47 protein-coding genes, 1 tRNA gene and 1 pseudogene (2 of these 49 cut by a window edge) are annotated in these 57,671 nt (G+C 71.8%); 22 read left to right on the top strand and 27 right to left on the bottom strand.

Annotated elements, in window-relative coordinates:
• Positions 1 to 65, top strand: the 3' end of a protein-coding gene (locus ABZU53_RS18285; protein WP_354860946.1) for an HAD family hydrolase. The gene continues 646 nt to the left of window position 1, outside the view; the window shows 65 of its 711 coding nt (coding positions 647–711); the start codon falls outside the window, past its left edge; the stop codon is at positions 63 to 65.
• Positions 66 to 431: 366 nt separating this feature from the next.
• On the opposite strand, the gene ABZU53_RS18280 is transcribed toward ABZU53_RS18285, so the two are convergent.
• The 5 genes and pseudogenes from ABZU53_RS18280 to ABZU53_RS18260 all read right to left on the bottom strand — a co-directional run bounded on the left by ABZU53_RS18280 (position 432) and on the right by ABZU53_RS18260 (position 2,719).
• On the bottom strand, positions 432 to 749 hold the full coding sequence (locus ABZU53_RS18280; RefSeq protein WP_354860947.1) for a hypothetical protein: 318 nt from the start codon (positions 747 to 749) through the stop codon (positions 432 to 434).
• Positions 750 to 795: 46 nt separating this feature from the next.
• Complete coding sequence (locus tag ABZU53_RS18275) at positions 796 to 1,227, bottom strand: hypothetical protein (RefSeq protein WP_234589839.1); 432 nt, start codon at positions 1,225 to 1,227, stop codon at positions 796 to 798.
• Positions 1,228 to 1,412: 185 nt separating this feature from the next.
• A pseudogene (locus ABZU53_RS18270) lies at positions 1,413 to 1,622 on the bottom strand (VOC family protein); the annotation flags it as partial.
• Between the two features lie 120 nt (positions 1,623 to 1,742).
• A complete protein-coding gene (locus ABZU53_RS18265; protein ID WP_355066815.1) occupies positions 1,743 to 1,931 on the bottom strand; it encodes a DUF397 domain-containing protein in 189 nt (62 codons plus the stop codon).
• Entirely contained in the window at positions 1,919 to 2,719 is an 801-nt protein-coding gene (locus tag ABZU53_RS18260) for a helix-turn-helix transcriptional regulator (RefSeq protein WP_355066814.1), read from the bottom strand. The genes ABZU53_RS18265 and ABZU53_RS18260 overlap by 13 nt, the downstream gene beginning before the upstream one ends.
• A gap of 279 nt (positions 2,720 to 2,998) precedes the next feature.
• Here ABZU53_RS18260 and ABZU53_RS18255 point away from each other — a divergent pair, with 279 nt between their 5' ends.
• The 6 genes from ABZU53_RS18255 (at position 2,999) to malQ (ending at position 9,972) form a co-directional block, all read left to right on the top strand.
• A complete protein-coding gene (locus tag ABZU53_RS18255) occupies positions 2,999 to 3,253 on the top strand; it encodes a flavin reductase (protein ID WP_354860951.1) in 255 nt (84 codons plus the stop codon).
• A 194-nt stretch (positions 3,254 to 3,447) separates the two neighbouring features.
• Positions 3,448 to 4,740: an ABC transporter substrate-binding protein gene (locus tag ABZU53_RS18250; RefSeq protein ID WP_355066813.1), complete on the top strand. Its 1,293-nt coding sequence runs from the start codon at positions 3,448 to 3,450 to the stop codon at positions 4,738 to 4,740.
• Entirely contained in the window at positions 4,737 to 5,717 is a 981-nt protein-coding gene (locus tag ABZU53_RS18245) for a sugar ABC transporter permease (RefSeq protein WP_354860953.1), read from the top strand. Before ABZU53_RS18250 ends, ABZU53_RS18245 begins: the two co-directional genes overlap by 4 nt.
• 1 nt (position 5,718) lies before the next feature.
• Positions 5,719 to 6,555, top strand: coding sequence for a carbohydrate ABC transporter permease (locus ABZU53_RS18240; RefSeq protein WP_354860955.1), 837 nt, complete (start codon positions 5,719 to 5,721; stop codon positions 6,553 to 6,555).
• Positions 6,556 to 6,565: 10 nt separating this feature from the next.
• Positions 6,566 to 7,774 carry a sn-glycerol-3-phosphate ABC transporter ATP-binding protein UgpC gene (gene ugpC, locus ABZU53_RS18235; protein ID WP_354860957.1) on the top strand — a complete coding sequence of 403 codons (1,209 nt, stop codon included), beginning with the start codon at positions 6,566 to 6,568 and terminating at the stop codon, positions 7,772 to 7,774.
• A gap of 173 nt (positions 7,775 to 7,947) precedes the next feature.
• Entirely contained in the window at positions 7,948 to 9,972 is a 2,025-nt protein-coding gene (malQ, locus tag ABZU53_RS18230) for a 4-alpha-glucanotransferase (RefSeq protein WP_355066812.1), read from the top strand.
• On the opposite strand, the gene ABZU53_RS18225 is transcribed toward malQ, so the two are convergent.
• On the bottom strand, positions 9,954 to 11,075 hold the full coding sequence (locus tag ABZU53_RS18225; RefSeq protein ID WP_355066811.1) for a winged helix DNA-binding domain-containing protein: 1,122 nt from the start codon (positions 11,073 to 11,075) through the stop codon (positions 9,954 to 9,956). The two genes, malQ and ABZU53_RS18225, sit on opposite strands and share 19 nt — an antisense overlap.
• Before the next feature lie 134 nt (positions 11,076 to 11,209).
• Between ABZU53_RS18225 and ABZU53_RS18220 the strand changes: the two genes are divergently transcribed.
• The 4 genes from ABZU53_RS18220 (at position 11,210) to wrbA (ending at position 13,706) form a co-directional block, all read left to right on the top strand.
• Positions 11,210 to 11,602, top strand: a complete 393-nt coding sequence (locus ABZU53_RS18220; RefSeq protein WP_354860962.1) for a hypothetical protein — start codon at positions 11,210 to 11,212, stop codon at positions 11,600 to 11,602.
• A gap of 76 nt (positions 11,603 to 11,678) precedes the next feature.
• The gene (locus ABZU53_RS18215; RefSeq protein ID WP_355066810.1) at positions 11,679 to 12,437 is read left to right on the top strand and encodes a HipA family kinase; all 759 of its coding nucleotides are present in this window, start codon (positions 11,679 to 11,681) and stop codon (positions 12,435 to 12,437) included.
• Positions 12,434 to 12,802 (top strand): DUF3037 domain-containing protein, encoded by a 369-nt coding sequence (locus tag ABZU53_RS18210; protein ID WP_355066809.1) that lies wholly within the window; start codon positions 12,434 to 12,436, stop codon positions 12,800 to 12,802. Before ABZU53_RS18215 ends, ABZU53_RS18210 begins: the two co-directional genes overlap by 4 nt.
• A 286-nt stretch (positions 12,803 to 13,088) precedes the next feature.
• Complete coding sequence (gene wrbA, locus ABZU53_RS18205) at positions 13,089 to 13,706, top strand: NAD(P)H:quinone oxidoreductase (protein ID WP_354860967.1); 618 nt, start codon at positions 13,089 to 13,091, stop codon at positions 13,704 to 13,706.
• A 113-nt stretch (positions 13,707 to 13,819) separates the two neighbouring features.
• Here the strand turns inward: wrbA and ABZU53_RS18200 are convergent, their stop codons facing one another.
• A complete protein-coding gene (locus tag ABZU53_RS18200; protein WP_355066822.1) occupies positions 13,820 to 15,751 on the bottom strand; it encodes an anthranilate synthase family protein in 1,932 nt (643 codons plus the stop codon).
• A gap of 271 nt (positions 15,752 to 16,022) precedes the next feature.
• Here ABZU53_RS18200 and ABZU53_RS18195 point away from each other — a divergent pair, with 271 nt between their 5' ends.
• The 3 genes from ABZU53_RS18195 (at position 16,023) to ABZU53_RS18185 (ending at position 20,490) form a co-directional block, all read left to right on the top strand.
• Positions 16,023 to 17,435, top strand: a complete 1,413-nt coding sequence (locus ABZU53_RS18195) for an FGGY family carbohydrate kinase (RefSeq protein WP_355066808.1) — start codon at positions 16,023 to 16,025, stop codon at positions 17,433 to 17,435.
• A 95-nt stretch (positions 17,436 to 17,530) separates the two neighbouring features.
• A complete protein-coding gene (locus tag ABZU53_RS18190; protein WP_355066807.1) occupies positions 17,531 to 20,071 on the top strand; it encodes a nitrate- and nitrite sensing domain-containing protein in 2,541 nt (846 codons plus the stop codon).
• 5 nt (positions 20,072 to 20,076) lie between these two features.
• Positions 20,077 to 20,490 (top strand): roadblock/LC7 domain-containing protein, encoded by a 414-nt coding sequence (locus ABZU53_RS18185; protein WP_197281421.1) that lies wholly within the window; start codon positions 20,077 to 20,079, stop codon positions 20,488 to 20,490.
• A gap of 79 nt (positions 20,491 to 20,569) precedes the next feature.
• On the opposite strand, the gene ABZU53_RS18180 is transcribed toward ABZU53_RS18185, so the two are convergent.
• Positions 20,570 to 21,913 (bottom strand): GH1 family beta-glucosidase, encoded by a 1,344-nt coding sequence (locus tag ABZU53_RS18180; protein ID WP_354863185.1) that lies wholly within the window; start codon positions 21,911 to 21,913, stop codon positions 20,570 to 20,572.
• A gap of 845 nt (positions 21,914 to 22,758) precedes the next feature.
• Here ABZU53_RS18180 and ABZU53_RS18175 point away from each other — a divergent pair.
• Complete coding sequence (locus tag ABZU53_RS18175) at positions 22,759 to 25,665, top strand: glycoside hydrolase family 48 protein (protein ID WP_355066806.1); 2,907 nt, start codon at positions 22,759 to 22,761, stop codon at positions 25,663 to 25,665.
• Between the two features lie 285 nt (positions 25,666 to 25,950).
• On the opposite strand, the gene ABZU53_RS18170 is transcribed toward ABZU53_RS18175, so the two are convergent.
• Complete coding sequence (locus tag ABZU53_RS18170) at positions 25,951 to 26,613, bottom strand: DUF3159 domain-containing protein (RefSeq protein ID WP_354858597.1); 663 nt, start codon at positions 26,611 to 26,613, stop codon at positions 25,951 to 25,953.
• 185 nt (positions 26,614 to 26,798) lie between these two features.
• Between ABZU53_RS18170 and ABZU53_RS18165 the strand changes: the two genes are divergently transcribed.
• On the top strand, positions 26,799 to 27,686 hold the full coding sequence (locus ABZU53_RS18165) for a phosphatase PAP2 family protein (protein WP_354858533.1): 888 nt from the start codon (positions 26,799 to 26,801) through the stop codon (positions 27,684 to 27,686).
• A gap of 8 nt (positions 27,687 to 27,694) precedes the next feature.
• Positions 27,695 to 28,363, top strand: a complete 669-nt coding sequence (locus tag ABZU53_RS18160) for a maleylpyruvate isomerase N-terminal domain-containing protein (RefSeq protein ID WP_355066805.1) — start codon at positions 27,695 to 27,697, stop codon at positions 28,361 to 28,363.
• Positions 28,364 to 28,479: 116 nt separating this feature from the next.
• On the opposite strand, the gene ABZU53_RS18155 is transcribed toward ABZU53_RS18160, so the two are convergent.
• Together ABZU53_RS18155 and ABZU53_RS18150 are read right to left on the bottom strand one after the other, a co-directional pair.
• A complete protein-coding gene (locus ABZU53_RS18155; protein ID WP_354858538.1) occupies positions 28,480 to 29,343 on the bottom strand; it encodes a DUF1028 domain-containing protein in 864 nt (287 codons plus the stop codon).
• A 38-nt stretch (positions 29,344 to 29,381) separates the two neighbouring features.
• The gene (locus ABZU53_RS18150) at positions 29,382 to 30,599 is read right to left on the bottom strand and encodes a low temperature requirement protein A (protein ID WP_354858540.1); all 1,218 of its coding nucleotides are present in this window, start codon (positions 30,597 to 30,599) and stop codon (positions 29,382 to 29,384) included.
• A 154-nt stretch (positions 30,600 to 30,753) separates the two neighbouring features.
• Between ABZU53_RS18150 and ABZU53_RS18145 the strand changes: the two genes are divergently transcribed.
• Together ABZU53_RS18145 and ABZU53_RS18140 are read left to right on the top strand one after the other, a co-directional pair.
• Positions 30,754 to 31,737, top strand: coding sequence for an LLM class F420-dependent oxidoreductase (locus ABZU53_RS18145; protein ID WP_354858600.1), 984 nt, complete (start codon positions 30,754 to 30,756; stop codon positions 31,735 to 31,737).
• Positions 31,734 to 32,525, top strand: coding sequence for an SDR family oxidoreductase (locus ABZU53_RS18140; RefSeq protein ID WP_354858542.1), 792 nt, complete (start codon positions 31,734 to 31,736; stop codon positions 32,523 to 32,525). The genes ABZU53_RS18145 and ABZU53_RS18140 overlap by 4 nt, the downstream gene beginning before the upstream one ends.
• 24 nt (positions 32,526 to 32,549) lie before the next feature.
• Here ABZU53_RS18140 and ABZU53_RS18135 read toward each other — a convergent pair whose 3' ends face one another.
• The 6 genes from ABZU53_RS18135 to ABZU53_RS18110 all read right to left on the bottom strand — a co-directional run bounded on the left by ABZU53_RS18135 (position 32,550) and on the right by ABZU53_RS18110 (position 43,468).
• Positions 32,550 to 33,353, bottom strand: coding sequence for a class I SAM-dependent methyltransferase (locus ABZU53_RS18135; RefSeq protein WP_354858545.1), 804 nt, complete (start codon positions 33,351 to 33,353; stop codon positions 32,550 to 32,552).
• A 243-nt stretch (positions 33,354 to 33,596) separates the two neighbouring features.
• Positions 33,597 to 35,960 (bottom strand): transglutaminaseTgpA domain-containing protein, encoded by a 2,364-nt coding sequence (locus ABZU53_RS18130; RefSeq protein ID WP_355066821.1) that lies wholly within the window; start codon positions 35,958 to 35,960, stop codon positions 33,597 to 33,599.
• Between the two features lie 83 nt (positions 35,961 to 36,043).
• Positions 36,044 to 37,207: a DUF58 domain-containing protein gene (locus ABZU53_RS18125; protein ID WP_355066804.1), complete on the bottom strand. Its 1,164-nt coding sequence runs from the start codon at positions 37,205 to 37,207 to the stop codon at positions 36,044 to 36,046.
• 14 nt (positions 37,208 to 37,221) lie between these two features.
• On the bottom strand, positions 37,222 to 38,217 hold the full coding sequence (locus ABZU53_RS18120; RefSeq protein ID WP_354858549.1) for a MoxR family ATPase: 996 nt from the start codon (positions 38,215 to 38,217) through the stop codon (positions 37,222 to 37,224).
• 27 nt (positions 38,218 to 38,244) lie between these two features.
• Positions 38,245 to 40,869 (bottom strand): fibronectin type III domain-containing protein, encoded by a 2,625-nt coding sequence (locus ABZU53_RS18115; protein ID WP_355066803.1) that lies wholly within the window; start codon positions 40,867 to 40,869, stop codon positions 38,245 to 38,247.
• A 208-nt stretch (positions 40,870 to 41,077) separates the two neighbouring features.
• Complete coding sequence (locus ABZU53_RS18110; RefSeq protein ID WP_355066802.1) at positions 41,078 to 43,468, bottom strand: tetratricopeptide repeat protein; 2,391 nt, start codon at positions 43,466 to 43,468, stop codon at positions 41,078 to 41,080.
• A 231-nt stretch (positions 43,469 to 43,699) separates the two neighbouring features.
• Between ABZU53_RS18110 and ABZU53_RS18105 the strand changes: the two genes are divergently transcribed.
• Positions 43,700 to 43,783, top strand: a tRNA-Leu gene (locus ABZU53_RS18105).
• 378 nt (positions 43,784 to 44,161) lie between these two features.
• On the opposite strand, the gene ABZU53_RS18100 is transcribed toward ABZU53_RS18105, so the two are convergent.
• A complete protein-coding gene (locus ABZU53_RS18100; RefSeq protein ID WP_355066801.1) occupies positions 44,162 to 45,232 on the bottom strand; it encodes an integrase core domain-containing protein in 1,071 nt (356 codons plus the stop codon).
• Positions 45,233 to 45,323: 91 nt separating this feature from the next.
• Here ABZU53_RS18100 and ABZU53_RS18095 point away from each other — a divergent pair, with 91 nt between their 5' ends.
• Positions 45,324 to 45,938, top strand: coding sequence for a suppressor of fused domain protein (locus ABZU53_RS18095; protein WP_355066800.1), 615 nt, complete (start codon positions 45,324 to 45,326; stop codon positions 45,936 to 45,938).
• 204 nt (positions 45,939 to 46,142) lie between these two features.
• Here ABZU53_RS18095 and ABZU53_RS18090 read toward each other — a convergent pair whose 3' ends face one another.
• From ABZU53_RS18090 to ABZU53_RS18065, 6 genes are all read right to left on the bottom strand, one after another.
• Positions 46,143 to 46,472, bottom strand: a complete 330-nt coding sequence (locus ABZU53_RS18090; RefSeq protein WP_355066799.1) for a hypothetical protein — start codon at positions 46,470 to 46,472, stop codon at positions 46,143 to 46,145.
• A 10-nt stretch (positions 46,473 to 46,482) separates the two neighbouring features.
• Positions 46,483 to 47,241: an ISAs1 family transposase gene (locus tag ABZU53_RS18085; RefSeq protein ID WP_354858560.1), complete on the bottom strand. Its 759-nt coding sequence runs from the start codon at positions 47,239 to 47,241 to the stop codon at positions 46,483 to 46,485.
• Positions 47,242 to 48,017: 776 nt separating this feature from the next.
• Entirely contained in the window at positions 48,018 to 48,233 is a 216-nt protein-coding gene (locus ABZU53_RS18080) for a hypothetical protein (RefSeq protein ID WP_355066824.1), read from the bottom strand.
• Positions 48,179 to 48,886: a recombinase family protein gene (locus ABZU53_RS18075; protein ID WP_355066820.1), complete on the bottom strand. Its 708-nt coding sequence runs from the start codon at positions 48,884 to 48,886 to the stop codon at positions 48,179 to 48,181. The genes ABZU53_RS18080 and ABZU53_RS18075 overlap by 55 nt, the downstream gene beginning before the upstream one ends.
• Before the next feature lie 16 nt (positions 48,887 to 48,902).
• Positions 48,903 to 49,853: a Fic family protein gene (locus ABZU53_RS18070; RefSeq protein ID WP_355066798.1), complete on the bottom strand. Its 951-nt coding sequence runs from the start codon at positions 49,851 to 49,853 to the stop codon at positions 48,903 to 48,905.
• A gap of 106 nt (positions 49,854 to 49,959) precedes the next feature.
• A complete protein-coding gene (locus ABZU53_RS18065) occupies positions 49,960 to 51,090 on the bottom strand; it encodes a LacI family DNA-binding transcriptional regulator (RefSeq protein WP_355066797.1) in 1,131 nt (376 codons plus the stop codon).
• Positions 51,091 to 51,654: 564 nt separating this feature from the next.
• Between ABZU53_RS18065 and ABZU53_RS18060 the strand changes: the two genes are divergently transcribed.
• A complete protein-coding gene (locus tag ABZU53_RS18060; RefSeq protein ID WP_355066796.1) occupies positions 51,655 to 54,363 on the top strand; it encodes an RICIN domain-containing protein in 2,709 nt (902 codons plus the stop codon).
• A 598-nt stretch (positions 54,364 to 54,961) separates the two neighbouring features.
• Here the strand turns inward: ABZU53_RS18060 and gntF are convergent.
• The 3 genes in view from gntF to ABZU53_RS18045 are tightly spaced (each overlapping or abutting the next) and all read right to left on the bottom strand, a layout consistent with a single transcriptional unit that may run on beyond the window.
• Positions 54,962 to 56,377: a guanitoxin biosynthesis pre-guanitoxin forming N-methyltransferase GntF gene (gntF, locus tag ABZU53_RS18055; protein ID WP_355066795.1), complete on the bottom strand. Its 1,416-nt coding sequence runs from the start codon at positions 56,375 to 56,377 to the stop codon at positions 54,962 to 54,964.
• Complete coding sequence (locus tag ABZU53_RS18050) at positions 56,374 to 56,880, bottom strand: pyruvoyl-dependent arginine decarboxylase (RefSeq protein WP_355066794.1); 507 nt, start codon at positions 56,878 to 56,880, stop codon at positions 56,374 to 56,376. Before ABZU53_RS18050 ends, gntF begins: the two co-directional genes overlap by 4 nt.
• Positions 56,877 to 57,671, bottom strand: partial view of an AMP-binding protein gene (locus ABZU53_RS18045; RefSeq protein ID WP_355066793.1) — the 3' end only. The gene runs 834 nt beyond the window's last position; only the last 795 of its 1,629 coding nucleotides appear in the window; its start codon lies off the right edge, out of view — the gene reads right to left on this strand; the stop codon is at positions 56,877 to 56,879. Before ABZU53_RS18045 ends, ABZU53_RS18050 begins: the two co-directional genes overlap by 4 nt.

Genomic DNA, 57,671 nt, shown 5'->3' with positions numbered 1-57,671 from the left:
TGGACCCGACCGACACCGGCGTGCTGCGACTGGCCGCCTTCCGGGACCTGCTCCGGCACTTCTGACCGTCGAACCCGAACAGCGTCGAAGATCATGGTCGTGTTACGCGCACATGCCGCTTTTTCCCCTTGAGATCAGTCACGTCCCGGACGGTCCCGCAACGCTTGTCCGCCCCGTCGGGATCCGCCTAACCTGGGCCGGCGCTCACGGCCTTTCGGGGTGTGCCGGGGGCGCACCGGTGTCCGACGGGTGGGCACCGTGGAGCTGAGTGCAGGGCGGCCGGACCTCCCCGCCGGGCCGCGTGGCGTCGTGCCGCGCCCACGCGCGCGGTGGGTGCCGGACCTGTCCGCTCCCCGTCGGACGGCCGGACGTCAGGACCGGGTAGTTGCGGACCCGGTCCTGACCCGGCCACTGCGATCGGTGCCGGCCCGCTAGGCGCGGTGCCGGCCGTCGCCGGTGGGGCGGGCGTCCGGCTCGTCGGACCCGCCACGGACGATCGAGATCGCCACCCGGCAGAACTCGTCCATGTCCGGGTTGAACCCGGCCGCGATGTCGGGATGCAACCCGGAGCGGGTCTCGTCCAACAGCCGCTGGCACACCTGCTCGACCGGCTCGCCGGCGTAGCCGGCGCGAATCCGGTCGGTGGCTGCCTGGAGAGCCGAGGTCAGCTGGTCCTCCAGCGGCCCGCGCAGCTTCTGCTGCACGGGATCGAGCCCGCGCGGGTCGAGCGTGACATGTGGCTCCGACATCGTGCTCCCTTCGTCGGCGTCCGCGATACCCCACCGCGGCCGTCGGTCAAACGCCGGAAGGTACGGCGGCTACCCGCACCTGGTACGAGAAGTCCTCCGCCGGCTCCTCGTGGTACGACAAGCGGCGGATCTGCCGGTCGTCGTCGTAGAGGGCGACATCCACCAGGACGCCGAGGTGCGCCAGGCCGATGGTGGAGACCCGCTTCTTGTCCTGCAGCACCGCGCAGACGCCGCCGAGCAGGGTGCTGGCGTCGGATGTCCGGTGCCCGGGCGGGCAGCGCAGAACCAGGTCCACCTCGATCGGCCCGGGCAACGGCGTCCAGCCGGTGCGCTGGGCCGCGCCCAAGGCGGCCTGGAGCAGGGTGCGGACCCTCGTCGCCTGCCGGTGTCCGGCGGCGAAGATGGACAACGCTTCGGTCTTGACCGGTGGCAGGCCGCTCACCTCGAAGGTCAGGGCGAGAGCGCGGGTGTCCTGCACGACGGCACCTCCCTCATTGGGACGATCCTGCCGAACCGGTGCAGCGGCGGTGGGACGTTCCCGCGATAACCAACCGATCGGGCAGGCTGGGCCGGCCGGAGGCGTGTCGACGTCGGCGGCGAACGCGCTGGCTGCGGCGCTACGGAAACGCTAGTCGACGCCGCCCGCGCTGGGTAGTCAGTCGTTCACCCGGTGGGACGTGGCGGAAAGGCGCAGAACTCGTTGCCCTCCAGGTCGGCCAGCACCCACCAGCCGACCTCGCGGTCGGGTTCGCGGACCAGCCGGGCGCCGGCCGCGAGCAGCGGCGCCGGCTCCGCCCCCGCCAGCCGCAGATTCAGGTGTACGCGTGTCTTGCCGACCCGAGGCTCGGGCACCTGGTTCACCCAGGTCGACTCGGCGTCCGAACGCGCGGAGCGGGGGTCGACGCGGGTGTCGCTGCCCCCGGCGGCCCTGACGCAGCAGTGTCCGGGATGTTGTGCGGATCTTGCGGCGCGTTGGCCCGGGAGAGTGCGCGGTCAGCGCTGTTTGGCGTAACCGATGAATGCCTTCCAGGCATTCGGGGTGACGTGCAGGGTCCCGCCGTCGCGGTCCTTGGTGTCGCGCACCAGCACGACGTACGGCAGATTGTCGGCGACCTCGACGCAGGCACCGCCGTTGCCGCCGGACCGGGTCGACTTGCGCCAGCGTGGAGTCAGGGCATCCATGACTTCGTCACTTCCTTGATCAGCTCGATTGACTGCCGGCGGGGGAGGGCCTCGTTGCGAACGATCTCCCACGTCTTGGCCAGCTTAGCGACGTCGGTCGACGTGTCGACGATCTGCGCGGTGAGCTGGTTGTCGGCGTAGGTCACCCGTTCGCCGTCCGGCATCTCGGCGATGATGAACTGGCCACCCATCCCCAGGTACATCCCCGCGTCCACCGGGACGACGTGCACCTGGATGTGCTCCTGGGCCGCCAACTCCACCAGGTGCTCGCACTGTTCGAGCATGAGGCCCGGCTGGTCGAGCACCGGCCGGCGCAACACCGCTTCGTCCAGCACGGTGATGAGCTGCGGCGGGCGCGGGCGTCGCAGGATCGCCTGCCGCTCCAGCCGTGACGCGACGATGCGGTCGACGTCCTCGGCGTCGAACCGGCCGCCGGCCAGCGTGGCGCGGGCGTACCGCTCGGTCTGGAGCAGGCCCGGCACGTACGCCAACTCGAACCAGCGCAGCGTGGTCGCCTCCCGCTCGAACTCGATCCATTCGCGCAGCCAGGCCGGTTCGGCGTCGAGCCGGCCCAACCGCTCCAGCATCCGCTGGAAGCGCTCGCCGGTCCGGTGGTGGTTGTCGACCGCCCGCATGAACTCCTTCGTGGGCGGTCGCCCGCCCGTCTCGACGGAGCTGACGTGCGAGCCCGAGTAGCCGATGGCTCGGCCGAAGTCGTCCTGGCTGAGCCCTGTCTCCGCCCGGAGTAGCCGCAGTTCCTCCAGCACGTAGTCGGTGACGGTCCCCATCAATTCCCCAATCTCTGCCCAACCCGCATCGGCGTGTCGGTCCCGACCGCTCGCCTGAGTCCATGAGCTGCGCGGATGGCACGAGCGCGTATCGAAGGTAGTCGAGTCATCGCAGACTGTCACCAATGGCGGGTTCGCTGGTGGCCGCAACGGCGGTGGCGGGCTCTGCCCCCGGGGGTCGCTCCCGTTCCCCCCTTGCGGGAGCGGCCCCTTCCCCATGCGCGAGGAGGCCGATGTGCTGAGCCCGACAGACCACCACGACGAGACACGGTGGTGGTGATGGTGGTTCGTCCGCCCACCCCGCATGTCGCCATGCGTCCGCTGTGGCGGTGCCGCAATTGCGGCCGGGAGTGGCCCTGCCAGCCGGCCAAGCTCACCCTGTTGACGGAGTACCGGACCGACCGGACGGGTCTGCTGATCTACCTCGGCACCCTGATGAACGAGGCGACCCACCAGCTCACCCAACTCCACCCGGACCACCCGCCGACACGGATGACCGAACGCTTCCTCTCCTGGGCGCGAGCCCGGGGCTGACGCTTGTCGGTCGGGGCGGGGTGCTCGTCTTGCCCGTTGCGGGCAGGTTTCGCGGCGCGGGGAGTGGGGCAGTGTAGCCGCACGGAGCATCCGGGCCTGGTCATTTCCGCAGCTCATCGGCCCGGAAAGGTCTCGCCGTGCGCCGGGGCACGGATGCCCCTCCCCGGTTTCTCGCCGAAGAGAGGGGGAGGGCGATGACGGACCCCGAAACGGCTCGACACCGGCGTCGGCCGGCTGCCCGGCTTGGCGCCGCGGCCGCCGCGCTGGCGCTGGTCGCGCCGCTGGCCGCGTGCGGCGCCGACGACGGTGGCGGCGGCGGTACGCCGACGATCAACCTGTACTACCCGCCGGAGCAGAACCTGCAGAAGGTGGTCGACGACTGCAACGCGCAGGCCCAGGGACGATACAAGATCGTTTACCGGGTGCTGCCCCGTCAGGCCGACGACCAGCGGGTGCAGATGGTGCGCCGGCTGGCCGCCGAGGACAGCGGGATGGACGTGCTCGGCCTGGACGTCACCTGGACCCAGGAGTTCGCCAGCGCCGACTGGATCCGCGAGTGGACCGGCCAGGAGAAGTCCGACGTCGAGCAGGGCACCCTCGCCGGGCCGCTGGACACTGCCCGCTACGAGGACAAGCTCTACGCCGCGCCGAAGAACACCAACGTCCAACTGCTCTGGTACCGCAAGGACCTGGTGCCGCAGCCGCCGACCACCTGGGACCAGATGATCACGGCCGCCCAGCAGCTCAAGGACCAGGGCAAGCCGTACCAGGTGCTCACCATGGGCGCCCAGTACGAGGGCCTGGTCGTCCTCTACAACACCCTGGCCGAGAGCGCCGGCGGAAAGGTCCTCTCCGACGACGGCAAGAAGGCCGTGATGGACGACGGCACGGTCCGGGCGCTGGAGCAGTTGCAGCGGTTCGCCACGTCGGGCGTGACCTCGCCGTCGTTCAGCAACGCCACCGAGGACCCGGTCCGGCTGGAGTTCCAGTCCGGCTCGGGCGCGTTCCAGGTGAACTGGCCGTTCGTCTATCCGGCGTTGCAGGAGGCCAACCCGGAGCTGGCCAAGCAGGTCGGCTGGGCGCGGGTGCCCGGCATCGACGAGAACACCACCAGCAAGGTCACCATCGGCGGCGTGAACCTGGCGGTCAGCTCCTACTCCCGGCACCCGGAGCAGTCGTTCGAGGCGGCCCGGTGTCTGCGCAGCCCCGAGCACCAGAAGTTCTCCGCCATCAACGACGGCGTGCCACCGACCATCGAGGCGGTCTTCGACGAGCCGGAGATGACCGAGGCGTACCCCATGAAGGACACCATCCTCGAAGAGCTGAAGGAACCGGCGACCCGTCCGCTGACCCCGGCCTACCAGAGCATCTCGACCGTCATGTCGGCGATCCTGTCGCCGCCGTCGGCGATCCGTCCGCAACAGACGGCCGATGAGCTGCGCGGCGCCATCGCCGACGCCCTCCAGTCCAAGGGGGTCCTGCCGTGAGTGTCAACGCCACGCCGGCCGGCGCGCAGGTGAGCGCCGAGGCGGAACGGGCCACCACCGTCCCCACCCAGCGGGGCGGCCGTCGCAGGCCGCCGCTGAGTGAGAACAAGAAGGCCGAACGGCGACTCGGTTGGCTGCTCTGCGCGCCCGCCGCGCTGGTGATGGTCGCGGTGACCGCGTACCCGATCATCTACTCGGTCTGGCTGTCGTTGCAGCGCTACGACCTGCGCTTTCCCGATCAGCGTGAGTTCATCGGGCTGGAGAACTACGTCACCGTGCTCACCAACGAGTTCTGGTGGACGGCGTTCGGGGTGACCACGCTGATCACGGTGGTCACCGTGGCCGTCGAGCTGGTGCTCGGCATGGGGCTGGCGCTGATCATGCACCGTACGCTTGTCGGGCGCGGCCTGGTGCGGACCTCGGCGCTCATCCCGTACGGGATCGTCACGGTGGTCGCCGCGTTCTCCTGGCGGTACGCCTGGACGCCCGGCACCGGCTACCTGGCGGACGTGTTCAGCGACGGTGCGCCGCTCACCGAGCGGGCCAGCTCGCTGGCGATCATCATGCTGGCGGAGATCTGGAAGACCACGCCGTTCATGGCGCTGCTGCTGATGGCGGGGCTGGCGCTGGTCCCGGAGGACCTGCTCAAGGCCGCCTCCACCGACGGGGCGACCGCCTGGCAGAAGTTCACCAAGGTGATGCTGCCGGTGATGAAGCCGGCGATCCTGGTCGCGCTGCTGTTCCGCACCCTGGACGCGTTCCGGGTCTTCGACAACATCTTCGTGTTGACGGCGGGCGGCAACGAGACCTCGTCGGTGTCGATGCTCGCCTACAACAACCTGATCCGGGGTCTCAACCTCGGCATCGGCTCGACGATGTCGGTGCTCATCTTCATCACTGTGGCGATCATCGCCTTCGTCTTCGTGAAGCTGTTCGGCACCGCTGCCCCCGGCAGCGACGACGGGGAGAGGCGCTGACATGGCTGTCGAAACCACCACCCGGGCGAAGGTGCGCTGGGGTCTGCTCGACGTCCTCGTGGTCGTCTTCGCGATGGTCCCGGTGCTGTGGATCGCCTCGCTGTCGTTCAAGACGCCGGCCACCCTCACCGACGGGAACTTCATCCCCCGGGAGTGGACGCTGGACAACTACCGGACGATCTTCGACACCGACCAGTTCGTCCGCGCGCTGATCAACTCCATCGGCATCGCCCTGATCGCCACGCTCATCGCGGTGGTGCTCGGCGCGATGGCCGCGTACGCGATCAGCCGGCTGGACTTCCCCGGCAAGGGGTTGCTGGTCGGGGTCTCCCTGCTGATCGCGATGTTCCCGCAGGTGTCCCTCGTGTCGCCCCTGTTCGAGATCGAGCGTCAGCTCAAGATCTTCGACACCTGGCCGGGACTGATCCTGCCGTACATCACCTTCGCGCTGCCGCTGGCGATCTACACGCTGTCGGCGTTCTTCAAGCAGATCCCCTGGGACCTGGAGAAGGCGGCGAAGATGGACGGCGCCACCCAGGCACAGGCGTTCCGGCGGGTGATCGCGCCACTGGCCGCGCCCGGCCTGTTCACCACGGCGATCCTGGTCTTCATCTTCTGCTGGAACGACTTCCTGTTCGCCATCTCGCTGACCTCCACCGAGCGGTCCCGCACGGTGCCGGCCGCGCTGTCGTTCTTCACCGGCGCGTCGCAGTTCGAGGACCCCACCGGGGCGATCTGCGCCGCCGCCGTGGTGATCACCGTACCGATCATCCTGTTCGTCCTCTTCTTCCAGCGCCGCATCGTGTCCGGCCTGACCTCCGGCGCAGTCAAGGGATAGGTGAGTAGTCATGGCTGACATCGTGCTCGACAAGGTGAGCAAGAGTTTCCCGGACGGGACCGTCGCCGTGCAGGACGTCGACCTGGAGATCGCCGATGGCGAGTTCGTGATCCTGGTCGGCCCCTCGGGCTGCGGCAAGTCCACCACCCTCAACATGATCGCCGGGCTGGAGGACATCAGCTCCGGCGAGCTGCGCATCGGCGGCCAGCGGGTCAACGACAAGGCCCCCCGGGACCGGGACATCGCGATGGTGTTCCAGTCCTACGCGCTGTATCCGAACATGACGGTGCGGGAGAACATGGCGTTCCCGCTGCGGCTGGCCAAGCTGGACCGGGAGACCATCAACGCCAAGGTCGACGAGGCGGCCAAGGTGCTGGAGCTGGTGCCGCTGCTGGACCGCAAGCCGGCCAACCTCTCCGGTGGGCAGCGTCAGCGGGTGGCGATGGGCCGGGCGATCGTCCGCCAGCCCAAGGCGTTCCTGATGGACGAGCCGCTGTCCAACCTGGACGCGAAGCTGCGCGTGCAGATGCGCACGGTGGTGTCCCGGTTGCAGAAGCAGCTCGGCACCACCACCGTCTACGTCACCCACGACCAGACCGAGGCGATGACCCTCGGCGACCGGGTGGTCATCATGCGGGGTGGCGCGATCCAGCAGGTCGGGCCTCCGCAGGAGCTGTACGACCACCCCCGCAACCTCTTCGTGGCCGGCTTCATCGGCTCCCCGTCGATGAACTTCCTGCACGCCGCCGTGCAGGACGGCAGCCTGCACACCGCGCTGGGCGAGGTGCCGCTCGGCGACCGGGTCCGCCGCGAGTTGGAGGCGGCCGACGCGCCCCGCGAGCTGATCCTCGGCGTACGCCCCGAGCACTTCGAGGACGCCGAGCTGGTCGACGAGGACACCCGCCGCCGGGGTCTGGAGTTCGAGGCGCCCGTGGAGATCGTCGAGTCGATGGGCTCGGACAAGTACGTCTACTTCACGGTGGAGGGGGAGCGGGCCAGCGCCGCCGAGTTGGAGGAGCTGGCCGCCGACGCGGGCGGGGGCGACTTCGCCGGCACCGGTGGCAACCTGGTCACCCGGTTGTCGGCCGAGTCACCGGTCGCGGAGGGCCAGTCCCGCCGCGTCTGGTTCAACCTGGAGAAGATCCACCTGTTCGATCCGACCAACGGCCGCAACCTCACCCTGCACGAGGGCAGGTCGGCCGGCGCGCTCGCCGACTGACGGCCCGACCCCGCCGCCAGTCCCGCCGATCTTGCAGTCTCCGTTGTCGACCTGGGTCGAATGTCCCCTGTGTCGTGGCAGGAACCGCAGGATCGGCGGGGGCAGGGTGCGCTGCGGTCGGTGGGTGGGCGTGGCAAGGTGGTCGAAGGTCGCATCGTGAGGCGGGGGGCGGGATGGACCGACGACTGGCCGCGCTGGCCAAGGCGCACGGCGTGTCCACCTGGTACGAGGACTGGCGGCACCGTCGAGTCGAGGTCGCACCGGAGACCGTCGTGGGCGTGCTCGGCCTGCTCGGCGTGGACGCCACCAGCCCGGCCGCCGTGGCCGACGCGCTCGCCGCCGCCCGCGCGGTCGATTCGACCGCGTTGCCGGCGACGGTGGTGCTGACCCAGGGCACAACCCGGGCGCTGCCCGGCCCGGGCGTGGTGACCCTGGAGGACGGCGGCCGCCGCGACGTCGACGGCGAGTTGCCGGAAGACCTGCCGCTGGGCTGGCACCGGTTGGGCTGCGCCGGCCGCGAGACGACGCTCGTGGTGGTGCCCCGTCGGCTGCCCGTGCCGCCGCGCACCTGGGGTTGGATGCTCCAGCTCTACGCGCTCACCTCGGAACGCTCCTGGGGCATGGGCGACCTCGGCGACCTGGCCGAGTTCACCGGCTGGGCCGGTGCCACGGGCGCGGGGCTGGTGCTGCTCAACCCGCTGCACGCGGTGGGACCCGCGCACCCGGTGGCCGCCTCACCGTACTCACCCGCCAGTCGGCGCTTCGTCAACCCGCTCTACCTGCGCGTCAGTGACACCGCCGCGTACGCCGCGGCAGACTCGGCGACCCGGGCGGTGGTGGACGCGCTGCGCCCCGACCGCGGCGACCTGATCGACTACGACGAGGTGTGGAGCGCCAAGCGGCACGCCCTGGAGCTGCTGCACCCGTACGCCCAGCCGGTCGACCTGGCCGCGGACCCGGCGCTGGCCAGCTTCGCCACCTGGTGCGCGCTGGCGGAGCGGCACGGCAACGACTGGCGTGCCTGGCCGGCGGAGCTGCACCACCCGGACGCCCCGGCGGTCGCCGAGCAGCGTCGGCAGCTCGCCGACCGGGTGGCCTTCCACGCCTGGCTGCAACACCTGTGCGACGAGCAGCTCGACGCCGTCACCGCGGCGGCCCGGGCGGCCGGGATGCCGGTCGGCGTGGTGCACGACCTGGCCGTCGGCATCGACCCGGGCGGCGCGGACGGCTGGCAGCTCGCCGACGTCCTGGCCCAGGGGGTGCGGGTCGGCGCCCCACCGGACGACTTCAACCAGCTCGGCCAGGACTGGGGCCTCGCCGCATGGCGGCCGGACCGGCTCGCCGAGACCGGGTACGCGGCGTACCGGGACATGCTGCGGCGGACCCTGCGGCACGCGGGCGGCCTACGGGTCGACCACGTCGCGGGGCTGTGGCGGCTGTGGTGGGTGCCGCCGGGCGCCGGCGCCGCCGAGGGCACCTACGTCCGATACGACGCCGAGGCGATGCTCGGCATCCTCGCGCTGGAGGCCCACCGGGCCGGCGCGGTGGTGGTCGGCGAGGATCTCGGCACGGTCCAACCCGCCGTGACCCGGGGCCTGCGGGGGCGCAACATGCTCGGCTCGACCGTGCTGTGGTTCGCCCGGGACGACGACGGCACCTTCGTCCCGCCGGCCCGCTGGCCGCGTAACGCGCTGGCCAGCATCTCCACCCACGACCTGCCGACCGCGCCGGGCTTCCTGACCGGGGAGCACGTCCGTGTCCGCGACGAGTTGAAGTTGCTCGGCACCGACGTGGCGGTCGAGCGCGCCCGGGCCGCCGCCGACCGCGAGCGACTGCTGGCGATGCTGCGCGACGAGGCGCTGCTGCCCGAGCCGGCCGACCCGGGGTCGACGCCCGGCGGCGAGCCGGGCCCACCCGACGACGACGTGGTGGTGGCGATGCACGCGGCGCTCGCGGCCAGCCCCACCCGACTGCTCGGCGTCTCCCTCTACGACGTGCTGGGTGAGGTGCGCCAGCCCAACATGCCGGGCACGGTCGACGAGTATCCGAACTGGCGGCTGCCGCTGCCGGCGACCGTGGCGCAGATCCGCGCCGACCCGAGGGTGACGCGGGTCGTCGACCTCCTCACCGCCGCGCGTCCCCGATCGACCGCCCCGCGCCGGTCCGGGACGAGCAGCCCTCAGGCCGACCAGTCGTAGCGGGCGGGCAGCCCGAGGAAGTCGGCGTACCGCCCCAGGGCCTGCTCCACCCGGGCTCGCTCGCCGGCGTCCAGCGTCGTCAGCGGCCGGATCGCCACGGTGACGGCGGCCCGGCCGAGCGCGCGCTTCCAGACGCCCACCACCCGGCCGGCACGGACCACGGTCGCCTGGAAGATGCCGTTGTTGCCGGGCACCACGGCCGCCTGGTGCGCGGGGTCGAGCATCAACGTGCGGTCCCGGTAGCCGAGCAGGTACTCGTCGAAGCCGGGCAGCGCCAGCACGTCGGCCTGCGGCGCGCGCGCACCGGCCAACGCCGTGTCACACAGCGCCGCGTCCACGTGCATCGGCTCGCCGTCGACGAGCACCGTGCTCAGCAGTTCGCCGGCGGCTGCCAGGCCGCGCCGCGCGTCGGTCAGGGTGAGGCCGCTCCAACCGGCGAACTCCCGGGCGGTGACCGGCCCGTGCCCGCGGACGTAGCGGTGGGCGAGCAGGGCCAACGCCTCGTCCCGATCCAGGTGGCGTTGCTCCGGCGCCCACTCGTCGAGCAGGGCGAAGGTCTGGTCTGTGCCGACGTTCGGCGCCACGCAGGTCACCCCGCGCACACTCGCGTACCAGAGCAGGTGGTAGCCGCGCTGGCCGTCCGTCGACAGGCCCGCCGCGCGAAGGGCCGCCAGGCACTCCGCCCGCGTGAGCCGGCGCCCGCCGACCAGCGCGGCGCCGAGCACGTCCAGCGCCCGGTCCGCGTCGGCCTCGGTGAGCCCGAGTTGCGTTCGACGGGCCGCCGCGCCGGCCAGCGAGCGGACGCCGGTCAGCTCCAGCATCCAGCGGGTGTCGGCGGGAGGAACGAGGTGCACGGTGCCCCGCATCGGCCAGGTGCGCAGAGCTTCGCGGCGCTCCAGCGCCGCCTGCACGTCGGCCCTGGTCCACCCCGGCAACCGGGCGCCCAGCGACCACAGCCCGCTCGCCAGATCCTGCGCCTGCATGGCGCCGAACCACTCGACCACCTCGGCCACCGCGCCGGGCCGGATGCTCGGGTGCGGTCGCAACAGCAGGCTCGTCATCCGCAGACCGAGCGCCTCGGACGCGGTGAGTTCCGTGGTCATCGGACTCCCTTTCCCGGAGGTGGCTGCGTCAGGGTAGGGCACCCGGCCGACAGTGCCTCGTGTGCATAACCACCTGAGCAGCGGGAAGGCGGCCCCCCGGAAGTACGCGAGCCGCGCGTACGGAGGGGAGTCTCATGACTGCCGCAAGCGAGCCGGCCCGGGGTGCCGGCGTACCGGCCGGGTCTCGGAGCCACCGGGGGGAAGCCAACGCGAAGACCAGTGCGGCCGCCACCTTCGCTCTGGTGTTCGGCGTCGCCGGCCTGTTCAGCGTGTTGACCGCCATCCTCGCGTGGCTGGGGCTGGTGCTCGGCATCATCGGAATCATCCTCGGCATCGTCGGGCTCAAGATGGCGCAACGACCCGGGGTGACCGGCCGCGGGGTGTCGATCGGCGGTCTGGTGCTGAGCATCCTGGCGGTGCTGATCGGCCTCGGCCTCGCCGCGGGCATCACCACCTTCGTCAACAACGAGAACGCGGTGGACCGCCTCCAGACGCAGGTCAACAAGCTGCGCGACAAGCTCGACTGACGCGGGCCGCCCCGACGGGGAGCACGTTCGACGACGCGGGGCGGGTCGCGACCCGGGCCCCAGTAGGGTGGGCGACGTGCTCCGCCAGGTCAACGCCATCCGCTACGTCACGCCGCTGCGCGAGGGTGGCTCGCTGCCGGGCGTCGTGGAGGCCGACGACCTCGGCACGTACGTGGCGAAGTTCTCCGGCGCCGGGCAGGGGCCCAAGGCGCTCATCGCCGAGGTGATCTGCGGTGAGCTGGCCCGCCGGCTGGAGTTGCGGGTGCCGCCGCTGGTGGTCCTCGACATCGACCCGGTGATCGGGCGGGCCGAGCCCGACCAGGAGGTGCAGGAGCTGCTGCGCAACAGCGGCGGCGCCAACCTGGGGATGGACTTCCTCCCGGGAGCGCTCGGCTTCGACCCGGTCGCACACCCGGTCGATGCCGTGCTGGCGTCCCGGGTGCTCTGGTTCGACGCGTACGTGGAGAACGTCGACCGGAGCTGGCGCAACCCGAACCTGCTGGTCTGGCACCGGGAGCTGTGGCTCATCGACCACGGCGCCGCGCTGTACTTCCACCACAACTGGCCGCGCGCCGACGCCGCCGTGCACCGGGCCTACCGCGCGGACGATCACGTGCTGGAGCCGTACGCGTCGCGGCTGGCCGAGGCCGACGCGGAGCTGGCGCCCCGGGTCACCCCGGAGCTGCTGCGGGAGGTCCTGGCGCTGGTGCCGGCACAGTGGCTGACCGCCGCCGACTTCGACTCGGCCGACGCGGCGCGGGAGGCGTACGTGGCGCACCTGTCGCGGCGGGTCGCCCGCCCGGCGGACTGGCTACCGGCGGGGAGCGTGGCGTGAGGCATCCCTTCGAGTACGCCCTCATCCGGCTGGTGCCCCGCATCGAGCGCGGCGAGCAGATCAACGTCGGGGTGCTGCTCTACTGCCAGCAGCGCGACTTCCTGGCCGCGCGGACGCACCTGGATGTCGACCGGGTCCGCGCGCTGGCGTCCGACGTCGATCTGCCGGCCGTGGCCGCGGTGCTCGACTCCCTGGACCGGACCTGCTCCGGTGACGGGCCGGCGACCCGGATGCGGCTCGGTGAGCGGTTCCACTGGCTGGCCGCGCCCCGCAGCACGATGATCCAGGCGGGCCCGGTGCACACCGGCCTCACCGCTGACCCGGCCGGCGAGTTGGACCGGCTGATGGCGGCGCTGGTCCACTGAGCGCACCGGCCGTGAGGTTCGGGAAGAGCCCCTGATCGCGCTGCGCCAGCGTCGTTGCCGGCGGAGCGCGATCCCCCGTTCAGGCGCCCGGTGCCATCCGGCGGCAGGATCGCGCCGGCACCGATGGCATCAGGATGGCCGCCCGTGCTGGCGGCCGGGCCGCAACGACCGGGAACTTGCGGAAAACTTGAGCCCGGACGACCGGAAGGCCGCTGTCGGCGTCGTTTGTCACCGCACCTGGGGGGTAGTCGCGGGAGCTGACCCGAGACGAGAAGGGGACAATCTGATGGCTGCCCAGACCAAGGTAGCGGTGATCTATTACAGCGCCACCGGCATCACGTACCAGATGGCGCAGGCCACGTGCGAGGCCGCCGGGGAGGCCGGCGCCGACGTGCGCCTGCGCAAGGTGCGGGAGCTGGCGCCGGACGAGGCGATCCGCTCCAACTCCGGCTGGCAGGCGCACCACCTGGAGACCCAGGACGTGCCCGAGGCGATGATCGACGACCTGGCCTGGGCCGACGTGGCGATCTTCGGATCCCCCACCCGGTACGGCATGATCGCCGCCCAGCTGAAGCAGTTCATCGACACCACCGGTCCGCTGTGGGCGCAGGGCGCGTTGGCCAACAAGGTCTACGCGGGCTTCACCTCCACGGCGACCTCGCACGGAGGGCAGGAGACCACCCTGACCTCGCTCTTCAACGTCTTCTACCACTGGGGTGGTGTCGTGGTGCCCCCCGGCTACACCGACTCCAGCCAGTTCATCGCCGGCAACCCGTACGGCGCCTCGCACACCAGCAACAACGGGGAGATCGCCCCGGACGCGGTGGCGCTGGGCGCCTGCGCCCTCACCGCCCGCCGGGCGGTGCAGATCGGCGCCGCGCTCAAGCAGGGCATGGGCGGCTGACAGATGGTGCGACCGGTGGCGCGGGCGGGGGCTCTCGGCCCGCTCGCACCACCGGTCGCACCAGCCCTACCCCACGACGGCGGTGGCTATGCCGAGCGGGCGCGGCCGGTCGGCTACGCCTGGTGGGCCGGGCCGGTCGGCGATGCCTGCCGGGCCGGGCGTGGCGCCGGCAGCAGATCGGCCAGCAACTCGGTCAGCACGGTCAGCCCGTCCGGGCTGAGCACCGACTCCGGGTGGAACTGCACCCCGGCGAAACCCTGCCCGCGCAGGGCGTGCACGGACCCGTCGCGCGCGTCCCGGGCCAGCTCCACCGTCCCGTACGCGGTGTGCAGCCGGTCCGCCTCGGCCCGCGCGGTGAACGAGGAGTAGAAGCCGACCCGGCGGGCCCGGCCGAACAGGGCGACCTCCCGTTGCAACCCCTGATAGGGCGCGTCGCGGCGGTGCAGGGGCAGCCCCAGCAACCCGGCCAGCACCTGGTGCCCCAGGCAGACCGCGAGGGTGGGCCGGCCGGTCGCCAGCAGCCCGTCCAGCAGCTTGCGCAACGCGGCCATCTTCGGGTCGTCCGAGCTGCCCGGGTCGCCCGGCCCGGGCCCGGCCACCACCAGGTCGTACTCGTCGACCGGGCCACCTGCGTGCCACGGCCGCAGGGTGACCGCGAGACCCAACGCGCCCAGTTGGTGCGCCAACATGCCGGTGAAGGTGTCCTCGGCGTCCACGATCAGTGCCCGCAGACCAACCAACCCGGGCAGCCCCGGCGCGTCCGGCGCCCGCTGGTCCAGCCAGAACCGGGCCAGCGGCGTGTTCCGCGCGGCGAGCGCGTCGCGTACCGCCGGGTCGTCGGCCAGCCGCACGACCGGCCCGCGGTCGCCGGCGGGCGCCGCCGGGCCGAGACCGAGCGCGGCCAGCACTCCGGCGGCCTTGGCGTGCGTCTCGGCCACCTCGCCGGCCGCCGTCGAATGCCGAACCAGGGTCGCGCCGACCGGCACCCGCAGCCGGCCGGTGGGGGAGATCTCGGCGGTACGGATCAGGATCGGCGCGTCCAGCGTCTGGCGACCGGCGTCGTCGTGACCGAGCAGGGCCAGCACGCCCGCGTAGTAGCCCCGGCCCCGGCGCTCGTGCCGGGCGATCACCCGGCAGGCGTTCTCCATCGGGCTGCCCGTCACGGTGGGCGCGAACATCGTCTCCCGCAGCACCTCCCGCACGTCGCGGGTGCCCCGCCCGGCGAGCAGGTACTCGGTGTGCGCCAGGTGGGACATCTCCTTGAGGTACGGGCCGATGACCTGGCCGCCGTGCTCGGCGACGGTCGCCATCATCTTCAGCTCCTCGTCGAGCACCATGTAGAGCTCCTCGACCTCCTTCGGGTCGGCGAGGAACCGCAGCAGCGCTTCCCGGTCCGGGGCGTCGCCGCCGGGCCGGAAGGTGCCGCTGATCGGGTTCATCATCACGAGCCCGTCGTCGACGCTGACGTGTCGTTCCGGGCTGGCGCCGACCAGGGTCCGGGTGTCGGTGTGCACCACGAACGTCCAGTAGGCGCCGCGCTCGGCGACCAGCAGCCGGCGCAGCGCGGCCAGCGCCGCCACCAGCGGGGCGCCCTGCACGCTGGCGTGCAGGGTGCGGTGGATGACGAAGTTCGCGCCCTCGCCGCGGCCGATCTCCTCGGTGAGCACCCGCTGCACGATCCGCGCGTACTCCTCGTCGCTGACGTCGAACGCGGCGTCGCGGGTGCGGACCGGCTGGTCGGGCAGCGCGGCCAGGGCCTCGGCCAGGGGGATCCGCCGGTGCTCGCGGACCTGGAGGCACTCCAGCGGGGCGTCGTCGTCGACGCAGGCGAAGCCACGCTCGGCGATCTGCCGGAACGGCACCAGGGCCAGCGTCCGCGCCCCGGGCGCACCCGGCGACAGCGGGATGTCCGCCAGGCGGTCGACGGTGGCGACGACGCCGGTGAACAGTTCCAGCTCGTCGGCGCCCTCGCGGCGCAACAGCGCGAACGGGCCGGGGTCGTCGCCACGGGAGATGGCGGCGAGCAGGTCGGTCAGGTGGGTCAGGCTGGTCATCGTGGTCTCCGTGGGCCGGGCGCCGCCAGCGGTGGCGGCCATCCGGGCCGGGAGATCCGGCGGCCGCCTCGGTGGCGGCCGCGTGGATGGAGCTACGCGCGGGGGGTGGCCGCCGGGTCGGCGGGCCACCAGGAGGTTGGGTGCGCGAGCATGCGGTCCACCTTACGCGGCCGCGGGCCGGCTCGGGACCCCTTCGGGCGTACCGGTGTGCCCGGCCGGACCTCCGTTCCCGCGCGGCCGGCACCGGGTAACTTGACCGGCGATGAACATTCTCGCGCTCGACCTGGGCACCTCCTCCGTACGGGGGCTGGTGCTGGACGGGGAGACCCAGCCGCTGCCCGGCGCCCTGGCCCGGCGGAAGGTCAACCTCGCCCTCGGTGACGACGGCACCGGCACGCTCTCCGGCCCCGACTACCTCGCCTGTCTCATCGAGTGCCTGGACGAGCTGGCCGAGGCGGGGCACCTGCACGACGTCGACCTGGTGGCGACCTCCGCGCAGTGGCACTCGGTGCTTCCGCTGGACCGCGACGGCACTCCGCTGGGCCCGGTCGTCACCTGGTTGGACACCCGGCCCGCGCCGGTCGGCGACACGTCCGGCCCGGCCGACCCGGACGCCTTCCACCAGCGCACCGGCTGCTGGTGGCACCGCTCCTACTGGTCGGTGCGCCTGCCCTGGCTGCGGGAACAGTCCGGCACGCCGATCGCCCGGTTCGTCGGCCTGCCGGAATACGTGCTGGGCGAGCTGCTGCAGGCGGCGCCCATGTCGGTCTCCCAGGCCTCCGGCACCGGCCTGCTGGATCTGAGCAGCCTGCGCTGGGATGAGGAGGCGTTGACGCTGGCCGGTGCGCGACCGCGCGACCTGCCGACCCTGGGTGAGCTGGACTGGCACGGCCGGCTCCGGCCCGACCGCGCCCGCCGCTGGCCGCAGCTGGCCGAGGCCCGGTGGGCGCCGCCGGTGGGTGACGGCGGGGCGTCGAACGTCGGCTCGGGCTGCGCCGACCCGAGCCGGGCCGCGGTCACGGTGGGCACCTCCGCGGCCGTACGCCTGATGCAGCGGATCCCGGCCGGAGAGCCGCTACCACGACTGCCCGAACGACTCTGGCGCTACCGGGTCGACCACGACCACGTGGTGACCGGGGCTGCGTACTCCAGCGGTGGCAACCTGTTCGCCTGGGCGAACAGGGAGCTGCGACTGCCCCACGGGGATGAGCTGGACGCGGCGCTGGCGTTGGTGCCGGCGGGCGGCGGCCGGCCGACCGACCCCCGTTTCGGGGGCGACCGGCCGCCCGGGTTGGCGCCGGCCGGCTCGGGCGAGCTGCGCGGCCTGAGCTTCAGCACCACGGCGGTGGACATCCTGGCCGGGTTGATGCAGGGGCTGTGCGAGCTGGTCGCCGACGATCTCGCGGTGCTGGAGTCCACGGTCGACAAACCGGTCGGGGTGGTGCTGGGTGGCGGCGCGGTGGCCGCCTCGGTGTGGTGGCGGCAGGCGTTCGCCGCCGCGCTCGCGCCGCGACCGGTGTCGCACCAACGCAACCCGGAGATCGGTGCCACCGGCGCCGCGTTGGTCGCGCTGGGCCGCTTTGGTGCGGCGGCCGAGCTCGCCGACATCGGCCAGACGGATGAGCTGGTCTTACCGACCACGACAGGACGATCCCACCCGCAGTATTCTTCCTGAACTTTCGCCCTGCCCGGGCCGTTGACAGCGCTACCGAGCCTGGTTGGATGGACTGCGCTCCCCGGGTCGCGGTGGACGCGGCAGGAGGAGGCAGGGTGGCGGGAGGTCCCGATCCGGCGACCGGCGGGGTGTCGAATCACCGCCGGCGACGCTTCGACGTCCGCGTCGTTCCGCATCGACGCCGCTCGCCGTTCCGGCTGCGGGACTGGCGGATGAGCACCAAGCTGGCCACCGTGCTGGTGGTGCCGTCGGTGGCGTTCCTGGTGCTCGCGGGCGTGCAGACCAGCGCCCTGGTCGGACGGACGACCGCGCTGAACGACTTCTCCCGGCAGGTCGGCATCGGCCGGCAGATCACCGCAGTGGTGCACCAGCTCCAACAGGAGCGGGACCGTTCGGCGGGTGAGCTGGGCGAGCTGCGCCGCGGTGGCGACCGGCAGGCCGCCGCCACCGCGCTGCGACCGTTGCAGGCGGCCTCCGACCGGGCGATGGCCGACCTGAGCCGGGCGGCCGGGCCGCTGGCCGATGCCGACGCGTCCTGGCGGGTGGCCTTCTCCGAGGCGCAGGAGGCGTACGACCAGGTGATCGACATCCGTCCGGCGATCCCGCCGGCGGTGCTCAGCAACGACACCATCCTGAGCAACTACCACCGGGCCGTGGGCGCGCTGCTGGACCTGCTCGCCGAGCCGACGCCGGGTCAGGACCGGGCGGCGCTGAGCGACTCGGTGCTGCGCTACGTGCAGCTGGCCCGGGTCAAGGAGCTCTCCTCCCGCGTCCGCGCCCAGCTCTACGCCGCCGCCCGCGCCGGCCGGTACGGCACGGAGGACCGGGTGGTCCTCACCGACCTGCGCGCCCAGCAGTTGACCGCCCTCGGCGCGTTCCGGGTGGCCGCCACCACGGATCAGATCCGCCGGTACGACGAGACCTCGGTGAACCCGCTGTTCCTGGTCGCCACCCAGCTGGAGGAGCGCAGCCTGCCGGCCGGGAACGCCGCGCCCGAGGTGCTGCCGTCGGAGCAGTGGTGGTCGGCCAGCCAACAGCGCCAGGAGTTGCTGCGCCAGGTCGAGGCGGGGGTGCTGGACGACGCGGTGCGCCAGGCCGACGACGCCAGCAGCGGCCAGTTGCGGGCCACCCTGCTGGTGGTGGGCGGTGTCGTCGCCGTGCTGCTGGTCGCCCTGCTGATCTCATTGCTGGTGGGGCGGTCGGTCGCCCGGTCGATGCGGCTGCTGCGCAGCCAGGCGCTGCGCATCGCGCAGGTCGAGCTGCCGGACGCGCTGGATCGGCTGCGGACCGTCACCGGCGGGGTGCCGAGCATCGACGTCGCGCCGGCTGTGGTCCGTTCGCTCGACGAGATCGGTGAGCTGGCGGAGGCGTTCGTCGCGGTGCACCGCAGCGCCGTGACCGTAGCCGTCGAGCAGGCGCTGATGCGTCGCAACGTCAATGCGATGTTCGTCAACCTGGCCCGCCGCAGCCAGGTGCTGGTGGAGCGCCAACTGGAGTTGCTCGACGACCTGGAGCGCGAGGAGAGCGACCCGGACCAGCTCGGCAACCTGTTCAAACTCGACCACCTGGCCGCCCGGATGCGCCGTAACGACGAGAGCCTGCTGGTGCTCGCCGGTACGGACTCCACCCGTCGGTGGAACCGTCCGGTGGGTCTCGGCACCGTGCTGCTGGCCGCCGCCGCCGAGATCGAGCAGTACCAGCGGGTCCGGCTGGATTCGGTGGGCGAGGTCAACGTGGTGGGGCACGCGGTCGGGGAACTGGTGCACATGCTGGCCGAGCTGCTGGAGAACGCGACCGCGTTCTCCCGTCCGGACACGGTCGTGCTGGTGACCGCCCGGGTCGAGGCGTCGGGCGCGTTGATCGAGATCGTGGACGACGGCCTGGGCATGAGCCCGACCGCGCTGGCCGAGGCGAACGCGGTGCTGGCCAGCCCGCCGGCCGCGGACGTCGCGGCGGTCGAGCGGATGGGCCTGTTCGTGGTCAGCCACCTGGCGAGCCGGCTGGGCGTGCGCGTGCAGCTCGACGCACGCCAGAGCGGCCTGGTCGCGCGGCTGGTGCTGCCGGCCGCCCTGCTGGCTCCGGCCGGTGCGGTGGAGCTGGATCCGCCGGCGCCGGCCCGGATGCTGGCGGCGAGTGCGGCGCGGGGCGCCGCGGCGCAGCGGATGGCGGGGGCCCCCCGGTCGGCTGGTGCCCGTGGGCCGGCCGTCGCGCCGCTGGACCTGCCGGTGGCCGGTCGCCCGCCGGCTGCCACCGTGCCGCGCCAGACCCGCCCCGTGCCGGTACGCGCCGAGGACGTGTTGGCTCCGGCCGCCTCCGATGACGGCGGCGGCTGGTGGTCCCGGCAGGGGCCGACCGGGGCGGCGGCCCCCGGCCCGGCCGCGCCGCCCGCCACTCCGGTGACGGCCGGCACGAATGAGCGGGGCCTGCCGGTACGCGTGCCGATGGCGCAACTCTCCGCGGTCACCCGCCCGGCCCAGCCGGAGTCGGCGCCGGCGCGCGCCGAACTGGACCCGGAGGCGGTCGGTGGCATGCTTTCCCGGCTCTACAGCGGGGTACGGCGTGCCGAGGCCGAGGACACCACCGAGATATCGGTGCCACCCTCGTGGGGGCACGACGAAGGAGGACGACGACAGTGACGACGTTGAGCCAGGAGGCACGTGACCTGAGCTGGCTGGTGAGCGCGTTCGCAGAGCGGGTGCCGGGTGTGGCGCACGCGGTGGTGGTCTCCTCCGACGGGCTGCTGGTGGCGATCTCCGACCATCTGCCCCGCGACCACGCGGACAAGCTCGCCGCGGTGACGTCCGGGCTGATGAGCATCACGGCGGGCGCGGCGCAGATGTTCGACGGCGACATCGTCAAGCAAACGGTGGTCGAGATGGGCCGGGGCTACTTCCTCGTGATGCAGGTGCGCGACGGATCGATCCTGGCCACGCTCGCGGCCGGCGACGCGGACATCGGCGTGGTGGGCTACGAGATGGCCCGGCTGGCGAAGCAGGCGGGGGAGATGCTCACCCCTGCCCTGCGGGCGGAGTTGCAGCAGGCGCTGCCCCGCTGAACGTTGCCGACCGTGACCCGGACGGTCACCGGCTCACCCGGAGCCGAGCCGTCCGGGCCCGGCCGTCCGGGCGGCCCGCTCAGAAACCGCCCTCGGCGATGACGGAGCGGTACCAGTGGGCGCTGCGCTTGAGCACCCGGCGCTGGGTGGCGTAGTCCACGTAGACCAGGCCCCAGCGTTGGTCGTACCCTTCGTCCCACTCGAAGTTGTCGAGCATCGACCACACGTGGAAGCTCTCCAGCGGCACTCCGGCGCTGATGGCGCGGTGCGCGGCGGCCAGGTGGTCGCGCAGGAAGGTGATCCGGCCGCTGTCGTCGACGGTGTCGTCGGCGGCCAGGGTGTCGGGGGTGGGCAGGCCGTTCTCGGTGACGGTGAGCGGGATCGGGCCGTAGTCGCGGGTGACCCGGGTCAGGATGTCGTACATCCCGTCGGGGTAGATCTGCTGCCAACCGGCCTCGGAGGTCGGCCACCGGTGTTCGGTGCTGCCGTCGGCCGTGACGTAGATGGGCGTGTAGTACTGCACGGCCAGCAGGTCGACCGGCGACGAGATCACCGCCAGGTCGCCGTCGCGGATGCCGCGAACCATCCGGCTCTGCGGGCCCAGGTCGGCCAGCACGTCCTGCGGGTAGCTGCCCTTGAGCAGCGAGTCGAGGTAGAGGCGGTTCTCGTAGCCGTCGTAGAGCTGGGCGGCGGCGCCGGCCTCGGGGGAGTCGTCGGTGGGGTAGCAGGGGTGCAGGTTGAGCGCGGGGCCGATCCGGCCGGTGCCGTTGGCGGCGCGCAGCGCGCGGACCGCGAGGCCGTGGGCCAGTTGCAGGTGGTGGGCGACGAGGTAGGCGGCGTCCGGGTCCTGCCGGCCGGGCGCGTGGTGGCCCATGAGATAGCCGTTCTGGACGACGGTCTTGGGCTCGTTGATGGTGAGCCAGACCGGCACCCGGTCACCGAGGGCGGTGAACACCGCGTCGGCGTAGTCGGCGAAGCGGTGGGCGGTGTCGCGGGACTCCCAGCCGTCGGCGTCCTGCAACGCCTGCGGCAGGTCCCAGTGGAACAGGGTGGCCATCGGGGCGATGCCGCGCTCGTGCAGGCCGTCGAGGAGGCGGCGGTAGAAGTCGAGCCCGCGCTGGTTGGGCGCGCCGGTGCCGTCGGGCTGAACGCGGGGCCAGGAGATGGAGAAGCGGTAGCTGCGCAGACCCAGGTCGCGCATCAGGTCGAGGTCTTCGGCGTACCGGTGGTAGTGGTCCGCGGCCACGTCGCCGGTGTCGCCGTTGCGGGTACGCCCGGGGACACGACTGAAGGTGTCCCAGACCGACTCGCCGCGGCCGTCCTCCTTGGTTGCGCCCTCGATCTGGTAAGCGGAGGTGGCCGCGCCCCAGCCGAAGTCGCGGGGAAAGCGCAGCGGGCCGGCGGGCCCGGTAGGTATCGACATGGATTCTCCTCGTGGATACGGGGCCGCCGCCGAGATTCGGGAGCGCTCCCAGAATAGGCCAGGAGCGGCCGGCCCCGTGAGCCGGCCGTCACGGCGGCCGGACATGGCGGGTCGAGGCGGGTGAGGGCCCCGGACAGCGAACGAGGCCGACCGGGCGGCGCTTGGCGCCTGTCCCGTCGGCCTCTTTTCCCATTGTGTACGGGGGTTTAGTGTGGGGACGGGGGAGGGCAACCCCCGTCCCCACCGTAACTGCACACACACGGGCGGAATTTGGGTCCTGCCGTGCGTGTCGCGCGGGAGCCGGGCCACGCGAGTGGCTCTGGTTCCACCTCCCTCCCTGTGGCGGGATGATGGCTGACGGCGGCGTCCGGGCTGGCCCGCCGTCGGCCTTCGGGTTGGTTCCCCGGGGCCCGCCACGAGGACGGTCCCGGTGATCTTCCAGTTGGAACCTTTGTCGATGGAAGCGCTCCCATCGACCGATGTTGCGACTGTAACGCCCGTCACGCCTTTGTGAAAGACCCAAAACGAGATCGAAACAACTGGGTGATCCCGTCCCCTGTGCGCTTGTTGTGGGAGCGCTTCCATGGCACACTGTCGATTCAACGCGACAGGAGCCAGATCGCGTGGGCGCGGGTCCGCCGAGGGCAGCCGGCAGCACGACTTCCGGTCACGGCACCCGAGCGCAGCCGGCGGGACCCCCTCCCGCGCGGGCCGCACCGCCGCACCCCGGCCGGGCCCGGGGCAACCACCTTCCCGGCGCCTCGAATCCCCCGCGTACCACCACACCCGCGGGCAGGCGCCTCGCCGGGGACCATCCCGGCCTGGTCCGAGGAGACACCGCGCACATGAGACAACTGGCACGACGCCGCCGAGTGGCGATCCTCGCCGCCGCCGCGCTCGCCATCGGCGGGGTGACCCTGCCCGCCGGCGCCGCGCAGGCCGCACCCGCCTGCGACGTGGTCTACGCGACCAACGACTGGAACACCGGCTTCACCGCCAACGTGACCATCAAGAACCTGGGCGACGCGGTCAGCAACTGGACGCTCAAGTGGACCTTCCCGAACAGCAGCCAGCGCGTCACCCAGGGCTGGTCGGCCAGGTTCAGCCAGTCCGGCAGTGAGGTCACCGCGACCAACGAGTCGTACAACGGCAACCTCGGCACCGGGGCTTCCACCACCATCGGCTTCAACGGGTCCTACTCGGGCAGCAACCCGAAGCCCACCTCGTTCACCCTGAACGGCACCTCCTGCAACGGCACCCCGGCCAACCAGCCGCCGACGGTCTCCCTCGCCCTGCCGAGCGGGCCGTTCACCGCCCCGGCCGACGTGCCGCTGACCGCCACGGCCAGCGACCCGGACGGGACGATCAGCAAGGTCGAGTTCTACCGCAACGGCCTGCTGATCAACACCGACACCACCGCGCCGTACACGTACACGCAGGAGGACCTGCCGGCCGGCAACTACACGGTGCAGGCCAAGGCGTACGACAACGCCAACGGCATCGGGGTCGCCGAGAAGGCGTTCACCGTCGGCGCCGCCAGCGGCCCGACGCTGATCGCCACGCCGTCCGCGGTGAGCGTCAACGAGGGTGGCACGACCACCTTCAACCTCAAGCTCAGCGCCGCGCCGACGGCCAGCGTGCCGGTCACCCTCACCCGCAGCGGAGACACCGACGTCACGGTCTCGCCGAGCACCGTCACCCTGACCCCGAGCAACTGGAACACCGGGGTCACCGTCACGGTCGCCGCGGCGGAGGACACCGACACCGTCGGCGGCACCGCCACCATCACCGCGTCCGCCACCGGTCTCGCACCCCTGGCGGTCACCGCCACCGAGATCGACAACGACACCCCCGGCGGCGACAACGCCTACATCAAGAAGTTCCTCGCCCAGTACGGCAAGATCAAGAACTCGGGCTACTTCAGCCCCGAGGGCGTGCCGTACCACTCGGTCGAGACGCTGATCGTCGAGGCGCCGGACTACGGCCACGAGACCACCTCGGAGGCGTTCAGCTTCTGGATCTGGCTGGAGGCCCAGTACGGCCGCGTCACCCAGAACTGGGCGCCGTTCAACAACGCCTGGACGGTGATGGAGAAGTACATCATCCCGTCGCACGCCGACCAGCCCACCGCGGGCTCCGCCGGCACACCGCAGTACGCCGCGGAGTACAACCTGCCCAGCCAGTACCCCTCGGCGCTGAACCCGAACATCTCCGTCGGGCAGGACCCGCTCCGCTCGGAGCTCCAGTCCACCTACGGCACCGGCGACATCTACGGCATGCACTGGTTGATGGACGTCGACAACACCTACGGCTTCGGCCGCTGCGGTGACGGCACCACCAAGCCGGCGTACATCAACACCTTCCAGCGGGGCACCCAGGAGTCGGTGTGGGAGACCGTCCCGCAGCCGTCCTGCGACACCTTCAAGCACGGCGGTCAGTACGGCTACCTCGACCTGTTCGTCAAGGACACCGGCACTCCCGCCAAGCAGTGGAAGTACACCAACGCCCCGGACGCCGACGCCCGTGCCGTGCAGGCCGCGTACTGGGCGCTGACCTGGGCCAAGGCGCAGGGCAAGCAGGCCGACGTCGCCGCCACCGTGGCCAAGGCCGCCAAGATGGGCGACTACCTGCGGTACGCGATGTTCGACAAGTACTTCAAGAAGATCGGCAACTGCGTCGGGGCCAGCACCTGCCCCGCCGGCAGTGGCAAGGACTCGGCGCACTACCTGCTGTCCTGGTACTACGCCTGGGGCGGCGCGTACGACACCAGCCAGAACTGGTCCTGGCGAATCGGTTCCAGCCACAACCACTTCGGCTACCAGAACCCGTTCGCGGCCTGGGCGCTGACCAACACGCCGGAGCTCAAGCCGCAGTCGTCGACCGCGGTCGCCGACTGGACCAAGAGCTTCGACCGGCAGCTGGAGTTCTACACCTGGCTGCAGTCGTCCGAGGGCGGCATCGCCGGCGGCGCGACCAACAGCTGGGACGGCAGCTACGCCCAGCCGCCGTCGGGCACCAGCACCTTCTACGGCATGTTCTACGACGTCGACCCGGTCTACAACGACCCGCCGTCGAACCAGTGGTTCGGCATGCAGGCGTGGTCGATGCAGCGGGTCGCCGAGCTGTACCTGCAGACCGGCAACGCGAAGGCCAAGGCGCTGCTGGACAAGTGGGTGCCGTGGGCGATCGCCAACACGACGGTCGGCACCAACTGGTCGATCCCGTCGGACATGAAGTGGACCGGTCAGCCGATCACCTGGAACCCGTCCAGCCCGCAGCCCAACACCAACCTGCACGTCGAGGTGATCAGCAAGGGCCAGGACGTCGGCGTCGCCGCCTCCTACGCCCGGACCCTGATCGCGTACGCGGCCAAGTCGGGCAACGCGGCGGCGAAGACCACCGCCAAGGGCCTGCTGGACGCGCTCGACGCCGCCAGTGACGCGAAGGGCGTCTCCACCACCGAGACGCGGGGCGACTACAAGCGCTTCGACGACACCTACGACGCGTCCACCGGGCAGGGCCTCTACGTCCCGCCGGGCTGGACCGGGAAGATGCCCAACGGCGACGCCATCGCCGCCGGCAAGAGCTTCCTCGACATCCGGTCCTTCTACAAGAACGACCCGGACTGGCCCAAGGTGCAGGCGTACCTGAACGGTGGTGCGGAGCCCAGCTTCAACTACCACCGCTTCTGGGCGCAGGCCGACGTGGCCATGGCGTACGCCGACTACGGGACCCTGTTCCCGAACGGCTGAGAGCCACCCGGGGTGGGTGGAGTGCCCCGCCCACCCCGGGGTTCGGCCGGGTCCGGGGGAACGATGGGACCCGGCCGGCGGACGGCCTGACACCCACGGTCAGGCCGGGGTGGGCCGGTCATCTGGCCAACGCAGCGGGTCGACCGGCCCACCCCACCGCCCGGACTGAAGACTGCCGCGAAAAAGCCCAGAAATTCGGGCTGTCGCGGGATCACACCAATGAGGATGACGGAGTAACGTACGTCACCGGAGAGGCCGCTCCCCCCGTGGCGGCCTCTCCACTTTTTATGCCCGCCGAGGCCCCTTCCCGGCCGGCTCGTCGGGCCGGATGTCCGGGTCGCCGGTGACCGGGTGACGCAGCCCCGGGTGCCCGGTCGGCAACGACCGGCGCAGCACCACCCAACTCACCGCGAGCGCCGCCGCGACCAGCGGCCAGGTCAACGCGATCCGGGCCACCACGAGCGCGAGCACCTGCCCACTCAGGTACAGCGGGACGAACACCGCCACCCGCACCACATAGGTAGCCGTCCACACCCAACTCGCCCGGCCGTACCCGCGCAGCAGCGCCGGATCCCGCCGCCACCGGGCCCGCTGGCCCAGCGCCGCGCCGACCAGCACGCCCAGCAGCGGCCAGCGCACCACGATGCTCACGGCCCAGGCCAGCGCGCTGGCGGCGTTCGACAGCAACTGGATCAGAAAGAAATTCTCGGCCCGGCCGGTCCGCACCGCGATCAGCGCCGCGACGCAGACGGCGAGCAGCCCGATCAGCACTGAGCGCGGCCGGTCGCCCCGCCGCAGCCGTACGCCGGCCACCACGACGCCCACGGCGAGCGCCGCGCCCACCCCGGCCCACAGCGACTCGCCGCCGATCAGCCAGCCCAGCGCGAACGCCACCGGCGGCAGGGTGGCGTCCACCGCTCCCCGCCGCCCACCCAGCAGGTCCGCCAGGGACTCGGCCGGGGCCGCTCCGCCGGCCTGCCGACCGGCCGTCGTCGCCCGGTCCGGGCCGGGCTCGACCTGGCCGGACTCCCGCTCCGGTGTGCCGCCCACCGCCACCTCCTCGCCTCCGCCTCAACCTAACCGCCGGGAGCCGGTGGGCCACCGGCCGACCGGCCGGCGCCGGCCGCTACGGTGTGCGGATGCGCGCGACGGCACGGGGTTGGACCGCGGTCTGGTTGGTCGTACTGGCGCTCGTCCAGGCGGCCGCCTTCCTTGCCGTCTGGCGGGTGGCCGTGCACACCGAGATCGGTCAGTGGGTCGACACGGTCGCCCTGACCGGCAACGAGATCGGCCACGACCGCATCGACGGGCCGGTGGACCGGATCCTCAACGCGATGTCGGTGGTCTCCCTGCTCGCCGCCACCGCGATGATCGGCTTCATCGCGCTCATCCGGGGGCGGATCGCCCTGGCCGTCACCGCGACCCTGCTCATCGCCGGGGCGAACGTCTCCACCCAACTGCTCAAGTACGGCCTGAGCCGGCCCGACCTCGGCCTCGACCCGGAGCGCGCCGCGGTGGGCAACAGCCTCCCCAGTGGGCACACCGCCGTGGCCGCGTCGGTGGCGGTCGCGCTCATGCTCGTCCTGCCGCCCAAGGTGCGGGCCGTCGGCGCCTTCGTCGGCGCGAGTTACGCCGCCATCGCCGGGGTGGCGACCCTGTCCGCCGGTTGGCACCGACCCAGCGACGCGGTCGCCGCCTACCTGGTGGTGGGCGTCTGGGCGGCGCTGGCGGGACTGGTCCTGCTGATCACCCAACGCGAGCAGGCCCAGATCGCGCCCGGTGACGCCCACCGCGTCGCCGCGGTCGTGCTCGGTGTGGCCGGCGTGCTCGCCCTGATCGCCTCCGGACTGGCCCTCACCTGGCTGGTGGACCTGCGCGGGACCGGCCCGGAGGAGTTGAGCCGCCGCCCGCTCTTCGTCGGGTACGCGGGCAGCGCCGCCGGCATCGCCGGCACAATGGCGCTGGTGATGGCGCTGGTGCTGACCGTCGTGCACCGGCTGGTGCCCCGGGTCAAGGGTTGAGCCGACCGGTGGACCCGGTTCGCGCGGCGTTCCGTGCCGAGTGCGTACGGCTCACCGAGATCCTGGCCGAGGTGGACGCCGTCGACCTCGACCGGCCCACCCCCTGCCCGCCGTGGACCGTCCGGGAGTTGCTCGCGCACGTGCGCACCGGCGCCGGACGGCTGGCCGACATGCTCGCCGCCCCCGCCCCGCCGCGCGCCGAGGTGGACGCCGCCCGGTATTTCGGCGCGGCGAAGTTCACCCCGCAGGTGGACGCCGACCGCATCGCCGGCGGCCGCCGCGACGCGCGGCAGGTGCACCGGGAGGCGTTGGCGACCGGGTTCGAGCGGGCCTGGCGGGCCGCCGACGCGGCGGTCGCCGTGGCCCCGCCCGATCGGGTGGTCCGGACCCGGCACGGCGACGCGATGCTCCTCACCGAGTTCCTGCGGACCCGGGTGGTCGAGGTGGGCGTGCACGGCCTGGACCTGGCGGCGGCGCTGGACCGCCCGCCGTGGCTCACCCCGCGTGCGGCCGCGGTGATCGCCGACCTGCTCACCGCAGGGCGACCCGCACCGGCCGCGTTGGGCTGGGACCGGCTGACCCTGATCCGCAAGACCACCGGCCGTGCGGCACTGACCGTCCCGGAACGGGCCGCGATCGACGCCGCCGGTTTCCGCTGGCTCGCCTTCGGCCGCTGACCCCGACCGCCGTCGCGAGTCGCCCGCGCTGGCTCGTCACCGGGTGCCGCTGACGCCGCCCCGGCCGGTCAGCCCGCCGAACGGGGCGCGGGAACGTGCGGGGCCGGCCCGGCCGGTCAGCTCGCCGGTCGGGGCGCGGGAACGTGCGGGGCGACGCCCCGCAGGTGCGTGAGCACCACCGGGTCGATGCGCCCCGGCACCAACCGCTCCTCCAGGTTTTCCAGCCCTGCCCAGGAGACCAGCGCCGCCTCCGTCCCGGCGTCGCCGACCGGGTGACCGAGCGCGGTGAGCAACGTCGCCACCTCGTCGGCGACCGCGCCGCTCAGGTCGAGCAGGGTCGCCGGGTCGGGCCGACTGAACAGCATGGTGTGCACGGCCAGCAGCCGACCCAGCTCGGTGACCGGGTCCGGATGGTCGTCCACCCGCAGGTCGATCAGCACGTCGCTGGTGCCGCCGTACCCTCCGCCGCGCTCGACCACCAGCAGGCCGGCGCTCTGCCGGCCGCGCCGGTCCCCGCCGGCCTCGTCACCGGCGCGCAGCGCCGCGACCAGCCGCTCGGCGAACGGCAGCGCCGAGGAGGCCAGCCACGCGTCGCCCAGCGCGTCGACGACCTCCGGGCCGGTGAGGACGTTGCCCTGCGCGGCCCAGCCGTCGCCGGTCCGCCCGCCGGCCCAAGGGTGGCAGGCCGGGCCGGTCCAGCTCGCACCCGGGCCGCTGACGCCCACCACGCCGAGTTGCCGGTGCTCCCGCTCGGCGTCGGCGGCGATCAGGCCGGCCACCACGTCGGCGGCGGCCACCCCGGTGCGGAGCAGCGTCAGCCCCTGCGGGCGGTAGGCGAGGTTGACGTGCGCCTGGGTGGCCAGCGCGCCGACCTCGGCCTGCGCGGCCGGCACCAGCGCCCCGGCGGCGAGGAACTTGCTGGCCACGACGACGCCGTGGCGGCGGCCGTCGGCGGAGCGGGCGACGAGGGAGAAGGTCACCCGCCGAGACTAACCGGCTGTTGGGCGTACGCCGACGGTCAGAACGGGGTCGCGGCGGCCTCCGGCGGCGCGCCCCGCGCCCGGCGGGCGTCGGCGACCGCGACGCCGCCCAGCACGAGCACTCCGGCGGCCAAGGCGGCCAGCCCCGGCAGGAACAGCAGCGGTACGACCACCGCCGCCAGCACCAGGATGGCGATCCACCGCGACGGGGAGACCCGCCCGAACACCTCGTACTCGAAACGGGCCCGGCCGGCCAGGAACAGCGCGGGTCCGCCGAGCACCATGGCCAGCCACGCCCCCGGGGCATGGCCCAGCGGATGATCGATGATCAGCTCGTAGCCGACCGCCGTGGCGGCCAGGCCGACCACCATGACCAGGTGCGTGTCGGCCGCCGAGCGGCCGATGTTCGCCGGGTGGCGGGCCGTCATCACGGCCTCGCCCAGGATCTGCCCGGCGCGCTGGACGTAGATCCGCCACAGCATGATCGACGTGGCCACCGAGAGCGCGAAGGCCCACGCGTGCCCCGACTCGTACGGGCCCTTGCTGTACGCGAAACCGGCCACCAGGATCGTCTCGCCCAGCGCCACGAGAAAGAACTGCTGGTACCGCTCGGCCAGGTGCTCCCCGGCGATCTCCCACTTCGAGACCGTCGACCGGCCCAGGCCCGGCACCGGCCAGCCGCACCGCGCCGCCAGGTACTCGATGAGCAACGCCAGCGCCCAGAGCATCACCTGCCCGTTGATGGGCAGCAACGCCCCACCGATCCAGAACACCCCGCTGACGGCGAACACCACGGTCATCCGCACCTTCAACCGGCGGTACGGATGCGGTCCCAACGCGATCGACAGGATCAGCGGCCGGGTCACCTGCGCGACGACGTACGCTGTCGCGAACGTCAGCCCGGTCTCGCTGAACGCCCGGGGGATCGCGACCCCCATCACCATGCTGGCCACGAGCGCGGTCAACACCACGGTCTGCAGCGGTGCCCGGTACGGGTCGTAGCGGCTGGTCGTCCACGCGGTGCCCTGCCAGACCGCCCAGAGCGCCAGCAGCAACAGCAGCGTCTTGCCGCTGCCGGTGACCGCCGGCCAGCCCAGCTGCGCCGGGCTCTCGGTCAGGTCCTCGAACGCACGCGCGGAGATCCGGGTGAGCGCGAAGACGTAGACCAGGTCGAAGAAGAGCTCCAGGAACGTGGCCCGACCGGGCGCGGTCGCCGCCGGGACCGGCTCCAGGTGTCCCGCCGCCCTGGAACCCATGGTCAGCGGCCTGCGCCGGTGCTCCGGTCCACCTCGAAGTCGTAGCACCTCGGCCGGCACGCGCGGCCGCGAACCGGCGATTCTGCCCACTTCGGGGATCTTGCTCGCAGGCCCCGTCAACGGGCACGATCGATCGGTGACGAATCGATGGGGCATGACGGTGCCGTTGGGCGGGATCCCGCTGGCCGATCACCAGGCGGTCTACGCGACCCTCGATAGCGCCGGGTTCACCGACGTGTGGTCCTCCGAGGTCGCCGGGACCGACGCGTTCACCCCGCTGGCCCTCGCCGCGGCGTGGCAGCCGCGGCTGCGGCTGGGCACCGCGATCACCCCGGTCTTCACCCGCGGCCCCGGGCTGCTCGCCATGAGCGCGGCGGCGCTCGCCGAGGCGGCCCCGGGCCGGTTCGCGCTCGGCATCGGCGCGTCCTCGCCGGTGCTCGTGCGGGACTGGAACGCGGTGCGGTTCGACGAGCCGTTCCGACGTACCCGCGACGTCCTGCGGTTCCTGCGCGCCGCGCTGCGCGGTGAGACGGTGGACGAGGTCTACGACACCTTCACGGTGCGCCGGTTCACCCTCGAACGGCCACCGGCGGTGCCGCCGCCGATCCTGCTCGCCGCGCTGCGCCCGGGCATGCTCCGACTCGCCGGCGCCGAGGCCGACGGGGTCATCCTCAACTGGCTCAGCGCCGAGGACGTGCCGCGGACCCTCGCGGAGTTGGGCGAGCGGCGTGCCGGCTTTGAGGTAGCCGCCCGGATCTTCGTCTGCCCCACCGAGGACGCCGCGTACGCCCGCACGCTCGGCCGCCGGCTGATCACCAGCTACCTCACCGTGCCGGCGTACGCCGAATTCCATCGCTGGCTCGGCCGCACCGAGGCGCTGGCGCCGATGTGGGAGGCCTGGGCCGCGGGGGACCGGCGTGCCGCCAGCGCGGCGGTGCCCGACGAGGTGGTCGACGCCCTGGTGCTGCACGGCTCGCCGGAGCGGTGCCGGGCCCAGGTCCGCCGCTACGCAGACGCCGGCGTGGACGTGCCGGTCCTCGCGCTGCTGCCCACCCCCGAGGTGACCGCCGGCAGCGCGGCCGCGCTGATGACCCTCATCGCCCGGTTGGGCACCGAGCCCGTGGGAGCGTCCCAGTGAATCTGACCGACCGGATCGCGGTGGTCACCGGCGGCGCCGGCGGCATCGGGGCGGCACTGTCACGGCGCTTCGCCGCCGAGGGCGCCGCCGCGGTGGTCGTCGCCGACCTGGACGCCGAGGCGGCCCATGCCGTGGCCGAGGGCATCGGCCCGGTGGCGCACGCCGCCGCCCTCGACGTCACCGACGAGGCCCAGGTCCGCGCGCTCGTCGACGACACCGAACGGCGCTTCGGCCGCATCGACCTGTTCTGCGCCAACGCGGGGGTGACCACCGGCGGGGGAATCGAGGTCGACGACGCGGCCTGGGATCGCGCGTGGCGGGTCAACGTGCTCGCCCACGTCTACTCGGCCCGCGCGGTGCTGCCCGGCATGCTCGCCCGCGGCGGCGGCCACCTGCTGCACACCTGCTCGGCGGCGGGCGTGCTGACCGCGGTGGGCGACGCCGCGTACACCGCGACGAAGCACGCCTCGGTGGGTTTCGCCGAGTGGCTCGCCATCACCTACCGGGACCGGGGCATCCGGGTCAGCGCCCTCTGCCCGCAGGGTGTGGACACCCCGATGCTCGCCGACGGCATCGTCGAGGGCCACCTGGGCGCCCGGGTGATCGCCGCCTCCGGAGCGGTGCTCACCCCGGACCAGGTCGCCGAGGCGACCATCGCCGGGCTGGCCGAGGAGCGGTTCCTCATCCTGCCGCACCCGGAGGTCGCCGACTACGCCCGCCGCCGCGCCGAGGACCCGGACGGCTGGCAGGCCGGCCTCCGCAAGCTGGTCCGCCGACTGACGGCCTGACGGTCTGGGGCTTTGACACACGTCCTAGCGGCCCGGAACGCGCCCGGCGGCCAGGAGGTGCGCGCTCGATCCGATCAGCGCCGGCTCGGTGCTGTAGACGCGGGCCAGATCCAACGCCGCGGAGAAGACCGTGTCCTGCGCCGGCCCACCTGCCGCGGCCTCCGCCGCCGTCCACGCCGGGCCCTCCACCCCGTGTACGACGACGTCGGTCAGCCCTGCCGCCGAACACTCGTCGGTGATCTCCTCGACCCGATGGAAGTACGCGTGGGTGAAGCCGGTCCGTGGATCGTTGGTGCCGTCGGTCAGCAGGTTCCTGGCCTCGTCGAGCAGCCGCTCGTCGAGGCGTGCGGTGGCGGCGAAGTCCAGCGGACCGGCGAAACGGGAGATGACGGCCGCCACGATGAGACCGCCGGGGCGGGTGACCCGGACGGCCTCCCGTAACGCCTGAACCCGGTCGGCACGGTCCAACAGGTGGTAGAGCGGCCCCAGGAGCAGCGCGGCGTCGTACGCGTCGTCGGCGTCGGGAAGCGCTCGCGCGTCGGCGACCCGTGCCTCGACGGGTGGCTGCCCGCCGCGTGCCTGCGCGACGTGACTCGGCACCAGGTCGACGAGACGGACCTCGTAGCCGGCAACGGCGAGGGCCCTCGCGTACTCGCCGGTGCCTCCGCCGATGTCCAGGACACGGGCACCCGGGCCGGGCAGGAGATCCCGCAGGAGCTGCGTCGTGCGGATCCACTCCAGTCGTGCCTGCGGGCGGGCGGAGAGCCGCTGGTCCTCGCGGTAGCGCAGCGTGTAGTAGTCGACGATCTCGCTCGTGTGCTGATCCACCCCCTGATGCTCGTCGTTACGCCGTACCCGCCGCCACCGTGTTTCCGCTCCGGCATGCGGCCGCTACCTCGGCTGCGGGAGCGCATTCACCTCTGTCACGTCCCGCTGGTCGCCCGGGCCCCCGGGTGACAGCCGTGGCCGCCGACTACGGCCGCCGCGCCCGGCTCCGCTCCCCCCGATCCGTCACCGGTGATCAAGAGGTTCGCGTCAGGAACGGGTCCTGAGATGACGCGAACCTCTTGATCACCGCGGGGGGCGGCGGGGGTGGGAGTGGGGGGACCGGCGGGTTTGGCGGAGGGGGGAGGGGTGCACGGACCAGAGCAGGCGGCGCCACCAGGGGCGAGCCGCGCGCAGGTTGGCGACGTAGACCGTGGCCACCTCGGCGGCGCGGGCCGCCTGATCGGCCGCCGCGGCGCCGGGGGCGAAGCCCACCTGATTGAGCAGGATCGCCAGCTCGTCGACTGTCGGCTCGTCGCCGGGCACGCCGCTGCCGGTCGCGTCGCTGCCGTTCGTGCCGCCTCTGGTCGTGGCTGCTCGGGCGTCGGCCAGGGTCTGCCGGGCCTGCGCGGCCACCTCGGTCGCCGCCAGGTCGTCGCCGACCGGGCGGCCGGCCAGTCGCAACGCGTCGGTGACCTCCCGCCAGGCGCCGGCGATGCGCTGGTTGGGGTCACCCCCCGCCAGTCGCTTGCGGGTGAGGGAGCGACGCATCGCCAACAGGGTGAGCAGCAGCGCCCCCACCACGAGCAGCAGACCACCGCTGCCGCCCGCGACCAGCACCGGCGTGGACACGCCACCTCGTGCGGGCGGCCCGTCGGGAGCGGCCACCGGCTCCGGCGACGCGGTCGGCTCCACTGTGGGCGCCGGCGCCTCCGACGGCGGCGGGTCCTCCGGGGTCGGGCGGAAGTCCTCCTCCACCGGCCTCGGCTCGTTATCCGGGCGGGGCAGCGGGTCGAACGCCACCCACCCCAACCCGTCGAAGAGCACCTCCGGCCAGGCGTACGCGTCACCGGCCCGCACCGGCCCCTGCCCACTGCAGGAGAAGCCGACCACCACCCTCGTCGGCAGACCGGAGAGCCGGCCGAGCACCGCGAACGCCGCCGCGAACTGCTCAGACGTTCCCCGCTGCCCGCCCCCGTTGCGCGGACCGAAGAGGAAGAAGGCCAGGTTCGGGTATGCGTGCCCGCTCGGCGCGTCGGCCACCACCCGGTAGTGCTCGGCCAGGAACTGCTCGATCGCCGACGCCCGCGCGTACGGGGCGCCGTTCTCCTCGGCGAGCTGCGCGGCCAACCGGCGCATCGGGTCGGGCACCCCGTCGGCGACCCGCAGCACCCGGGCCACCTCCTCGCCGGCCGGCACGTTCGCGGTGGCCAGCAGGTTGTTGTCCGGGCGTTCCCGGGCCGACGTCACCGTGTACCGCAGCCCCGGTGTCAGTCCCTCCGGCCTGATCAGCGTCCCCGTCGCCGGGTCGTACGCCACCCGCGCCCCGCTGACCTCGCGCGGCGTCGCCACGGCCGGGAGCAGCCGGCCGCTCAGCTCCGCCACGGTGATCTCCTGCCGAACGGTCTGCACCGTGCTGTCCCGGGCCGGCGCGGTGGCCGGCAGGATCCGCCCCGCGTTGCGGTACGTCGCACCGACCCGCCAGGTGATCCCGTCGTAGTCGCTGAGCACCGCCAACCGGATCTGTACGCTGCGGCCCGCCTTCGGGTCGTCCGCGTCGCCGGTCGCCGTCGGGTCGTCCGCGCCGCCGGCCGGTGGGGTGGCGCCCACCGTGCTCACGTCGAGGAGCTTCTGCTCCGGTCGCAGCGCCCACCCGGAGATCCGGATCAGCGGGTTCTCGTCGAGCGTCTGCACCTGCGGTGGCTCCACGTACCGGCGCGGGTCCACCGGCCGCCCGTCGACCTGACCGGCGACCACCGGGCCGAGCAGCGCGACCAGGCCGATCACCAGCGCGACGCCGAGCGCAGCCGAGGCCGCCAGCCGAAGTCGTACCGCCGCGCGCATCCCCGGGGCGAGACCGGCCGTCGGGTCACCGCCGGCCGGCGGCGTACCCGTCGGCGCGGCGAGCCCGACCGCCGCGACCGCGACGAAGGCAACTGTCGTCCCGATCGCCGGTTCGGCGTTCGGGCCGACCACGTAGAGGGCCGCGGCGTAGAGCCCTGCCGCCGGCAGGTAGCCGAGCAGCACCCGGCCGGTGCGCAGCGCCACCTCCGCCCCGGCCAGACCGGCCAGCCACGCGGCCACCACCGGAACCAGCACCGTGTCCGGTGTGGGCTCCACCGGAATCATCGCGGTGAGCAGCCGGGGAATGCCGTTGCGTGCGGCGTCCGCGCTCACCTCCAGCAGGCTGCCCGGCAGGTCGGCGCGGGCGGCGGCCAGCCGCAACGACCACAGCGTCCACCCGGCCAACGCCGCCACCGACACCGGTGCGACGAGCCAGGACGGCAGTCGTCGGGCGGCGACGCTGACCAGCACCGAGCCCACCGCTGCGCCGATCACCAGCCGGGTCAGCAGGTCGCCCGCGTACACCCGGCCGAGCACCACCCCGGCGAGCGCGGTGAGCGCGATCAGCGCCAGCGGCACGACGGCCGCCCGCAGCGCGCGTACCACAGGCCCGGTCGCGTCGCCGGCTGCCGACGGCGCCTGCCGCGGGTCCGTCGCCACGTCCGGCGCGCGCTGCGGCTCGACACCCGTCACCACCGGCGCACCCCGTCCCACTCGGCGGCGAACTGCGCGCCGTCCACCGCGTCGACCACCACCAGGCCGGCCGTGCCCGCCGGCGTCGGCTCGGCCGCGCCGAACACCCCGACCACCACCGACGGGTACGCGCCGCGCAGCGCACCGACATGTCCCAACCCGTCCCGCCCACCGGGGCCGGTCAGGAAGATCAGCGTGTCGCCGAGCCGGTCCTGGCGCAGCCGGGTGGTGACCGCGCGCAACGCGTCGTCCTCGTCGGACAGATCGGCGGCGGCGAGCCGGTCCAGGGGCCCGACCTCGGCGTCCCCCGCCGGGCCGCGCTCGATCAGCTCCGGGCCGACCAGCAGCATCACCACCGGCAGGTCCGCGCGGTGCGCGGCGGTGACGACCGACGCCGCCGCCTCACACGCGGACTCGAACGACTCGGCCACCCCGTCGGACCGGTGCGGATGCGCGGCGGCGCGGTTGTCCAGGAGGACGACCAGGCGGGGCAGGCTGGTGTCCACGTTCTCGCGCACCATCAGCTCGCCGACCCGGGCGCTCGTGCGCCAGTGCACCCGACGCAGCTCGTCACCCACCACGTACTCCCGCAGCGAGTCGAACGTGATCGACCCGTGCGGCACACCGTCCACCCGGCCGTCGAGGCTGCGCCCCGCGCCGGTGGGCACCGCCGTGAGCGGATGGACCCGGGGATGCACCCAGACCGGCGTCGTCTCGCCGTACGGGCGGGCCAGCGCCACCAGACCCAACGGGTCGCGCCGGGTCACCCGCAGCGGACCGACCGGCACCACCCCGCGACGGTCGGTCGGCACGTCGTAGCGGACCTCGGTGTCCCGACCGGGTCGCAGGCGCAGCAGCGGCACCGGCACGACACGGCTCCCGCACCGGTCCTCGGCCAGCAGGTTCGCCGAGCGCAGCCGGCCGGCGTTGCGCACGGTCAGCGTCATGCTCGCCGGCTCCCCGCGCGCGACCCGGTCCGGGTCCGCCCGGCGGCCGACCACCAGCCGGGGCCGCCAGGCCGCGGTCAGCGCCGCGTAGCCCACCGCCGCGCCGGCCGCCGCGCCGAGCAACGTCAACTCGGGGTACGCGAAGCGGAACCCCAGGCCGAGCAGGACGACGGCGGCGACGAGCAGCCCGATTCCGCGGGCGGTGATCCCCATGGCGCTGCTGCCGGTCAGCCCTGCACCGGGGCGGGCTGCCCCGACGGCAGCGGCACCGGCACCGAGGCGATGGCCTGGCGCAGCACCTCCGCGGCGGTCACCCCGCGCACCTGCGCGTCCGGGGTCAGCAGCAGCCGATGCGCGAACACCGGTTCGGCGAGCGCCTTCAGGTCCTCCGGCATGATCCAGCCCCGGCCGTCGATCAGCGCGTACGAGCACGCCGCCCGGGTCAACGCGATCACGCCCCGAGGGCTGACCCCGACGCGTACCTGCGGATGGGTGCGGGTGGCGGCGGCCAGCCGGACCGCGTACGCGTAGAGCGGCTCGGCGATGTGCACCCGACGGGCCATCCGGACCATCTCCCCGACGGTCGCGGTGTCGGTGACCGGGGCGAGCGCCTCGGGGGAGCGGACCGTCGCACCGCGCAGCACCTCGACCTCGACCGCCTCGTCCGGGTAGCCGACGGACAGCTTCACCAGGAAACGGTCGAGCTGCGCCTCGGGCAGCCGGTAGGTGCCGTCCATCTCGACCGGGTTCTGCGTGGCGACCACCAGGAACGGCGCCGGCACCGGGTGCCGGACACCGTCCACCGTGACCGTGCGCTCCTCCATGACCTCCAGCAGCGCCGACTGGGTCTTCGGCGACGCCCGGTTGATCTCGTCGGCGATCACGATGTTGGCGAACACCGGCCCCGGGTGGAACTCGAAGTCCCGGCTCGCCTGGTTGAAGATGGTCACACCGGACACGTCCGAGGGGAGCAGGTCTGGCGTGAACTGGATGCGCCGCCACTGACCCTTCACGGTCGCGGCGATGGCCCGTGCCAGGGTCGTCTTACCGACCCCCGGCACGTCCTCCAGCAGCACGTGACCCTGGGCGAAGAGCGCGGTCAGCGCCAGCCGGACCACCTGCGGCTTGCCGAGCACCACGGCGTTGACGTTCTCGGCCAGCCGGGCAGCCAGGGCGGCGAAGCCCTGCACCTCCGGCTGGGTGAGCGGCTCGTGGGTGTTCACGGTCGGCGGTGCTCCTCGGCTGGTGGTTCAGCAGGTGGGCAGGACGTTGATGTTGTCGCCGCCCTCCAGGTTGAGCCAGGCCCAGGGAATGTAGTTCTTCCCGCTGTACTCGACCTGCACCCACCAGGTGCTCTGCTTCTGGTTGTTGTAGATCCACGAGTCGACGTTCTCGCCGGACTTCTTGCAGTACGCCTTCAGTCGGGTGCCGGGCTTCGCCCAGCCGGCCTGCTGGTCGTTGTCCTGCCGGGTGACCTTGAAGATCTCGTTGCCGTTGCGGCCGTCGACGTCCCTGTTGCAGTACGTCCGCTGGTCGCCGTCGGGCCCGTTGTTGCACGTCGCGATGCCGTACAGCGGCTCGGTGTTCTCAGCCTTCTGCGCGGTGCCCTTGCCGGCGGCGTTGCTGGCGGTGACCGTGAACGTGTACGCCGTGCCCGGCGTCAGCCCCGTCATCGTGATGCTGGAGCACGCCCCGGCCTTCGCCGGCTCTCCCGACGTGCTCAGCGAGCAGGTGGCCGTGCCGCCGCCCGCGTCCACGGTGAACTTGACAGTCGCCGACGTGCCCGTCGCCGACGAACCGGTGACGGTGACCCGGGGCGCGGCGACCGTACGGGCCGTGGCGGTGGCCTCCGGACCGGGCCCGGCCTCGTTGACCGCCTTCACCTTCACCGTGACGTTCTGGCCGTTGCCCAGCCCGGTGACGGTGGTGCGGGTCTCGGTCACCTCGCTCGTCCTGCCACCGACGTCCACCAGGTACTTCGTCACCGGCCGGCCGTTCGCCTCGGCCGGCGACCACTGCACGGTGACCGCGCCGGGCTGGTCGGCGACCGTCCCGGCCTGCAGGTCGAGCGGCCGGCCCGGCGCCGCGAACGGCACCACGGTGTTGCTCACCGGCGACGCGGCCGAGCCGGCACCCTTGTCGTTGACCGCCACGACGGTGAACGCGTACTGGGTGCCGAACTCCAGCTCACCGGCCGGCACCACCAGCTCCGTCTTCGTCGACTCGCCGGCCGGCGCGTTCGTCCCCGCCGACGTGGCCGTCACCGCGTACTTGGCGATCTTGTTGCCCTGCCCGTTTGCGGCCGGCCACTTCACCACCACCGTGCCGTCCGGCCGCTCCTGCGCCGTGACGCTGGCCGGTGCATCGGGCACCGCCGCCGTCGGGGTCACCGGGTTGCTGCTGCGCGCCGGGCCGTCACCCTTGGCGTTGACGGCATGCACCGCGAAACGGTACGTCTCGCCGTTGGTCAGCCCCTTGACCTCCACCGAACGCTGGTTGGCGCCCACCTCCAGGCGTTGACCGGCACCCTGCACGAGGTACTTGATGATCTCGGCGCCGTTCGCGGCAGCCGGCCGCCAACTCACCCGAGCCTGGGCGTTGCCGGCGGCGGCGGTGACGCTGCGCGGCGCGCTCGGCTTGCCCACGCGGGGCTTCTTTGGCGGGGGCGGCGGCGGGGGAGCCGGCGGCGGGTCACCGCCCAGCACGTCGTTGGCGTACTTGTCGACCTCGCGCACCTGGTGCTTGTCGTCCACCACCCGGGCCGTCGCCGAGTCGGGCGAGTTGATGAAGAGGTGGTTTTCCCGCACCTCCATCTCCAGTGGCCCGTTCGCCCTGCCCTTGATGGTGTCGACCAACTGGCCGCCCGCGTCGAAGGAGTAGATGGTGCCGGTCGCCTCGTCGGCGCAGTAGAACCGGTCGGCCCAGGCCACCGCCGGGCTCAGCCGGTCGCCGCTGCCCGGCACCGTGAACGCCCGCTCCTCACCGACGTCACCCACGACCAACACCCGCCGCTCGGCCGGTACCGTCACCGGCACCCGCGGACCGGAGGTGCGGGTCGGCATCGCCGCCGGGCCGGGCAGTGTCAACGGCGTCGGGCGGACCTCACCGCGCTGCACCCGCACCAGCCGGGCGGCCGTGCGGTCGAGCACCGCCACCCCGTCGTCCAGGGTGGAGACCACCAGCTCGTGGCTGGCGTCGGCCACGTCGTACGTCTCGACCCGCTCGGGGCTGAGCCCGCCACCCGCCGGCGCGGCCGAGGCCGGCGCGGACGGCAGCTTCGCGGCGGTGATCGCCGAGACGGTGCCCTCGCTGGGCACCGCGATCCAGAGCCGGCCCTCGCCGTCGAACGTGCCGCCGGTGATGCCCGGGGGATAGCGCACCGGCTCGCCGACCGGGCTCAACGACCGCGGGTCGAGCTGCCGCACGATGCCCTGCACGGCGTCGACGACGAACGCCGCGTCCTCGTGCAGGGCGACGCTCACACCCAGACCGGGGGTGGTCGGCGTGGTCGCGGTGAGCTGCAGGGTGGCCAGGTCCAGCGAGCTGATCTGCCCGGTCTGCAGATCACGCAGGATCAGCAGCCGATCGGTCTGGGCGACCTGCATCGGATGCCGGCGGGCACCGGGAACCTCGGTGCGGGTGTCCACCCGGGCGGTGACCCCGTTGACCCGGGCCAGCTCGCTGCGCACCGCGCTCCACAGCCACGAACTCGCGTCGTAGTTGGCCACCGCATTGTCCGCCGCACCCAGCCCCAGGACGGTCAGCCCCATGGCGGCCAGCAGTGCGGTGACCGTGCCGACCGTCACCAGCCCGCCGCGCAGTCGGGACCGGGAACGGGGGGCGTCGGTCCGCTCGGCGTCGTCGATGCTGGCCACAGCCGGCTGCCTTCCCTGAGTCGTGGCAGGTGGCGTACGCCTCGCGGCGACCCCTCCCCTGAGCCGGGTGCCATCATATGGCCCGGCCGGGAACGGGGGAACCCGCACCGTCACCCCTGTGGATACCGAGCGTGCGCAGTGGACGCCCAGCTCAGCTCGACGATCGCGAACCCGACTGTGTCGACTCGGCGGCGTGGACCGCTCGCGATCAGCTTGGCGGCGTGGACCGTTCGCGGTTGGTGCAGACCTGGCTCGACGTGGCGAAGCTGGCCGTGGAGTAGACCGCGAGCACCGTGAAGCAGTAGTCCACCCGCGAGCTGAGCCCGTTGACGGTGTGGCTGGTCCGCCCCGGTTCCACGGTGGCCATCACCCCGAGCGCCAGACCGGCCCGTCCGCCGGCGACCATGAACGGCACCGCCCCTCCGGACGGGTCCGTCCAGGTCAGGGTGATCGTCACGACGTCGTCGCGCAGCTTCAGGTCACCGGGAGGGGGGCCGGTCACCGCCGGTGCCGCCGTCACCGCACCCCCGGTCGGGGGCGGCGCGTCGTCGCGGTTCAGCACCACCGCACCCAGGCCGGCGACCGCGACCAGGGCAACCCCGGCCGCCACCGCCGCACCGATCAGCGTCGCCCGGCTGCGGCCCGCCGAAACACTCTCATCGGCGTACGCGGCCGAGTAGGTGTCCTGCTGGTACCGCTGCCCCGGGTACACCTCGTGGCTCTGCTGATAGGGCTGCCCCGGGTACTGCTGACCGGACGGGTACTGCGCGGCGGGCGGGTGCGTGAGGGTGGCCGGCGGCCCGTAGGTCACGGGCGTCAGGGACGCCGCCGTCGTGTCCTGCGGCGGGGCCGGTGCCGGCCCGACGGCCGGGAACACCTCCGTGGACGCGGACGCGAACCCCGACGGCTCGCCCTGCACTGTCGACATCGTCGCGCTCGCGACCAGCATGCTCTCGCCGCCCGCTGTGGACTGGCCGTCCATGGTGGTCGCGCTGCTCGGTGTCGCCTCGCTGTCCGGTGTGGTCTCTGCGGTGTCCGTACGGGACGGGTCCTTGGGGTCGCCGCCAGCCGTGGGCAGCGGATGCGGGGGCGCGCTGCTGCTCCAGGGCGGGGCGGTCAGTCCCCAGGGCGGCGCGCTCACCGGCGGCGCGGAGACGGGTGGTCCGTAGCCGGGTGGTCCGTAGCCGGGTGGTCCGGACACCGGCTGGGCGTGGGCCGCCGGTGGGCCGGAGGCGGGGTGGGGCTGGTCGGGCGGTCCGGAGACGGGTTGACCGTGGTCGGGCGGAGCCGACACTGGATGCGAAGGGCCCACGGCCGGTGCGGAGGCTGGGCCGACGTGCACGGGCGGCGCGGAGACCGGCTGCGGCGCGGTGGGCGTCGCGGCGACCGCGTGGTGCAGGGGTGGCCCGCTCACCGGGCGGGAGGGCGCCGCGCCTGGAGTCGTCGGGATCGCCCCGGAGCGCCCCGGCCCGTCAGTCGTGCGGGTCGACCCGCTCGGCCCGGTCGCTGCGATCCGGGCGGCCTCCTCGGCCAGCAGGGGCTCGATCTGCCGTACCTGAATGGTCGGGTCGGCCCACCGCGGAGCCGGCGGTTGGGGTGCCGACGGCGTGGCGGAGGGCTGCGCGGCGGCTGCCGGGGCCGGGGTCGCGGGGTGGGCCGGAGGGTGAGCCGGAGCCGCGGCCGCCGCCGCGGAGAGCGGCGCCTCGACGACCGGGTGGGTCGGCTGATCACTCGTGCGCTGACGCGGCGGTGCGGGTGGTGGCTGCTGCCGGACGTACGGCGTCGGCCGGCCGACCGCCCGAGACAGCGGCGCGACCGGTGGCCGGGGCGACGCCGCCGGCTGCTGCTCGGCCCGCTGGCGCGGCGGCACCGGATGGGTGGGAGTGGCGGGCGTCGGCGACATGGCGGACGCAGGCGGTATCGGACGGGCGGGGCTGGCTGGCGTCGGCGACATGGGGGACGTGGCCGGTGCCGGATGGGCGGGGGTCGGGGGAGGCGGTGGGGCCCAGGGCGAGGGGGGAGCCGGACGGTCGCCTGCCGCCGGGCGCATCGCGGCCAGGGTCGCCAGGGACAACGTCGGGCCGGTCAACGCCGATCGGGCGCCAGAGTCCGTCGTCGTGGCAACGGTGGCGGACGTCGGCGGCCCGACGTCCGGCCGGTTCGGGCCAGGGTTGGCCGCGCCGAGGTAGTCGCGGGCAGCGCGTACCGCCGGGTGGTGCTCACCGAGCACGGCGGGCCCGGCGCTGGCGACGCGCGTGTAGTTGCGGCGAGCCTCGTGCCTGTTGCCCAACTCCTCGGCAACCTCGGCCAGTTCGAAGGCGAGCGCGAGCATCATCGGCTCGGAATGGTCCCAGCGCCGCTCGCCCGCCGCGAAGGCCTCCTCCAGCACCCGGCGAGCGGCAAGTGGGTCGTCCGCCTCACGGTGCAGGCGGGCCAGCAGGTGCGCGGTGTGCAGCGTCTCGGGATGGTCCTCGCCGTACGGCGGACGGGCGGACCCGACAGCGTCCGCGAGCAGCTGCCGGGCAGTGCCGAGGTCGCCCTCGGTACGCAGTGCGAGGGCCCGTTGCTGGATGGCGGCCAGAGGAGAGGGATGGGACACAGGGCAATGCTGCCCGTCACCGGGCCGCCGACGCTACCCGGGCTCACGCCCGATCCCGCTTCGGTGACCTCGCGTGACGGGTGTGAGCAGGGGCGGGAGGACGACCCGGCAGGGACCAGTGGGCGATGTGCATGATCCACGAGTGCCGTGTACAGTGACTCCCCGTGCGGCTCGCCGTGCCGACCTCGGATGGAAAGATCATCTGGGCGGCGAGGTAGGCTGAACGAGCAGGTCCGGGTGGCGGAATGGCAGACGCGCTAGCTTGAGGTGCTAGTGCCCGTATAGGGCGTGGGGGTTCAAGTCCCCCCTCGGACACGAGTACGTCTCATATGTGCGACGTAGACGTAGCGGTGGTCAAGGATGCTTGACCACCGCCGAAACCCATCCGATGTAGCGTCTGGCGCTACTCTCAGTGATCAGCGGCGGGCGAGCCTCGCGCTGACGCGCGGCGGCTCTTCAGTGATCCCCGCCGTTGTCCTGCCGAGTCCGGCACCGGTCGTGGGCGTGGCTCCTGGCACCCCTGCGGCAGCCATGAGGTGTCCTCCGCTACCGCTTCCGAGTCTTGCAGTCACTCGAAGCCGTACAGCCCTCTATGGACTGGCAACGCTCGATTCGCGTGGTCGGATCGCCGATCGGTCCTGTACTGTGCCAAAACTGTGCTTCGCATTCGTGACCTGGGGATTTGCGAGTGGATCAAGCGGCTCGGCGGTATTCGTTGATCGCGCCACCGAGAACCCGTCGCCGGCGGATCGGCCTTTCGATCGCGATGACCGCGCCGGGGTCGTAGTCGGGTGGATGCTGGTTCAGGCTCTGGTGTGGCCGGTGCCGGTCGAAGTGGTCCTCGTAGGCGCGGAGCACGGTGCGGGCGTGCTGTTCGTTGTAGATCAGTACCCGGTCGGTGCACTCGGCCCGGACGCTGCGCACGAAGCGTTCCGCGAAGGCGTTCGCCCGAGGCGTACGTGGAGGATTCTTCACCACCTTGATGCCTTCGGCGGCGAACACGGCGTCGAACGACGCGGTGAACTTGGCGTCGCGGTCGCGGATCAGGATCCGGAACCGTGTCATCCGATCGCCGAGGTCCAGCACCAGGTTGCGGGCCTGCTGGGTAGTCCAGCCAGCAGCCGGATGTTCGGTGACGCCGAGGATGTGCACCCGCCGGGTCGTGATCTCCATGACGAACAGCACATACAGCCGCCGCAGCGTGACGGTGTCGATATGGAAGAAGTCGGTAGCCAGCAACCCGGCTGCCTGAACGCGCAGGAACGTCCGCCAACTAGTGTCGATCTCACGCGGGGCGGGACCGACCCTCGATCCGGCGAGGATGCGACGGATGGTGCCGGCGCCGACCCGATGGCCGAGCCCGACGAGTTCACCTTGGATGCGCCGATGCCCCCAGCCGGGATTCTCCCTGGCCAGCCGCAAGACCAGGTCCCGCAGATCGTCGCTGATCGGTGGTCGTCCGGGACGGTTCGGGTAGGTCCAACGCCTGCGGACCAGGCGGCGGTGCCAGGCCAGCAGGGTGGCCGGGGTGACGATCCGATGTTTCCACAACTCCCGCGGCAACGCCCGGACCAGCGCGGACAACACCGCCCGCTCCGGCCACGACAGCCGCGGCCGACCGACCTGACGCCGCAATACCGCCACCTCATGGCGCAGCACCAACAGCTCGGCGACCATCGCCGACTCGCTACGCGTGGCCCGCGGCAACCAGCCGAACACCCGCACCGCACTCAGGTACAGCAGCCGAACCAACACGCCTGCCATGATGCGTCACCGTCGCGAAACAACAGCTCACGCGCTGTGCGACGAGTTTTGGCACCGTACAAGCCTAGGGAGCGAACAGAATGGGGCGATCATGGTGAAGTTTGGCCGCCAGAAGGCGGAACCGCAGGACGTCGAAAGTCATCTCCGCCAATTTCTCGGCAAACCCTTCAGCACCCTTAATGAGGCTCTTCCTGATGGGGCTGTGATTCGTCTTCACGGATTCGCCGAGGTGCCCAACGACGGCCAGGTGACCATGGTCACGGATGGGTTGGCCAGCCTCGCCCGCCAGCACGGCTGGGCTCGTCGGGACGGTTATGCTCAAGAGTTGCTCTTCGTGTTGGACGGCCAATTCATGGGCCCCGATATGCTGGATTTTGTGATGTCCTGCGCGGCGCGTTACGCGCAGCAGGGGCGACTCCTTTCGTGGGACGAGCCCGTTCGCCTGGACGTCGACGTGCCGTCCAGCTCCGGGATGAGGTTTCTCCTACCTACCCCGGCGGCCCTCTTCGAGGAAGATTTCCAGTTCGCAACCGGCCCTACGGGCGAAACCAACTTTTGCCTGTTGGTACCGGCCTACGAGGTGGAGGCTGACCTTCTGGCGTCCCGAGGGCCCGAGCATCTCTTTGATGTCCTTGATGAACAGGACGTCGACGTTTCCGACCTTCGGCGGTCGGCACTGCGTATTCGTGGGCACGGCCTCACGTAGGAGTCACGGCCCGTTCATTCGTCATCTCTGATCTTCTCCCTGGCGTCGCACTGGGTTGCCACGGCTCGTTGACGAAGGAGGGCGCTCCCATCCGTCGCACCGGCCCCAACCCAGGGCCCCGGCAAAGTCGTCAGGTGATGCCGAGCAGTGCCAGCGGGCGGGTGCTGTCGCGGGCGTGATGCCGGTTGGCGGCGGCGATGTTGGCTATTCCGGCGGTGCGCAGGGGGCACCGATGGCGGCGTTGCGTAGGGCGGCCATGACCTCGGGCCCGGTCCCGGGGCGGATCTGGCAGCGATCGTCGTCGTAGGTGACGTCCCGCAGCCAGTGGTCTTTGTTTTCATCGACCAGTGGCCGCGGATCCATGCGGCCAGTTGCGCCGGTCTCGCTTGGTGCACGCGCAGGTCGGTGATGGGCGTAGACGGTCTCGGTGGTGAAGCGTTTCGGCTGGTCCAGGCGCCGCCTGCGGCGGCGGATCTGCAGCGCTTGAGCGGCGTGTGGGAAGTCGATGCCGGTGGAGACCGTCAGGACCTTCAAGGTTCGGATCTCACGGCGGCCGTGCCCACGGGCGGTGTCGCGGGTGGGCGTCGGGAACGGCCCGCCAGGGCAGGCCGGCGAGTTGGGCATGCAAGCTCGGCTGGTTGCCCTTCACGGTCAGGATCCAGTGTGCGCCGCGTTCGGCGAGGTAGTCGACATGCCCACGCTGACAGTGCAGCGCGTCGGCGGTGATCACGGTGTCGCGCAGGTCGCCGATCTGGTCGAGCAGCGGCTGAAACCGGGTGATCTCATTGGTCTTGCCGTCGACGTCGGTACTGGCCAGGACCACGCCGACAGCCTGATCACAGGCGGCCATCACATGCCGGGCCGCGTTGTCGGTGGTGCGCGAGCCGCGCAGGGTTTTGCCGTCGACCGCGATCGCTCGCCGGGACGTCGACGTGCCGGCAGCAGACCGGCCGGCAAGCCAGACGCTGACCGCCGCGGTCAGTAGCTGCGGGTCCATGGCCTGCAATAGCCGGCGGATCATCGCCTCGGACGGGCGTCGATCCGGGGCCATGCCCAGCGCGAGCGCGGTCGTCGCCGGCACGTCGGCGATCCACTCAGCGATCGCGGTGTACGACCGGTGGCCGGCCACCACCGCGCACACCGCAGCAGTCACCACCACCGTCAGCCGGTGCCGGACACCGCGACGGGCCCGCGGATCAGGCAGATCGGCCAGCGCTGCAAGCAGCCCGCCAGCGGCTTCGGACACGGTCAGAGCCGGTGCACACGACACCGACGAGATCAGCGATGATGGCAGCGCGGGCATGACTCACTTCGGCGATCAACACGGCGTAGGAACCCTGATGATCTTCCGATACGTGCCGATCGACAGTATCTATATCGGTGACCGGGTTTCTGCAGTAGACCCAGAGACGGGCGCGGTGACCGCCCAGTCCGTTGTGGATGTCTACGTAGGTAACGGAAGTCGCCACATTGTCGACCTCGACGTCGATGACAATATTCCGGGTAAGCTGCGGGCTACCGCCGAGCATCCCATACGCCCAGGTGAACATCGGCCACGCTCCAGACCGCGATACCCTCAGCATGTGCTGGCCCGTGATCAACGCAGCCCTGAACGACTTGGCGGCCACCGCAACATGACACCGAGGCTGCGGCTCACCGCTCGACGTACTCGACATGCCTCAAGAGATCCATGCGCCAGCAGGCCCAGCCCTTGTCGGCCGGGTGACCATCGCAGACCTCCAACAAGGGCGGTGAATTCGTGCATTGAACCGCGAAGAATCCGGGTGCTATGGCTGCCAACAGGTCGACCCGCTGAAGCGCACCAAAGGCAGAGATGCTTAGCGGCGGCTCGCCGACGCCTGATGATTGAGCGGCCACAGGGGATAGCTGCACTTTCATCCTGGCTAGTCGATGACGGAGCGAGTCGCCGCGCATGTTCAATATGCTATTCGCGCTCACGCACGGTGATCTGGATTGTGGGATCGATCCAGGCCTGGCCGTACCGTAACCTATGAGCATGCGCACCCTGAGTGGCGCACGGGTGATACGTACAGGAGTTCGAATCCCCCCTCGGACACGTTATTTCCCCACGAAGCGTGATTTCTCTTCGCGTTTCGAGCGATCCCCGTCCCGTTGGGCGGGGATTTTTGCTGCGCGGGGCAGGACGCTCGTCGGGGCGGTGAGCGGGAAGACCTCCGTGTCAGTTTCGATGGTCCAGGCGTCGTGGTCACACACGATGATCATGTTGTTGAGCCGCAGGTAGCCGGCGACGCTGTCTGGATCCTGGTCGCGCATCGCCGGGTGGTGCCGACGCAGGCAGCTGTGGTGTCGAATCCTGTCCAGGAGATGGTCTCTCGGACGTAGAGGGTCTTCTGTCGTCTCGATGAGGTGGGTCGGGTGCAGGTGTTGCCGTGTCGGCAGCGGTAGCCGGCACGGTCGTGGACCCAGTGGGAGTCCATGATTCGGCCGCACACGCCGCAGCAGATCACTCCGGCCAACACATAGCAGCGGGGGATGCCGTCGGCTGGGGTCGGTGCGCTGTGGATTGCCTGGACGGCGACGAAGTGTTCTTCGCTGACCAGCGGAGTATGCGCGATCTCGCGGGAGATGACCCAGTCAGTGGAGGCGCTCCACCGTTGGATCTCGTGGTGTCGATCGAAGGTTCCCTTGTCAGGGAGGGCATCACGGTCGGTGCGTTGACGGTTCCAGACCTGCCGCCCGGTGTAACGGGGGTTGGCCAGGATGGCCGCGACAGTGGTGAGCATCCATTGGCGGCCGCTGCGGTGGGGGTTACGCGCTGGGTCGACGCCGGACGGGCACAAGACGCCGTTGTCGTTGAGGGCGCGGGCGATGCTGGCCACGCTCCGGCCGGCGAGCCGCTGCTCGAAGATCCACCGTACGTGGGGTGCGGTGGCAGGGTCGGGCGGCTGACCGGCGCGGACTCGCAGTGCCGGGGCTTGCGCTTCACCGTCGGTACGGGTCGATGATTTCCTTTGGGCGCAGCGCGGGGGCGGCGAGGTCGCGGAGTGTCGGCGAGGTGAGGTAGAACCTGCCTCGGGTCTCGCCGTGCTGTTCGAGCATGTCCGCCCGGACGAGGGTGCGAAGGTCGCGGGTTGCTTGGTCGTCGGTGAGGTTCTCGTCGCGTTGATAGAGGGTGCGGCGTACTCGACCGCCGGTCGCGGCGAGGTGTAGGGCGCTAACAACCCGCTCGGGCAGCCCGTTGCGCCGGACCCAGGTGTCCAGTAGTTCCCAGAGCTGCGCGGCTTGGTCGAGGCGTTGCCGGACCAGTTGGGCTTGTTGGTGGTGGGCGCTCAGGCAGAATCGGATCCACTTGCTGGTGTCGTTGTCGGGCTGCCAGGTCGGGCCGCCGACCTCACCGAGCGCGTCGTAGTAGGCGTACGTGTTTCGGCCGACGCCGAGCCACTCCTCGATGGAGGAGAACTCAGGGGCGAGGACGCCGTCGCGGGCGAGTACGAGGGTGTGGAGGCACCGGGACATTCGGCCGTTTCCGTCCCGCCAGGGATGGATCTTGACCAGGTTCAGGTGAGCCATGGATGCCCGGACGAGCAGCGGTGTCTCCGGTTCGCCGTCGGCCAACCAGTCGATCAGCTCGGAGATCAGCGACGGGACGTCGTCGGCGTCTGGCCCGGTGTAGACGCGTCGGCCGGTGTGCGCCTCGTCGATGTGGATGTCTCCTGGACGGTAGCGGCCCGGCCACTTGCTGAGGTCATGGCGGAGCATCATGAAGTGCAGCGCGTTGAGCAGCATGTGCTGCCAGGTGAACTCGCGTGAGCGGGCGAGTTGTTGCACGTAGGTCAGGGCGTCCCGGTAGCCGGTGATGACCCCCCAGGTTTGCGGGCTCGTCTCTACCGGTTCGTCGCCGGCGACGGCCGCGGCGGCGACGTCCAGGGACACCTGGTAGCCCTCGATCGAATTCGAGCTCTGGATGGCGCCGCTCCTCAGCGACGGCCGGTGCGGGCCTCGGGTGACGTGCCGCCGTAGGTGGACAGATCGACGCTGATCAGGGCTGGGTGGATGGGACTTCACTGCCGGCGGGCTGACCGTGCGGGCCACCGTGGGCATGGGGGATCGCTCGGCGGCCACGTCCCGGGATCGGCCGGGGCGGTGGTGGCGCCGTCGAGGCGCGGACGACGAGCTCGACCGGTTGGTCGGCCGCCGGTGGAAGCTCGACGTCCGGCTTCTCGATGACCTGTACCAGCAGCGCGAGGCCCTGCCGCGCGACCTCGTCGAACGGCTGCCGCACGGTGGTGAGCGGGGGAGTGACGTAGGCGGCGACCGGGATGTCGTCGAACCCGACGACGCTGATGTCCTCGGGCACCCGGCGCCCGGCCTCGAGCTGCGCGCGGATGAGACCGATCGCCATGTCGTCGTTCGCGGCGAACACCGCGGTCACGGTGCCGTCGCCGGCCAGTTCCCGGCCCGCCGCGTAGCCGGACGCGGCCGACCAGTCGCCCTCGACGACCGGCGGCTCGTCCGCGCCGTGGGCTCGCAGCGCCTCGCGCCAGCCGGCGAGACGGTCCCGTGCCGAATACCACCGCTGCGGGCCGGCCAGGTGATGGACGGTCGCGTGCCCCAGCTCCAGCAGGTGCTCGGTCGCGGCCCGCGCGAGCCGGCCCGCGCCGACCCTGGCGGTCACCACCTGCGGCGCGGCGAAGGTGGGCGGCGCGCCGAGGACCAGGACCGGCACGTCGACGCTGATGAGGCCGACGCCCTCGTCGATCGGCTCGGAGATGACGACGCCGTCCACGCCCTGGCCCAGCAGCGACGTCAGGGCGCTCGCGATGCCGCCCGGGTCGCCCTCGATCGTGGCGGCCACCCGCAGCGTGTAGCCCACCTCCCGGACCGCCCGCTCGATGCCCATGAGCCACGACGCCGGCCCGTACAAGGCGCTGCCGAGCGTCACCACGCCGATCGACCGGGTCCGCCCGGAGGCCAGCGCCCGGGCCGCCTGGTTGCGCCGGTAGCCGAGCTCCGCGGCGGCGTCCAGGACCCGCCGGCGCACGTCGGCCGAGACATACTGCTCGTCGTTGAGGACCCTGGACACCGTCTTCTGGGAGACGCCGGCCAGCCGCGCGACGTCCACGCTGCGCGGCGTCGGAGGGCTTCCACCCGGCCTCGCCAGTCGCGTCATGGCACCTCCCGCCGCCGGCCATAGTCCTCTATGATTGCGCTGTCATGTCTACGCAGTCAGACGCTCGCCATCAAGATCCCGTAACCCGCCGTGACGCTGGCGAAGCACGTTTCTTACCAGCACCCTAACCCCAGTTTCGAACCGAACAGGTCAGGCCGGGCCGCCCGCCGACTTCACCGAAGACGACAGTGCTGCTGTCCACGCCTTCGGCGTGTCACGCGGCCGGGCGCCGCAGAGGCGAATCGGTTCGCTACTCGATCGGCGCCGCGTCGGTGGGCCGGCGACACGGAGTGCCTGAGCGCGATGCCCTAGCACTCCGGAAGGGTCGTACTATCGGCGGCCACTCGAAGCTTGCGAGGCGTCAGGAGCAGGAAGTAACCGTCTTGAAACCTTGACTTCACGCTCGATGCACCCATTAATACGTACCTATGTATCTGGCCGCAACCACCCTTCCCGGGTGGTCGGCGACGCCGGCAGCTTTGTCGAATCGATTCGAGTATCGGCCTTGAGGCTGTGCCCTGAACCGGTGTTGCGGAGTTGGCGGATGAGTCACAGGAGGTAACCGTGCATCGTACGAACGTCCGCTGGGGTGGCCGATTGTCGGCGTGGGCCAGAGGGTTGGCCGCGACCGTGGCGCTCGCCCTGCCCCTGACGCTGGGTGGCCTGACCCTGGCGCCCCCCGGGTCGGCCCTGGCCGCGCCGGTCGAGACGCAGAGTGTCGCGGCCGCCGGACTTGACGGTGTGGCGGCCGGGAACGCCGCGATCACCTCGATCGACCTGAGCGGGACCTGGGGCTTCACGCCCGCGGGCCGGGCGGCGACCACGATCGCGGTGCCCGGTGGCGGCTGGTACAAGCAGGGCTTCACCGACGTGAACGAGGCGGTGTACTCGCGCAGCATCACCGTGCCGGACTCGGGGCAGCCGCAGTCGACCTGGATCGAGTTCGGCGCCGTCAACCACCAGGCGACACTGTCGGTCGACGGCCGCGTGGTCGCCACCCAGACGACGGCGTTCACCCCGTCGAACTTCGACATCAGCGCATACGCGGCGCCCGGCACCACCCACACGATCACGGTGAACGTGAAGGGCCGCGGCGCGTTGAAGGCATCCAACGGCCGGTACCTGGTGCCCGACGCCGCCACGTGGTCCGAGGCGATACCGCAGGGGATCTTCGGGTCCGCGTTCCTGCGGGTGTACCCGGCGGTGTACGTCAGCGACACATTCGTGCGTACGTCGGTGGCGAACAAGACGCTGACCTACGACGTGACGGTGCGGAACACGTCGGGCAGTTCCCGGTCGGTGACGTTGACCGGGTCGCTGTCGTCCAGCAACGGAACGGCTTTCAGCTACCCGGCACTGCCCAGCCGTACGGTCACCGTGGCGGCCCGCTCGACCGTGATCGTGACCGTCGGGCCGGTCGCGTGGAACCTCGACAGCACCTCGTACTGGTGGCCCAATGTGCCGTACCGGTCGGGGTACCGGGCGCAGTTGCACGGGCTGACGGTGCATGCCGTCACCGACGACGGCCGGACGAGCGACGCCGAGTACCGGTTCGGGTTCCGGGAGGCCACCCAGAACGGTGACTACTACTACCTCAACGGCGTGCGCGTGAACTTCCGCGGCGACAACCTCCAGGGTGGCGACTATGACCGGATCAACAACGGCGGCAAGGGCGACGCGTACCACACCCTGCCCGGCTTCCTGCCCCCGTCGTCCGGCAACGGCGGCTGGCCGCAGGCGGTGGACAACTACCAGCGGCTGAACTACAACGTGGTGCGCATCCACCAGGAGCCCGGGAGCCCGTACATGTTGGATGTCGCCGACGAGATGGGCCTGATGATCATCGACGAGGTCGCGATTCGCGGCTCCCAATCCTCGCAGGAGTGGCAGAACTCCGTCGGGCGCGACAACATGGTCAACCACGCCCGTGCGCTGGTCCTGCGCGACCGCAACCACCCCGCGATCATCCGCTGGAGTCAGAACAACGAGCCGAACCAGAGCGGCCAGGATTCCGAACAGTTCGAGAAGGACCTGTACGCGGCGATGAACGGCGCCGACGGCACCCGGCCGATCATTGTCGAGGTGGGCGTCGGCGGGAATGTCAGCCTGTATCCCGGGATGACGTACGCCAACTTCGCGGTGATCCCGCACTACGTCGACGGCTTCGGCAGGTACGGGGAGGGCCTGATCACCGTGAATGGGCGGCCCGACGGCGAGGGCGAGTTCATCTGGCCGGCATGCAACAACAAGCAGGGCTTCGAGTGGTTCGCCACGGCAACCCTGGCCAAGCGCGGCAAGGGCGCCACCGACCTGCGCCCCTACACGCTGCTGTCCGCCTGGGCCAGCGTCGTGCCCGGAGTGCGGTCCACCGACTTCACCCCGGAGGAGGGTGGCCACCCCATCTACGGCGCGGACAACCTGCCCGACCCGTGGAGCAACCCGCAGATCCAGCGCGTGCAGGCGGCGTTCAACTCGGTGGCCGCGGTCGACCTCCCCTACTGGTCCGCCTCCGGCAATTCGGACTCGAACGGCACCTTCCCGCTGCCGCAGGCGGTACCCAGCTACGCCCGAAACGCCACGGTGACCCGCAACATCACCGTCTTCAACGACGACTTCACCAACACCTCGGTGGGCTTCACCTGGACCGCCCGGCTCGACAGCCCGACCGGCACCCTCGTCGCGTCCGGCAGCACCACCCTGACCATCCCACTCGGCTCACGGGTCACCCAACCGGTGTCCTTCACCGCCCCCGCCACCGGAAGCCGGGTGTACCTGCAGCTGTCGACCGCGAAGTCCGGCAGCACCGTCTTCACCGACGCGGTCGAGTACCTCAACCTCAGTGGAAGCGGCGGAACCGGGCCCGCAGCAGGCACCTACCGCATCGTCAACCGCAACAGCGGCAAGCCCCTCGCCATCGCCGGCAACTCCACCGCCGACGGCGCCAAGGCGGTCCAGCAGAGCGGCACCCCCACGTGGACGATCAGCACCACGCAGGACGCCTACACCCTGCGCTACACCGCCTCCGGAAAGGTGCTGGACGTCAACGGCGGCAGCACCACGGCGGGCCTGCAACTGCAGCAGTGGTCAGCCAATGGCGGCACCAACCAGATGTGGTACCTGCGGCCCACCGGTGACGGCTACTACACCATCGTCAGCCGCAGCAGCGGACTGGCAGCCGACGTCTCCGCCGCCTCGACCAGCGACGGGGCGCAGGTCGTGCAGTGGACCGCCAACGGCGGGACCAACCAGCAGTGGCAGTTCGTAGCCTCCTGACCAGTGGCAGAGGTGAGTGTCAAGTTCGGCCGCCGGTAACGGGCTGCCGATTGTCGCGCCGACTCGGGGGCACGGTTTGTGCCTCCGAGTCGGGCGCGATCCCATCATGGTGGGACACGAGCTACCGATCCGGACAGACGCGGGCCAGGTCCGCTCGCTACCCGTACGTGAGCCAGGCCCGGGCGTCGCGGCTGAGTGCACGGACGGTCGAACGCGCGTACTGGCAGTTGGAGTCCGCTGGCTACTCCCGAACCATCTTGCGGACGCAGCTGAGCCACCGAGATCAGCGATGACTACATGCTCTACATCTGGCGCGCTCAAGAGGGACGGCCTCTCGGCGTACTTGACACACCTCGTGGGGTAGTGCGCAGCATGTCGTGGCAAGACGCCCTCATCATCGCCTACGACGACGGCACGATCATGAGCTGGGACGTACGCAATAACCCCGCGCAGGTTCCGGCTGAAGGCAGTGAGCCACATGCCCTCAACAGCGAAAGAACGCCATCGATATGGCTTGCCGCCAAAGCCAGTCGACTGAAAGTTCACCAGCGTGCAAAACGGCTCCTGGCGGTAGACCTCGATCTCCGCGGTGAGTTCATCAATGATTGCGGTGGGCCAGCCGAAGTAGGACGTCGTGTAAGTGAGGGCATTGTAGAATGCGGCGAGTCCTGCCCTCGCCGCATTCTCGGCGGAAGTGGGGTGGCCGGGGACGCTTGCGGGCAGAGCACAGGACGATTGCCGAGTAGCCGTGTGAGATCTCCCGGGCGACCTGCCGTACCTCAATTGATCCGTCCAGCGGCCCGAATTCGGGTCGCAGCACCGCCCGGAGGTCGTGTTCGTCGACATCCGCACTGGGAAAAGTCTTCTCCCCGACGGTGTAACCGCGGCAGCGGCGCAGGGCCGCGGTGACGAAGAGACCCCCGGGCCGGACCAGGCCAGTGATGTGGCGCATGAAGAACTGCCAGGTCGCCCGGTCGGCGGTGGCGGAGTCCGCGCAGTAGGCGCTGACCACCGTCGCGTATCGGCGGTCCATCGGGCGGGGCTGCCGGGCGTCCACCCGGATCAGCGCGGTGATCTTCTCCCGGGCGAGATCCTCACGGATCGCCACGTCCTCGTCGGTCGGGCAGATGACCCCCTCACACCGCAGGGTGTAGCGGACGAACGGGCGCCAGTCGTGAGCATCGTGTTCGCGGTCGATCCACCGCTGGATCTCGTTGAGATTCGCCGGCAGGTAGTCGCCCAGGTGGATCTCCGAGGCCACCTCGGCGGCCGCGAAAACGTGATGCAGGGTGGGCCCCACCCCGAAGAACAACACGGGCTGACCACCTTCCGCGCGTCGCATCGCCTCGACGAGGAACGCGATGGTGGCAATCTCGTCCGGTTCGACGGTGCGGTAGTAGCCGGCGAGGTACTCCGCCGGTATCCAGTCCGTGTCGAATGACGCGTACCGGCGGCGCCGCCGGGTCAGGAAGGCTCGGGTGAGGCGGGCGAGGCCGTACTCGTACAGGGCGGCGCCCAGGTTGGCGCCGCCGAGGAACACGAGTGCCTCGTTCGAGGTGATCGAGTCGCTGAAGGCTGCGATCCCGAAGGCGCCCGCGTAGTAGGGCACCTCCTTGGCGACCTCGGTACCGGCGTACCCGAGGGCCGCCGCCAGGCGCGGTGCGCGGACGCCGCTCGCCCTGCGCCGGAGCACGTCGTACAACGCCTTGGACAACACGTTGGTGCTGGTGCCCGTCGTCGCCAGGAGCGTCCAGTTCGCCCGCACACCGGTCCGCAGGCCGAACCCCCAGACCGCGTAGGTGGCGACCAGAAACGCCACCGTCCCGCGGTGGTCGAGGCTGCTGAGCAGGCCGGACGCGACCAGGCACGCGCCGGCCGCCACCACGCTCGCCTCCAGCGCGTAGGCCGATGCCGTGGTGGCGACGAGGCTGAAGACCCAGTTCCAGAGCTTGCGGCGCGTCGTCGGGGCACGGTCCGCCGGCCGGCCCACCGGAGCCGCACCGATGTCGTTCATACCGGTGCCGCCGCTCTGGCCGGTCGTCGGCCCGGCTCCCAGGCCATCGACTGAAACACCGCGACCACCAAGGCGCAGACCGGTCGCCCGGTGCAGCGGGCGCCGGCGACCGCGATGCCACGCGACGGGAAGCTCGTGCCGCGGTTGCGACACAGCGCGTCCAGGGACGTGGTCACCAGCCCCCGCAGGCTCACCTCGTCGTCGGCGTCGTGTTCTACCAGCAGTCCTCGCCCGCAGTCGTCCTGCACCCAGCCGAGACCGGCCCAGGCCTGTGCGTCCGGCACCGCCGTCCGCGCCCGTGCCACCACGCAGTACAGCCGGTCGCCCCAGCTACCCGGTGTACGGCCGATCCGTTCGACCTGCTCGACGGAGCTGGCGGGCGGCAACACCGAGCTGAGGTAGATCAGGTTCCGGTCGGCGACACCGGCCGCCACCAGCGCGGCGTCGAAGGCGGCCAGCTCGGTCGGGCCACGGCCGACGGCTCCGGCCACCAGGATGTTCATCGCTGTCCGCCGTCCGCGCGGACTGCGGGCGGGGAGTCTTGCACTGTCCGCGCCCGTTCCGATCCGGTGCGCTCGGCCTCGACCAGCACCCGGCGGGAAAGCTTGCCCGACGGCGCCCTCGGTACTGACGAGGTGAACCGGACGGCGCGGAGCCGCTTATAGGGAGCGACCCGCTCGGCCACGTAGGCCAGCAGTTCCGCAGCTGTCGCCGGTCCCCGCAGCACCACGTACGCGACCGGCACTTCGCCGGCGTCCGGGTCGGGCCGGGGTACCACGGCCGCGTCCGCGACCGCCGGGTGGGTGAGCAGCAGGTGTTCCAACTCGGCCGGCGCCACCTGGTACCCCTCGTACTTGATCAATTCTTTCAACCGGTCGACCACGTACAGGTAACCGTCCTCGTCGAAGTAGCACAGGTCCCCGGTGCGCAGCCAGCCGTCGGCGTCGATGGTGGCGGCCGTGGCCTCCGGACGGTCGCGGTAGCCCTGCATGACCTGCGGGCCGCGGATCCATAGCTCGCCGGCGCGCCCGGCACCAAGGTAGGCACCGCTGTTCGGATCGACGACGCGCGCCTCGGTGTTCGGCACCAGTCGACCGACCGACCCGCGCCGCGGCTGGTCGAGTGGCCCTACGGCGACCATGGCGGTGGCTTCCGTCATGCCGAGGCCCTGGCTGACCACACACCCGAGCCGCTCGGCGCATCGCTGCTCCACATCGGCACCGAGGGGAGCCGCACCCACGCCCAGACTCCGCAACGAGGACAGGTCGTGGTCGTCCACCAGTGGATGATCGGC

It is taken from the genome of Micromonospora sp. NPDC005194 (assembly GCF_040608335.1).
Classification (GTDB): domain Bacteria; phylum Actinomycetota; class Actinomycetes; order Mycobacteriales; family Micromonosporaceae; genus Micromonospora.
This window is presented reverse-complemented; position numbering and strand designations above follow the sequence as displayed.

Bases quoted from the DNA above. Each gene is read 5' to 3' on its own strand.
- ABZU53_RS18220 (WP_354860962.1), top strand. From the start codon at position 11,210: ATGACTGCCGCAAGCGAGCCGGCCCGGGGTGCCGGCGTACCGGCCGGG.
- ABZU53_RS18260 (WP_355066814.1), bottom strand. From the start codon at position 2,719: ATGGGGACCGTCACCGACTACGTGCTGGAGGAACTGCGGCTACTCCGG.
- ABZU53_RS18065 (WP_355066797.1), bottom strand. From the start codon at position 51,090: ATGACGCGACTGGCGAGGCCGGGTGGAAGCCCTCCGACGCCGCGCAGC.
- ABZU53_RS18095 (WP_355066800.1), top strand. From the start codon at position 45,324: ATGGTGAAGTTTGGCCGCCAGAAGGCGGAACCGCAGGACGTCGAAAGT.
- ABZU53_RS18175 (WP_355066806.1), top strand. From the start codon at position 22,759: ATGAGACAACTGGCACGACGCCGCCGAGTGGCGATCCTCGCCGCCGCC.
- gntF (WP_355066795.1), bottom strand. From the start codon at position 56,377: ATGAACGACATCGGTGCGGCTCCGGTGGGCCGGCCGGCGGACCGTGCC.
- malQ (WP_355066812.1), top strand. From the start codon at position 7,948: ATGGACCGACGACTGGCCGCGCTGGCCAAGGCGCACGGCGTGTCCACC.
- ABZU53_RS18265 (WP_355066815.1), bottom strand. From the start codon at position 1,931: ATGGATGCCCTGACTCCACGCTGGCGCAAGTCGACCCGGTCCGGCGGC.
- ABZU53_RS18195 (WP_355066808.1), top strand. From the start codon at position 16,023: ATGAACATTCTCGCGCTCGACCTGGGCACCTCCTCCGTACGGGGGCTG.
- ABZU53_RS18050 (WP_355066794.1), bottom strand. From the start codon at position 56,880: ATGAACATCCTGGTGGCCGGAGCCGTCGGCCGTGGCCCGACCGAGCTG.
- ABZU53_RS18255 (WP_354860951.1), top strand. From the start codon at position 2,999: ATGGTGGTTCGTCCGCCCACCCCGCATGTCGCCATGCGTCCGCTGTGG.
- ugpC (WP_354860957.1), top strand. From the start codon at position 6,566: ATGGCTGACATCGTGCTCGACAAGGTGAGCAAGAGTTTCCCGGACGGG.
- ABZU53_RS18150 (WP_354858540.1), bottom strand. From the start codon at position 30,599: ATGGGTTCCAGGGCGGCGGGACACCTGGAGCCGGTCCCGGCGGCGACC.
- ABZU53_RS18280 (WP_354860947.1), bottom strand. From the start codon at position 749: ATGTCGGAGCCACATGTCACGCTCGACCCGCGCGGGCTCGATCCCGTG.
- ABZU53_RS18250 (WP_355066813.1), top strand. From the start codon at position 3,448: ATGACGGACCCCGAAACGGCTCGACACCGGCGTCGGCCGGCTGCCCGG.
- ABZU53_RS18100 (WP_355066801.1), bottom strand. From the start codon at position 45,232: ATGGCAGGCGTGTTGGTTCGGCTGCTGTACCTGAGTGCGGTGCGGGTG.
- ABZU53_RS18225 (WP_355066811.1), bottom strand. From the start codon at position 11,075: ATGACCACGGAACTCACCGCGTCCGAGGCGCTCGGTCTGCGGATGACG.
- wrbA (WP_354860967.1), top strand. From the start codon at position 13,089: ATGGCTGCCCAGACCAAGGTAGCGGTGATCTATTACAGCGCCACCGGC.
- ABZU53_RS18080 (WP_355066824.1), bottom strand. From the start codon at position 48,233: ATGCGCGACCAGGATCCAGACAGCGTCGCCGGCTACCTGCGGCTCAAC.
- ABZU53_RS18125 (WP_355066804.1), bottom strand. From the start codon at position 37,207: ATGGGGATCACCGCCCGCGGAATCGGGCTGCTCGTCGCCGCCGTCGTC.
- ABZU53_RS18240 (WP_354860955.1), top strand. From the start codon at position 5,719: ATGGCTGTCGAAACCACCACCCGGGCGAAGGTGCGCTGGGGTCTGCTC.
- ABZU53_RS18145 (WP_354858600.1), top strand. From the start codon at position 30,754: ATGACGGTGCCGTTGGGCGGGATCCCGCTGGCCGATCACCAGGCGGTC.
- ABZU53_RS18180 (WP_354863185.1), bottom strand. From the start codon at position 21,913: ATGTCGATACCTACCGGGCCCGCCGGCCCGCTGCGCTTTCCCCGCGAC.
- ABZU53_RS18085 (WP_354858560.1), bottom strand. From the start codon at position 47,241: ATGCCCGCGCTGCCATCATCGCTGATCTCGTCGGTGTCGTGTGCACCG.